This is a genomic window from Streptomyces sp. NPDC056503, from assembly GCF_042794995.1.
GTDB lineage: Bacteria > Actinomycetota > Actinomycetes > Streptomycetales > Streptomycetaceae > Streptomyces.
This window is the reverse complement of sequence record NZ_JBHTST010000033.1, coordinates 1-56,443: the sequence shown is the minus strand read 5'-3', so window position 1 is coordinate 56,443 and position 56,443 is coordinate 1. Positions and strand designations below refer to the sequence as shown.

The 56,443-nt window shown below is 73.3% G+C and carries 51 protein-coding genes (1 of these 51 cut by a window edge); 30 read left to right on the top strand and 21 right to left on the bottom strand.

The genetic code is table 11. The features are described from left to right. A protein-coding gene (gene amaP / locus ACFQ8C_RS13090) for an alkaline shock response membrane anchor protein AmaP (RefSeq protein WP_383455772.1) crosses the window boundary here: on the top strand, positions 1-362 show its 3' portion. It extends 238 nt beyond the left edge of the window; only the last 362 of its 600 coding nucleotides appear in the window; its start codon lies beyond the left edge, outside the window; its stop codon occupies positions 360-362. Positions 363-374: 12 nt separating this feature from the next. On the opposite strand, the gene ACFQ8C_RS13085 is transcribed toward amaP, so the two are convergent. From ACFQ8C_RS13085 to ACFQ8C_RS13055, 7 genes are all read right to left on the bottom strand, one after another. Then, positions 375-1,130 carry an SDR family oxidoreductase gene (locus ACFQ8C_RS13085; RefSeq protein ID WP_383455769.1) on the bottom strand — a complete coding sequence of 252 codons (756 nt, stop codon included), beginning with the start codon at positions 1,128-1,130 and terminating at the stop codon, positions 375-377. A 4-nt stretch (positions 1,131-1,134) separates the two neighbouring features. Further along, entirely contained in the window at positions 1,135-2,919 is a 1,785-nt protein-coding gene (locus ACFQ8C_RS13080) for a glycoside hydrolase family 15 protein (RefSeq protein ID WP_383455767.1), read from the bottom strand. 34 nt (positions 2,920-2,953) lie between these two features. Then, positions 2,954-3,778 carry an SURF1 family protein gene (locus ACFQ8C_RS13075; RefSeq protein WP_383455765.1) on the bottom strand — a complete coding sequence of 275 codons (825 nt, stop codon included), beginning with the start codon at positions 3,776-3,778 and terminating at the stop codon, positions 2,954-2,956. Between the two features lie 108 nt (positions 3,779-3,886). Continuing rightward, positions 3,887-4,120 carry a hypothetical protein gene (locus tag ACFQ8C_RS13070; RefSeq protein WP_169086049.1) on the bottom strand — a complete coding sequence of 78 codons (234 nt, stop codon included), beginning with the start codon at positions 4,118-4,120 and terminating at the stop codon, positions 3,887-3,889. A gap of 64 nt (positions 4,121-4,184) precedes the next feature. Beyond that, entirely contained in the window at positions 4,185-5,159 is a 975-nt protein-coding gene (locus tag ACFQ8C_RS13065) for a DEDDh family exonuclease (protein WP_383455761.1), read from the bottom strand. A gap of 52 nt (positions 5,160-5,211) precedes the next feature. Further along, on the bottom strand, positions 5,212-7,917 hold the full coding sequence (locus tag ACFQ8C_RS13060; RefSeq protein WP_383455758.1) for an MXAN_6230/SCO0854 family RING domain-containing protein: 2,706 nt from the start codon (positions 7,915-7,917) through the stop codon (positions 5,212-5,214). A 164-nt stretch (positions 7,918-8,081) separates the two neighbouring features. After that, entirely contained in the window at positions 8,082-8,738 is a 657-nt protein-coding gene (locus tag ACFQ8C_RS13055; protein ID WP_383455756.1) for a TetR/AcrR family transcriptional regulator, read from the bottom strand. Between the two features lie 146 nt (positions 8,739-8,884). On the opposite strand from ACFQ8C_RS13055, the gene ACFQ8C_RS13050 reads away from it, so the two are divergent. From ACFQ8C_RS13050 to ACFQ8C_RS13020, 7 genes are all read left to right on the top strand, one after another. Then, positions 8,885-9,682: an acetoacetate decarboxylase family protein gene (locus ACFQ8C_RS13050; RefSeq protein WP_383455753.1), complete on the top strand. Its 798-nt coding sequence runs from the start codon at positions 8,885-8,887 to the stop codon at positions 9,680-9,682. Further along, on the top strand, positions 9,682-10,566 hold the full coding sequence (locus tag ACFQ8C_RS13045) for an SDR family NAD(P)-dependent oxidoreductase (protein ID WP_383455752.1): 885 nt from the start codon (positions 9,682-9,684) through the stop codon (positions 10,564-10,566). Before ACFQ8C_RS13050 ends, ACFQ8C_RS13045 begins: the two co-directional genes overlap by 1 nt. A gap of 10 nt (positions 10,567-10,576) precedes the next feature. Continuing rightward, positions 10,577-11,872, top strand: a complete 1,296-nt coding sequence (locus ACFQ8C_RS13040; protein ID WP_383455750.1) for an amidohydrolase family protein — start codon at positions 10,577-10,579, stop codon at positions 11,870-11,872. Then, the gene (locus ACFQ8C_RS13035) at positions 11,869-13,119 is read left to right on the top strand and encodes an amidohydrolase family protein (RefSeq protein WP_383455748.1); all 1,251 of its coding nucleotides are present in this window, start codon (positions 11,869-11,871) and stop codon (positions 13,117-13,119) included. The genes ACFQ8C_RS13040 and ACFQ8C_RS13035 overlap by 4 nt, the downstream gene beginning before the upstream one ends. Positions 13,120-13,143: 24 nt before the next feature. Next, a complete protein-coding gene (locus tag ACFQ8C_RS13030) occupies positions 13,144-13,854 on the top strand; it encodes a VIT family protein (protein WP_383455745.1) in 711 nt (236 codons plus the stop codon). 185 nt (positions 13,855-14,039) lie between these two features. After that, positions 14,040-14,681 (top strand): lysoplasmalogenase, encoded by a 642-nt coding sequence (locus ACFQ8C_RS13025; RefSeq protein ID WP_383455742.1) that lies wholly within the window; start codon positions 14,040-14,042, stop codon positions 14,679-14,681. Positions 14,682-14,696: 15 nt separating this feature from the next. Beyond that, the gene (locus ACFQ8C_RS13020) at positions 14,697-15,740 is read left to right on the top strand and encodes a zinc-dependent alcohol dehydrogenase family protein (RefSeq protein WP_383455739.1); all 1,044 of its coding nucleotides are present in this window, start codon (positions 14,697-14,699) and stop codon (positions 15,738-15,740) included. On the opposite strand, the gene ACFQ8C_RS13015 is transcribed toward ACFQ8C_RS13020, so the two are convergent. Continuing rightward, the gene (locus ACFQ8C_RS13015) at positions 15,730-17,028 is read right to left on the bottom strand and encodes a CoA transferase (RefSeq protein ID WP_383455736.1); all 1,299 of its coding nucleotides are present in this window, start codon (positions 17,026-17,028) and stop codon (positions 15,730-15,732) included. The genes ACFQ8C_RS13020 and ACFQ8C_RS13015 overlap by 11 nt on opposite strands. Positions 17,029-17,119: 91 nt before the next feature. Continuing rightward, the gene (locus tag ACFQ8C_RS13010; RefSeq protein WP_383455733.1) at positions 17,120-18,664 is read right to left on the bottom strand and encodes a S8 family serine peptidase; all 1,545 of its coding nucleotides are present in this window, start codon (positions 18,662-18,664) and stop codon (positions 17,120-17,122) included. 273 nt (positions 18,665-18,937) lie between these two features. Here ACFQ8C_RS13010 and ACFQ8C_RS13005 point away from each other — a divergent pair, with 273 nt between their 5' ends. From ACFQ8C_RS13005 to moaA, 3 genes are all read left to right on the top strand, one after another. Further along, entirely contained in the window at positions 18,938-19,312 is a 375-nt protein-coding gene (locus ACFQ8C_RS13005) for a DUF485 domain-containing protein (RefSeq protein ID WP_383455730.1), read from the top strand. After that, positions 19,309-20,961, top strand: coding sequence for a cation acetate symporter (locus ACFQ8C_RS13000; protein WP_383455727.1), 1,653 nt, complete (start codon positions 19,309-19,311; stop codon positions 20,959-20,961). Before ACFQ8C_RS13005 ends, ACFQ8C_RS13000 begins: the two co-directional genes overlap by 4 nt. A gap of 185 nt (positions 20,962-21,146) precedes the next feature. Further along, complete coding sequence (moaA, locus tag ACFQ8C_RS12995) at positions 21,147-22,136, top strand: GTP 3',8-cyclase MoaA (RefSeq protein ID WP_383455724.1); 990 nt, start codon at positions 21,147-21,149, stop codon at positions 22,134-22,136. Here the strand turns inward: moaA and ACFQ8C_RS12990 are convergent. After that, positions 22,119-22,352, bottom strand: a complete 234-nt coding sequence (locus ACFQ8C_RS12990; RefSeq protein ID WP_383455721.1) for a hypothetical protein — start codon at positions 22,350-22,352, stop codon at positions 22,119-22,121. The genes moaA and ACFQ8C_RS12990 overlap by 18 nt on opposite strands. 213 nt (positions 22,353-22,565) lie before the next feature. Next, entirely contained in the window at positions 22,566-22,910 is a 345-nt protein-coding gene (locus ACFQ8C_RS12985) for a DUF3099 domain-containing protein (RefSeq protein ID WP_383455720.1), read from the bottom strand. Positions 22,911-23,082: 172 nt separating this feature from the next. Between ACFQ8C_RS12985 and ACFQ8C_RS12980 the strand changes: the two genes are divergently transcribed. Beyond that, a complete protein-coding gene (locus ACFQ8C_RS12980; RefSeq protein WP_383455718.1) occupies positions 23,083-23,358 on the top strand; it encodes a GlsB/YeaQ/YmgE family stress response membrane protein in 276 nt (91 codons plus the stop codon). 79 nt (positions 23,359-23,437) lie between these two features. Here ACFQ8C_RS12980 and tyrS read toward each other — a convergent pair whose 3' ends face one another. Genes tyrS through ACFQ8C_RS12965 form a run of 3 tightly spaced genes read right to left on the bottom strand, consistent with a single transcriptional unit; the run spans position 23,438 to position 27,669 of the window. Further along, on the bottom strand, positions 23,438-24,703 hold the full coding sequence (gene tyrS, locus ACFQ8C_RS12975) for a tyrosine--tRNA ligase (RefSeq protein WP_383455715.1): 1,266 nt from the start codon (positions 24,701-24,703) through the stop codon (positions 23,438-23,440). A 51-nt stretch (positions 24,704-24,754) separates the two neighbouring features. After that, positions 24,755-26,149, bottom strand: a complete 1,395-nt coding sequence (locus tag ACFQ8C_RS12970) for a metallopeptidase TldD-related protein (RefSeq protein WP_383455712.1) — start codon at positions 26,147-26,149, stop codon at positions 24,755-24,757. Beyond that, on the bottom strand, positions 26,146-27,669 hold the full coding sequence (locus ACFQ8C_RS12965; protein ID WP_383455709.1) for a TldD/PmbA family protein: 1,524 nt from the start codon (positions 27,667-27,669) through the stop codon (positions 26,146-26,148). Before ACFQ8C_RS12965 ends, ACFQ8C_RS12970 begins: the two co-directional genes overlap by 4 nt. Positions 27,670-27,873: 204 nt before the next feature. Between ACFQ8C_RS12965 and ACFQ8C_RS12960 the strand changes: the two genes are divergently transcribed. From ACFQ8C_RS12960 to ACFQ8C_RS12940, 5 genes are all read left to right on the top strand, one after another. Then, complete coding sequence (locus ACFQ8C_RS12960) at positions 27,874-34,320, top strand: hypothetical protein (protein ID WP_383455706.1); 6,447 nt, start codon at positions 27,874-27,876, stop codon at positions 34,318-34,320. 1 nt (position 34,321) lies between these two features. Beyond that, a complete protein-coding gene (locus ACFQ8C_RS12955; RefSeq protein WP_383455703.1) occupies positions 34,322-35,872 on the top strand; it encodes a hypothetical protein in 1,551 nt (516 codons plus the stop codon). Between the two features lie 125 nt (positions 35,873-35,997). Beyond that, positions 35,998-36,717 carry a 3-oxoacyl-[acyl-carrier-protein] reductase gene (gene fabG, locus ACFQ8C_RS12950; RefSeq protein WP_383455700.1) on the top strand — a complete coding sequence of 240 codons (720 nt, stop codon included), beginning with the start codon at positions 35,998-36,000 and terminating at the stop codon, positions 36,715-36,717. A 5-nt stretch (positions 36,718-36,722) separates the two neighbouring features. Then, positions 36,723-37,499 carry an enoyl-ACP reductase FabI gene (gene fabI, locus ACFQ8C_RS12945; RefSeq protein ID WP_383455697.1) on the top strand — a complete coding sequence of 259 codons (777 nt, stop codon included), beginning with the start codon at positions 36,723-36,725 and terminating at the stop codon, positions 37,497-37,499. Positions 37,500-37,655: 156 nt separating this feature from the next. Further along, positions 37,656-38,063, top strand: coding sequence for a hypothetical protein (locus ACFQ8C_RS12940; protein WP_383455694.1), 408 nt, complete (start codon positions 37,656-37,658; stop codon positions 38,061-38,063). Here the strand turns inward: ACFQ8C_RS12940 and ACFQ8C_RS12935 are convergent. Further along, positions 38,011-38,712: a FadR/GntR family transcriptional regulator gene (locus ACFQ8C_RS12935; protein ID WP_383455691.1), complete on the bottom strand. Its 702-nt coding sequence runs from the start codon at positions 38,710-38,712 to the stop codon at positions 38,011-38,013. The two genes, ACFQ8C_RS12940 and ACFQ8C_RS12935, sit on opposite strands and share 53 nt — an antisense overlap. A 163-nt stretch (positions 38,713-38,875) precedes the next feature. On the opposite strand from ACFQ8C_RS12935, the gene ACFQ8C_RS12930 reads away from it, so the two are divergent. The 4 genes from ACFQ8C_RS12930 to ACFQ8C_RS12915 all read left to right on the top strand — a co-directional run bounded on the left by ACFQ8C_RS12930 (position 38,876) and on the right by ACFQ8C_RS12915 (position 41,331). Then, positions 38,876-40,252 (top strand): CynX/NimT family MFS transporter, encoded by a 1,377-nt coding sequence (locus ACFQ8C_RS12930; RefSeq protein ID WP_383455688.1) that lies wholly within the window; start codon positions 38,876-38,878, stop codon positions 40,250-40,252. A gap of 17 nt (positions 40,253-40,269) precedes the next feature. After that, positions 40,270-40,386, top strand: coding sequence for an SGM_5486 family transporter-associated protein (locus ACFQ8C_RS12925; protein ID WP_277349137.1), 117 nt, complete (start codon positions 40,270-40,272; stop codon positions 40,384-40,386). A 187-nt stretch (positions 40,387-40,573) separates the two neighbouring features. Beyond that, positions 40,574-40,777: a hypothetical protein gene (locus ACFQ8C_RS12920; protein WP_383455685.1), complete on the top strand. Its 204-nt coding sequence runs from the start codon at positions 40,574-40,576 to the stop codon at positions 40,775-40,777. A gap of 35 nt (positions 40,778-40,812) precedes the next feature. After that, on the top strand, positions 40,813-41,331 hold the full coding sequence (locus ACFQ8C_RS12915; RefSeq protein WP_383455682.1) for a SixA phosphatase family protein: 519 nt from the start codon (positions 40,813-40,815) through the stop codon (positions 41,329-41,331). An 81-nt stretch (positions 41,332-41,412) separates the two neighbouring features. On the opposite strand, the gene serB is transcribed toward ACFQ8C_RS12915, so the two are convergent. Further along, entirely contained in the window at positions 41,413-42,651 is a 1,239-nt protein-coding gene (gene serB, locus ACFQ8C_RS12910; protein ID WP_383455679.1) for a phosphoserine phosphatase SerB, read from the bottom strand. A 218-nt stretch (positions 42,652-42,869) separates the two neighbouring features. On the opposite strand from serB, the gene ACFQ8C_RS12905 reads away from it, so the two are divergent. After that, entirely contained in the window at positions 42,870-45,437 is a 2,568-nt protein-coding gene (locus tag ACFQ8C_RS12905) for an FHA domain-containing protein (protein WP_383455676.1), read from the top strand. A gap of 71 nt (positions 45,438-45,508) precedes the next feature. Here ACFQ8C_RS12905 and ACFQ8C_RS12900 read toward each other — a convergent pair whose 3' ends face one another. Continuing rightward, complete coding sequence (locus ACFQ8C_RS12900) at positions 45,509-46,291, bottom strand: transglycosylase SLT domain-containing protein (protein WP_383455673.1); 783 nt, start codon at positions 46,289-46,291, stop codon at positions 45,509-45,511. A gap of 575 nt (positions 46,292-46,866) precedes the next feature. Between ACFQ8C_RS12900 and ACFQ8C_RS12895 the strand changes: the two genes are divergently transcribed. From ACFQ8C_RS12895 to ACFQ8C_RS12885, 3 genes are all read left to right on the top strand, one after another. Continuing rightward, positions 46,867-48,012: a GAF domain-containing sensor histidine kinase gene (locus ACFQ8C_RS12895; protein WP_383455670.1), complete on the top strand. Its 1,146-nt coding sequence runs from the start codon at positions 46,867-46,869 to the stop codon at positions 48,010-48,012. Beyond that, positions 48,005-48,649: a response regulator gene (locus ACFQ8C_RS12890; RefSeq protein ID WP_383455667.1), complete on the top strand. Its 645-nt coding sequence runs from the start codon at positions 48,005-48,007 to the stop codon at positions 48,647-48,649. Before ACFQ8C_RS12895 ends, ACFQ8C_RS12890 begins: the two co-directional genes overlap by 8 nt. A gap of 154 nt (positions 48,650-48,803) precedes the next feature. Further along, a complete protein-coding gene (locus ACFQ8C_RS12885) occupies positions 48,804-49,046 on the top strand; it encodes a chaplin (RefSeq protein ID WP_043219578.1) in 243 nt (80 codons plus the stop codon). Positions 49,047-49,165: 119 nt separating this feature from the next. Here ACFQ8C_RS12885 and ACFQ8C_RS12880 read toward each other — a convergent pair whose 3' ends face one another. After that, on the bottom strand, positions 49,166-49,957 hold the full coding sequence (locus tag ACFQ8C_RS12880) for a hypothetical protein (RefSeq protein WP_383455664.1): 792 nt from the start codon (positions 49,955-49,957) through the stop codon (positions 49,166-49,168). 144 nt (positions 49,958-50,101) lie between these two features. On the opposite strand from ACFQ8C_RS12880, the gene ACFQ8C_RS12875 reads away from it, so the two are divergent. The 4 genes from ACFQ8C_RS12875 to ACFQ8C_RS12860 all read left to right on the top strand — a co-directional run bounded on the left by ACFQ8C_RS12875 (position 50,102) and on the right by ACFQ8C_RS12860 (position 53,344). Continuing rightward, complete coding sequence (locus ACFQ8C_RS12875) at positions 50,102-50,893, top strand: ABC transporter ATP-binding protein (RefSeq protein ID WP_383455661.1); 792 nt, start codon at positions 50,102-50,104, stop codon at positions 50,891-50,893. Positions 50,894-51,007: 114 nt separating this feature from the next. After that, on the top strand, positions 51,008-51,436 hold the full coding sequence (locus tag ACFQ8C_RS12870; protein ID WP_383455658.1) for an NfeD family protein: 429 nt from the start codon (positions 51,008-51,010) through the stop codon (positions 51,434-51,436). Between the two features lie 94 nt (positions 51,437-51,530). Next, complete coding sequence (locus tag ACFQ8C_RS12865; RefSeq protein ID WP_383455655.1) at positions 51,531-52,466, top strand: SPFH domain-containing protein; 936 nt, start codon at positions 51,531-51,533, stop codon at positions 52,464-52,466. A gap of 110 nt (positions 52,467-52,576) precedes the next feature. Further along, the gene (locus tag ACFQ8C_RS12860) at positions 52,577-53,344 is read left to right on the top strand and encodes a sulfite exporter TauE/SafE family protein (RefSeq protein WP_383455653.1); all 768 of its coding nucleotides are present in this window, start codon (positions 52,577-52,579) and stop codon (positions 53,342-53,344) included. A gap of 58 nt (positions 53,345-53,402) precedes the next feature. Here the strand turns inward: ACFQ8C_RS12860 and ACFQ8C_RS12855 are convergent, their stop codons facing one another. The 3 genes from ACFQ8C_RS12855 to ACFQ8C_RS12845 all read right to left on the bottom strand — a co-directional run bounded on the left by ACFQ8C_RS12855 (position 53,403) and on the right by ACFQ8C_RS12845 (position 55,412). Continuing rightward, positions 53,403-53,909, bottom strand: a complete 507-nt coding sequence (locus ACFQ8C_RS12855) for an HNH endonuclease (protein ID WP_383455650.1) — start codon at positions 53,907-53,909, stop codon at positions 53,403-53,405. A 156-nt stretch (positions 53,910-54,065) separates the two neighbouring features. Next, the gene (locus tag ACFQ8C_RS12850) at positions 54,066-54,605 is read right to left on the bottom strand and encodes a YbhB/YbcL family Raf kinase inhibitor-like protein (RefSeq protein WP_383455647.1); all 540 of its coding nucleotides are present in this window, start codon (positions 54,603-54,605) and stop codon (positions 54,066-54,068) included. 24 nt (positions 54,606-54,629) lie between these two features. Then, positions 54,630-55,412, bottom strand: coding sequence for a sporulation protein (locus tag ACFQ8C_RS12845; RefSeq protein ID WP_383455644.1), 783 nt, complete (start codon positions 55,410-55,412; stop codon positions 54,630-54,632). An 87-nt stretch (positions 55,413-55,499) separates the two neighbouring features. Here ACFQ8C_RS12845 and ACFQ8C_RS12840 point away from each other — a divergent pair, with 87 nt between their 5' ends. Then, positions 55,500-56,162, top strand: coding sequence for a DNA-3-methyladenine glycosylase (locus tag ACFQ8C_RS12840; RefSeq protein ID WP_383455641.1), 663 nt, complete (start codon positions 55,500-55,502; stop codon positions 56,160-56,162). The last annotated feature ends 281 nt before the right edge of the window (positions 56,163-56,443 follow it).

Sequence of the window (56,443 nt, the reverse complement as noted above, 5' to 3'; positions counted from 1 at the left end):
TCCTGCTCGCCCTCTGGTGGCTGCTCGCGCAGTTCCGCCGGGCCCGGCTCGCCGAGGTCCTGGTCGACACCGGCGACGGGGACGCCGCGGTGCTGCGGGGCCGGGCCCTGGAGAGCGTCCTGAAGGCGGACGCCGCCGCGCAGGAGGGCGTGGCCCAGGCCCGGGTGGCCCTCACCGGCCGCCGTACCGCCCCCCGCACCCGTATCGCGCTCCTCCTGGAGCCGTACGCCTCCCCGGGCCGGACCCTGGCCGGGCTCGGCGGCGAGGCGCTGGCCCGCGCCCGGACATCGGCGGGCCTGGCCGCCCTGCCCACCGAGGCCCGGTTCCGCGCGGTCAAGCACCACGCCCGCCGGGTGACCTGAGGCGGCCCTCCGTCAGAAGCCGTGCCGGGCGCCGCCGTCCACCGGCAGCATCAGGCCCGTCAGATAGGACGCGGCGGGGGAGAGGAGGAAGGCGGCCGTGCGGCCGAACTCCTCCGGGGTGCCGTAGCGGCGCAGCGGGATCGTCAGCTCGTTGGCCGTGCGGGCCGCCTCCGCGTCTCCGGAGAGCGCGTCGAGCTGCCGGACCCGGTCGGTGTCGATCCGGGTCGGGAGCAGGCCGACCACCCGGATCCCGCGCGGGCCCAGGTCGTTGGCGAGGGACTTGGCGAAGCCGGCGAGGCCGGGGCGCAGTCCGTTCGAGATGCTCAGGCCCGAGATCGGCTCGTGCACCGAGCCCGACAGGACGAAGCCGATCACGCCGCCCTCGCCCAGCGTCTCGGCCGCCGCCCGGGCGAGCCGCACCGCGCCGAGGAAGACCGTGCCGAAGGCCGCCGTCCACTGCTCGTCGGTGTTGTCCGCGGCGAAGCCCGGCGGCGGGCCGCCGACGCTGATCAGGATGCCGTCGAGGCCGCCGAACCGGGCGCGGGCCTCCGCGATCAGCCGGGCCGGGGTCTCCGGGTCCTCGTTGTCGGCGGCGATGCCCGCCGCGCCCTCGCCCAGCTCGGCGGCGGCCGCCGCGACGGCCGCCTCCTGGCGTCCGGTGATCAGCACCCGGGCGCCCTCGGCGAGCAGCGCCTCCGCGGTGGCCCGGCCGAGCCCCCGGGTCGCGCCGGTGACGACGTACACGCGGTCCTTCAGTCCAAGATCCATGGGCCTATCCTGCCGTCTCGTCCCAGGGCAGCGCGAGTGCCGTCCCCACCAGACCGATGTGGCTGAAGGCCTGGGGGAAGTTGCCGAGCTGCCGGCCCGTCACCGGGTCGTACTCCTCCGCGAGCAGCCCCACGTCGTTGGTCAGCCCCACGAGCCGCTCGAAGAGCGCCCCGGCCTCCGCCCGGCGCCCGGTCATCCGCAGGGCGTCGGCCAGCCAGAAGGAGCAGACGAGGAAGGCGCCCTCCTGCCCGGGCAGTCCGTCGACCGCGCCCGAGTCGGGGCTGTAGCGCCGCAGCAGGCCCCGGTGGGTCAGCTCGGCCCGCACCGCGTCCACCGTGCCGACCACCCGGGGGTCGTCCGGCGGCAGGAAGCCGACCCGGGGGATGAGCAGGGTGGCGGCGTCGAGCTCCCGCGAGCCGTACGACTGGGTGAAGGTGTTCCGCCCCGGGTCGTACGCCCTGGCGCAGACCTCCGCGTGGATCTCGTCCCGCAGCGCCCGCCAGCGGCCCGGGTCGCCGGGGAGCGAGGGGTCGGCCTCCAGGGTGCGCACCGCGCGGTCGGCGGCGACCCAGGCCATCACCTTGGAGTGCGTGAAGTGGCGGCGCGGACCGCGGACCTCCCACAGTCCCTCGTCGGGCTCGCGCCAGTGCGACTCCAGGAAGCCGAGCAGGCTCAGCTGGAGGTTCCAGGCGTGCCGCTCGGCCGGGATGCCCGCCTCGGCCGCCAGGTGCAGGGTGTCCATCACCTCGCCGTACACGTCGAGCTGGAACTGTTCGACGGCCGCGTTCCCGGTGCGTACCGGGAGCGAGTCGGCGTAGCCGCGCAGCCAGGGCAGCACGGTCTCGGGGAGCCGCCGCTCGCCGGCGGGCCCGTACATGATCTGGAGGTCGGCGGGGTCGCCGGCGACCGAGCGGAGCAGCCAGTCGCGCCAGGCGGCGGCCTCGTCGACGTATCCGGCGGCGAGCAGGGCGCCGAGGGTGAGGGAGGAGTCGCGCAGCCAGCAGGCCCGGTAGTCCCAGTTCCGCACCCCGCCGATCTCCTCCGGCAGGGAGGTGGTGGGGGCGGCGACGATCCCGCCGGTGGGGGCGTAGGTGAGTGCCTTGAGGGTGATGAGGGAGCGGACCACGCTGTCCCGGTACGGCCCCCGGTAGGCGCAGCGGGCGGCCCACGCGCGCCAGTCGGCGAGCGACTGCTCCAGGGCCTCGAAGGGGTCGACGAGGGCGGGCCGCCGCTCGTGGGAGGGGTGCCAGGTGAGGACGAAGGCGACCCGCTCCCCGGCGGTGACGGTGAAGGAGGAGCAGGTGGCGAACTGCTGGCCCCAGGTCTTCACGGGCGGCTCGCTGCGCAGCCAGACGGCGTCGGGGCCGGCGACGGCGACCCGGTGGCCGTCGGAGCGCCGCACCCACGGCACGATCGAGCCGTAGTCGAAGCGGAGGCGGAGGACGGCGCTCATCTCGACGCGGCCGCTGACGCCCTCGACGATCCGGACGACGTCCGGGGCGCGGTCCCGCTGGGGCATGAAGTCGGTGACCTTGACGGTGCCGGTGCGGGTCTCCCACAGGGTCTCCAGGACCAGGGAGTCGTCGAGGTAGCGGCGGGAGGAGCAGGTGGTGGCGCCCTGGGGGGCGATCCGCCAGTGGCCGTTGTCCTCGTCGCCGAGGAGGGCGGCGAAGCAGGCGGCGGAGTCGAAGCGGGGCAGGCAGAGCCAGTCGACCGACCCGTCGCGTCCGACGAGCGCGGCGGTCTGGAGATCGCCGATCAGGGCGTAGTCGTCGATGCGTGGGGTCACGCTCTGGGCTGTTCCCGCAAGCGACGGCGGTCAATCAGCGGGGCGAGGTGGCCTGGATCGCGCCGTCGTCCTCTTGCGTGGCCTCCGGCGTCTCCTGCGGGGTGTCGTCCCCGGCCGCCTCGCGGTCGCGCTTCTCGCGTCGGACGAGGACGAGCCAGCCGACCGGCACGCCGGCCGCGAAGAGCCACCACTGGACCGCGTACGCCATGTGGGCGCCGATCGAGTCGTGGTCGGGGGCGGGGATCTGCTCGGGGGAGCCGCCGGCCGCAGAGGGCCCGGTCTGCTCGACGTAGCCGCCCAGCACCTCGCGGCCGATCAGCTCGGCCTGCTGGCTGCTGCTGATGAGCATCACCTGACGGTCCGGCAGGCCCTTGAGGTCCTTGATGCCGCTGGCGCCGGTGGTCTCGTCGGCCTTGAGCCGGCCGGTGACGGTGACCTCGCCCCCGGGGGCGGGCGGGACCTCGGGGTAGTCGCGCTGGTTGGCCGCGCCGGGCACCCAGCCCCGGTTGACCAGGACGATCCGGCCGTCCCTCAGGACCAGCGGGGTGAGCACGTGCGCGCCGACCCGGTCGTCGGCGGAGGTGCGGCGGCGGACGACGACCTCGTGGGCGGTGTCGAAGGTGCCGGTGGCGGTGACCTGGCGCCAGTAGTCGGCGCGGGGCACGACGTGGCCGGGGGAGGTGAGCTCCTCGACCGGGACCGGCCCGGCCTTCAGGTTGTCCGCGATCAGGGTGTTCTGGGCGACCCGGCGTTCGTGCCGGTGGAACTGCCAGAAACCCAGCTCGATCATCACGGGGATGAGGACGAGGGCGACGAGGGTGAGGATCACCCACTGCCGGGACAACAGGAAGCGGTACACCCCACGACCGTACAGCGCGCTTCGTGGGGTGCCCGCACAGGGGTCGGGTGACCGGCGCCATCCGACCAGGATCGTTTCTTCTGACGGGACCGGGGCGGGCTCGGCGGCTCACACCCGGTCGACGATGCCCGCCTTCCCCTCGGCGCGGGCGCAGTGGGCGCCGCAGTACCACTTCCCGTCGGCCTCGACGCCCTGTCCGATGATCTGGACCCGGCAGTGCTCGCAGATGGGCGCCATGCGGTGGATGGCGCAGGAGAAGCAGTCGAAGACGTGCACCGCGCCCTGCGCGTGCACCTCGAAGGACATGCCGTAATCGTTTCCGCAGACCTCACATCGTGCCATGCGCCACAGGGTGGTGCCCCGGGGCCCGCGCGCGCCGCGCGGCACGCCCGCCGGGGGCGGGGTGTCACCCGTCTGCCGGGGCCACGTCCCGCAGCAGATGGGCGTAGGCGGCCTCGTCGACCACCGGGGTGCCGAAGGTCCTGGCCTTGGCCGTCTTGGAGGTGCCGGCGTCCGGGTCGTTGGTGACCAGGAGGCTGGTGAGCCGGGAGACGGACGTGGCGACGTGCAGCCCGGCCTCGACCGTGCGGTCCTCCAGGAGCTCGCGGTCGACGGAGGTGTCGCCGGAGAAGGCCACCCGCATGCCCTGCTTGAGCGGCTTGTCGCTCTCGTACCGCCCGGGGTTGGGGTAGGGGCAGGCCGGCCGCTTCCGGGAGGGGCGCCAGCCGCCCGCCCCGTAGGAGGACTGGCGGCCGATCGGCGGGCCGGCCGGCGCCGACGCCCACTCGGTGAGCGGCCGGCACTCCAGGAGGGGGAGCCGCACGCCCCGCTCCGCCGCCGCGTGGAGACTCGGGCGGAAGGCCTCGGCGAGCACCCGCGCGTCGTCGAGGGCGTCGTGCGCGCGCTGCTGCACCACCCCGAAGTGGGCGGCGAGCGTCGCCAGCTTGTGGTTGGGCAGCGGCAGCGCCAGCTCCTTGGAGAGGGCGATGGTGCAGAGCCGCTGCCTCACGGGCGCGGTCCGCTCGGCGCGGGCGTACTCCCGGGCGATCATCTGCCAGTCGAACATGGCGTTGTGCGCGACGAGGACGCGGCCGTCGAGCCGGGCCGAGAACTCCTCGGCGATCTGCGCGAAGAGCGGCGCCCCTTCGAGGACGTCGCTGGTGAGGCCGTGGATCCAGACCGGGCCGGGGTCCCGCTCCGGGTTCACCAGCGTGTACCAGTGGTCCTCCACCTCGCCCTGCGCGTCGAGGCGGTAGACGGCGGCGGACACGATCCGGTCGTCGCGGGCGAGGCCGGTGGTCTCCACGTCGACGACCGCGTACCCCCGCGGGTAGGCGGCCGGCCACGTCGCTGCTGTCGTACGGTCGTCGAGCATGGTCACTGAGAATACGGCCCGCGACCGACAGGCCCACCATCACTGCCCTCGATGTCCGTTATGTCCCACCCGTCGAGGGTGGGTCGCTCAGCCGAGGGCCGCGACCAGGTCGGCGGCCGCCACCGCGTCGAGACCGCAGCCGTCCACGGGCCCCGGCAGCAGCCGGTAGACCGTGCCGGTCGCCCCCGCCGGAGCCACGTCGCCGTCGAGCAGCGCGAGGAGCACGTGCCGGCCCGCCGAGGCCGCCGCGACCGCCGCGGCGCCGTCCTCCACCGTGTGCCGCTCCTCGGGCGCCCCGCCCGTCCGGATCCGGTCGGCGAAGCGTGGCACCGGTTCCCCGTCGCCGCGCCGGTACGTCCGCACCTCGTCCGTCGCCGCGCCGGTACGTCCGCACCTCGTCCGTCGCCGCCCGGCCGCGCCGGAGCACGCTCACCGTGTCGGTGCGGGCGGCGGCGTGCCAGACGGCCAGGTCCCACAGGGTGGTGCGGCCGGACGCGAAGTAGCCGTACAGGTCGCGGCCGGCCCGCCCCAGGGTGTCGCCGTGCGCCGCCACGCTCTGGAAGCCCTCGGCCGGGGGCAGGTGCAGGTCCGTCCAGAGGAAGGTGCGGTGTTCCAGGTCCACCAGGAGGGGGACGTGGATGCGGGCGTCGCCCGCGAGGTCGTAGCGCTGGCGCACGGTCCGGGGGTCGTACGCCGCGTTCCGCCCCGTCGTCGCGGGGAGCGCCATGAAGCCCGCGAAGGCGTCGGGCAGCCGGTCGAAGGACACGTTGTTGTAGCTGAACACGAGGGGCATCGCGAAGCGGACGCCCTCGGCGGACAGGGCCGCGAGGTCCAGGTCGGCGTACTCGGTCGCCCCCTGCGGCGCGGGCGCCGAGGTGAGGTCGCCGGAGTGGACCGCCGCGCGCCGGCCGAAGACCAGACGGGTGTAGTCGCACAGCCCGGCGAAGGACCAGTCCTCGCGGAACAGGGCCACCGACAGGTCCAGGTCCACCCGGACCCGGTCCGGCTGGGTCCAGTGCAGGAACATCCGCAGCACCTCGCCGCGCGGCAGCGGCTGCGTCGACCCGCGCGGGACCGTCACGAGCGCCTTCGCCGCGGCGCTCTCCGCCGAGGGCACGGCGAGCCCCGCGAGGTCCGCGTCGAGCACCGCCGCGTCGAAGCGGGGCGCGGCCGCGAGCCGGCGCAGCACCTCCGCCTCCAGGAGCGCGCACACCTCGGCGGTCAGCGTGACCGGCAGGGGCGCGCGGGTGTCGTCCAGGGCGTACGCGTGGGTGACCCGGCCGCGGGGGAAGAACACCCGCCGGTCGCCCGGCAGGTGGCGGACGCGCAGCCGGCCCAGGGCGGCGAGCAGCGGGCCCGGTCCGGCGCCGGCCAGCGAGCCGCCGAGCACCTCGGCGAGCCGGGCCGACGCCCGCGCGGTGGGCCGCAGCCGGATCAGGTGGTCGAGGCGGCGCAGCAGCTCGCCGGGGCGCCGGGCGAGCAGGTCGAGGGCGGCGTCGGCGTCGTGCGCGGCGAGCGCCGCCTCCACCCGGCCGGTCCAGGTGTGCGGCTTGATCCGGTCGCCGTCGACGCGCACGGCGGTGGGGTGGGCGGCCGCGGTGCGGGCGAGGGCCTCGCCCAGCGGGCCGGAGACGGTCCGGAGGGAGGTGCCGCGCAGGACCGCGAAGGCGAGCGCGGCCTTCGGGTGCCGCGCGTGCGCCTCGTACGGATGGAGCACCTCGGCGGCCTTCTTCCACAGGCCCGGCGCGCGCAGCACGTCCTCGACGAGGGAGGCGGTGTCGAAGCCGTCGAGGAGGCCGAGCAGCAGGCGGCGCAGGGCGCGCGGCAGGGAGCGGAAGCGGCGGGGTTCGAGGAGGTCGGCCTCGCCGCCGGACCAGACGGCGAGCAGCCGCAGCACGTCCGTGGCGGTGGTGAGCCGGTGGCCGAGCTCGGCCGTCGCCGCGGCCCGGGTGGCGGGTTCGCGCAGCAGGGTGCCGAGGAGGAGCGCCTTCGTCTCGCGGCCGGGGAGTTCGGCGGGCAGCCAGTCCAGGGCGCGGGGCGCGTGGGCGAGCAGCAGCTTGAGGTCGTCCCGGTCGTCGGGGGAGAGCGGGGTGCGGCGGGCGAGCAGGGTGCGGAGCACGGTGACCGCGTCGGCGGGGAGGTCGCGGCCGAGCGTGAGCAGCCGCAGCGGGCCGGCGACGCCGTCGTCCGCCTCCTCCGCGTCGTCCGCCTCCTCCGCGTCCTCCGCGTCCTTCTCCGCGTCCGCGCCGGAGGTGTCGGTCCGGGGCACCGGGGGCTTCAGGAACGGGTCGGCCGGGTCGACGCGCCGGTGGCAGATCGGGCAGCCGGAGTAGTCGGCGCCGTCCCAGCAGCCGCGGCAGACCAGATGGGCGCAGGGCGCGACCGGGTGGACGTCGCCGGCCGTCCCGCAGAGCACGCACGGCTGCTCGGGGGACTGGAGCAGCAGGCTGAGGACCCGGTCCACGTAGAGGCCGGGGGTGTCGTCGGGCACGGAGGCCGGGAAGGAGCGGAAGAGCGGCATGTGGGGCCGGTCCGCGCCCAGTTCCCGGTCGAGGGCGGCGAGCAGCCGGTGGCCGGCGTCGGCGAGACCGGTCGGTCCCAGCCAGGCGAGCGCGGCGCGCAGCGCGGCGTCGGGGGCGAAGCCGCGGTCGAGGAGTTCGGCCTCCAGGGCGACGAGTCCTTCCGCCGTGGGCGGGTCGCCCGGGCGCGGCCCGGCCTGGTCGAGGTGGACGGTGCGGAGACGGCGCAGAAGGACGGACGACACCACGGACAAAAAGAGGTCACCTCGTGGAGGGGGGAAAGGGAGAACGCGAGGGCGGAGAGTGAGCGCGCTACGGGTGTCGTAGAAAGAAGAGAAGGAAGCACGCTTGCGGAGCCGCCCCCGCGTGAGCCCACCGTAGGACCCCGCCACGCGCGCGTGCCACCGAATTACGCTCCGGGCGCGGGAAGACGGGGCCCGTCCCGGCCCAGCAGCCCCGTCACCAGCGCGCGTACCGCCGTCAGGAAGACGGCCTCGGTGTCGATCGGGGCGGCGAGGGCGCGGACGAGCTCCGGGTCGGGGTCGGTGGGGCCGGCCGGCTCCGCCGTCCACAGGTCGGTCTCGGCGGGGGACTGGGCGGGGGAGCGTTCCCGGTTGCGCTCGACGAGGACGTGGCCGACCACGTGGAACTGCACCGCGCGCACCAGCTCCGCGGCCCGCTCCCCGCGCAGGCCGGCCGCGTGCGCCTCGTGGACCAGGGCGCGCTGGGCCGGCAGGAACATCCGTTCCGTCAGGCCCCGTTCGTGGACCATCGCCACCAGGTGCGGGCGCTCGCGCAGGGAGCGGCGCAGCGCGTGGGCGACCGAGACGATCCGCTCGGCCGGGGTCGCGCCGTCCGGGCGGATCGTGCCGAGGTCGGTGACCGTGCGGGCGGCGAGCGCGTCGAGCAGCGACTCGCGGTTGCCCACGTGCCAGTAGATCGAGGTGACCGCCGTGCCGAGGGCGGCGGCGAGCCCCCGCATGGTGAGTCCGTCGGGGCCGTGCGCCCGCACCAGGGCCGCCGCCGTGTCCAGGACCTCCTCGCGGCTGAGCGCCTGGCGTGCCATCCGCCTCCCCATTCCTGACGTTCCGTCAATTCGCCGTGCGCACACGTCTTTACCCTGCATCGGCAGCGGTGTAACAGTGTTACAGGCCTTCGGCCCGGCACGTCCGGGAGGCCGGGGGCCGTATCCGTCCGGAAGGGTGGTACGACATGGCACGAGTACGGTACGGGGCGCGCACCGAGGCGGAGAGCGCCGCCGCCCGCGCCGCCGCGGCGAAGCTCCCCGACATCTGGTCCACCGGAGTGGTCGCCCTCTGGGAGACCGACCCCGACGCGGTGGCGGCGGTCCTGCCGCCCCCGCTCAAGCCCACCGGACGCCCCCTCGTCCGGGTCACCATCAGCAAGGTCGACCTGCCCGGCTATCCGCTGGGCGCCGGCTCGGTCTCGGTGGCCGCCGCCCACGGCGCCGTCGAGGGCTGGTACCCGCTGGTCATGCCGATGACCCACGAGCGGGCCCTGATCGGCGGCCGCGAGGTCTTCGGCGAGCCGAAGAAGCTCGGCGAGGTCGTCGTCGAGCGCGACGGGCTCGTGGTGGGCGCCCGGCTCGCCCGGCACGGCATCGCCTTCGTCGAGGTCCGCGGCGCCGTCTCGGGACCGCTGCCGCCGCCCGAGCCGGCCGAGAAGACCGACTTCTACTTCAAGTTCCTGCCCGGCGTGGAGGGTTCCGGCTTCGACGCCGACCCGGTCCTCGTCCACTGCGTCCGCAACGAGAAGGTCAGGAAGCTGGAGCGGATCACCGGCGACGTCGTCCTGCGCGAGTCGATGTACGACCCCGTCGCCGACCTCCCGGTCCGCCGCCTCGTCGAGATCACCCTCGGCGAGAAGACCTCCGACCAGCGCGGCCGGGTCGCCGAGCGGGTCTCCGCCGAGGCCCTGCTGCCCTACGTCCACCAGCGCTACGACGACCCCGCGCAGATCCTCGACGGCCCCCCGGAAGGAAGCGTCTGATGGAACTCCAGGAGGGGCAGGTCGCCGTCGTCACCGGCGCGGCGAGCGGCATCGGCCGGGCCATGGCCCGCCGCTTCGCCGCCGAGGGCCTCGCGGTCGTCCTCGGCGACGTCGAGCAGGGACCGCTCGCCGAGACCGCCGACGAGCTGATGGACGCCGGGGCGCAGGTCCTCGCCCGTACGGTCGACGTCTCCGACCCGGACGCGGTACGGGCCTTCGCGACCGCGGCCTTCGACACCTTCGGCGCCGTCCACGTCCTCTGCAACAACGCCGGCGTCGGCTCCGGCGCCGAGGGCCGCATGTGGGAGCACGAGGCCAACGACTGGAAGTGGGCCTTCTCCGTCAACGTCTGGGGCGTCTTCCACGGCATCCAGGCCTTCCTCCCCCGCATGCTCGCGAGCGGCGAACCCGGCCACGTCGTCAACACCTCATCCGGCGACGGCGGCATCGCCCCGCTGCCCACCGCCTCCGTCTACGCGGTCACCAAGGCGGCCGTCGTCACCATGACGGAATCCCTCTACGCCCACCTGAGGGCGGAGCACGCGCGCGTGGGCGCCTCCGTGCTCTTCCCCGGACCCCACATGCTCCGCACCGGCCTGTGGGAGTCGCACCGCAACCGGCCCGAGCGGTACGCCAAGGAGCGGCCGCGCCGCACCCCGTACCGCTCGCTCGACCAGTGGGAGGCCGCCATGAAGGAGGCCGGCCACGAGATCGCCTTCACCCCGGTGGAGGAGGTCGCCGAGCACGTCGTCGAGGGGATCAGGGCCGACCGGTTCTGGATGCTCCCGGCGAGCGAGCACAGCGACCGGCAGATCAGGGCGCGCTCGCGGTCGATGCTCGACCGCGCGAACCCGTCCTACCTGGAGAGCTTCATCCTTGACTGAGGGGTTGGCCATGAGCCATGAGGACCCGTACCTGATCGTCTCCTCCGACTGCCACGCCGGGCTCCCCACCGAGGAGTACCGGCCCTACCTGGAGTCCCGCTTCCACCGGGCCTTCGACGACTTCCTCGCCGGGCGCCAGGCCCGGCGCGAGGCCATGACCCGCCTCGGGGTGCGCAACGAGGACTTCGCGGCCAAGTGGTTCAGCGACCACGAGGAGGGGCTGCGCGGGGGCTGGGACCACGCCCAGCGGATCAAGGAGCTGGACGGCGACGGCGTCGCCGCCGAGGTCGTCTTCCCCGACGCGGACGCCGTCGACAGCCAGACCGCCGCCCCCTTCGGCGTCGGCCTCGGCCTCTCCGGCGACCAGGACCCCGAGCTGGGCATGGCGGGCGCCAAGGCGCACAACCGCTGGCTCGCCGAGTTCGTCGCCCACGCCCCCGCCCGGCACTGCGGCGTCGCCCTGCTGCCGGTCACCGCGGACCCGCGCGAGGTCGTCGCCGAGATCCACCGGGCCAAGGAGTCCGGGCTCGGCGCCCTGATGATCCCGTCCATGTGGGTCGACAAGGCGCCCTACCACGACCGGCGGTACGACCCCGTGTGGGCGGCCGCGGCCGAGACCGGGATGCCGGTCGTCACCCACTCCGGCGCCGCGCCCCGCGAGGAGTACGGCGACCACCTCGGCATCTACGTCTCCGAGGTCACCTGGTGGCCGGCCCGGCCGCTGTGGTTCCTGCTCTGGTCCGGGGTCTTCGAGCGCCACCCGGGGCTGCGGTTCGGCGTCGCCGAGTCCGGCTGCTGGTGGCTGCCGAACCTGCTGTGGTTCATGGACCGCCTCTACCTCGGCGCCCACGGCGGCAAGAAGCTCTCGCCCTTCGCGGAACTGCGGCGCCCGCCGAGCGAGTACCTGGACCGGCAGGTCTTCGTCTGCGCCACCAACACCAAGCGGCGCGAGCTGGCGCAGCGGTACGAGATCGGCGTCGACAACATCCTGTGGGGCTCGGACTTCCCGCACCCCGAGGGCACCTGGCCGAACACCCGGAGCTGGCTGCGGAACACCTTCCACGACATCCCGGTGGGGGAGACCCGGAGGATGCTGGGCCTCGCCGCCGCCGAGGTCTTCGGATTCGACGTCCGGGTCCTGGAGCCGATAGCCGGACGGATCGGCCCCACCCCCGCCGACCTCGGCCAGCCCGCCGACCAGACCGCCGTCGAGGCCTCCTGGGCCCGCTCCCGCGAGACCGGCCGGCACTGGCTCACCGGCGGCGACTTCCCGGTCATGGGCCCGGTGCCGGGGGTGACCCCGTGACGGACCGCCACCCCGCCGCCCCCGCCGACCGCCACACCGTGATCTCCGCCGACTGCCACGCCGGCGCCGACCTCCTCGACTACCGGCCGTACCTGGAGAAGCGGTTCCACGACGACTTCGACGCCTGGGCCGCCGACTACGTCAACCCGTACGAGGACCTGCTCGCCGACACCGCCGACCGCAACTGGAACTCCGACCGCCGGCTGCGCGAGCTCGAAGCCGACGGGATCGTGGCCGAGGTCGTCTTCCCCAACACCATCCCGCCCTTCTTCCCCTCGGCCTCCCTCATGGCCCCGGCACCCACCCGCGAGGAGTTCGAACGGCGCTGGGCGGGGCTGCGCGCCCACAACCGCTGGCTGGCGGAGTTCTGCGCCCGGGCCCCCGGCCGCCGGGCCGGGGTCGCGCAGATCCTCCTCAACGACGTCGACGAGGCCGTCCGGGAGATCCGCCGCACCCACGGGGCCGGCCTCACCGGCGGCATCCTGCTCCCCGGCACCCCGCCGGGCAGCGGGCTGCCGGAGCTGTACTCGGAGACGTACGACCCGATCTGGGCCGTCTGCGAGGAGCTCGGCGTACCCGTCAACCACCACGGAGGCTCCGCCTCCCCGCCGCTCGGCGACGAACCGGCCGCCCGGGCCGTCTTCATGGTGGAGACCACCTGGTTCTCCCACCGGGCCCTGTGGCACCTGGTCTTCGGCGGCGCCTTCCGCCGCCACCCCGGCCTCAGGCTGGTCCTCACCGAGCAGGGCTCCGGCTGGATCCCCGGCGTCGTGGAGATGCTGGACTACTACCACGGGCGGCTGGTCGCGGCGGCGAGCCGGGCGGTCACCGCCGAGTCCAGGTTCGGCGCGGGCCTCGCCGACTCCATGGGCCGCAGCCCCGGCGAGGTGTGGCGGGACAACTGCTTCGTCGGCGCGAGCTTCATGCGCCCCCACGAGGTGCCGCTGCGCGACCGGATCGGCCTCGACAAGATCATGTGGGGCAGTGACTACCCCCACGACGAGGGCACCACGCCGTACTCCCGCGAAGGGCTCCGCCTCGCCTACGCGGGCCTCCCGCGCGAGGAGGTGGCCGCCATGGTCGGGGGCAACGCGGCCCGCGTCTACGGCTTCGACCTCGCCCTCCTCGACCGGCTCGCGGCCGTCCACGGCCCGACCGTCGAGGAGATCGCCACGCCCCTGGAGAAGGTCCCGGAGGGCGCCACCAGCCCGGCCTTCGCCCCGGGCGGGTCGGTCCGCGTGTGGTGACCCGGGGGGTGCGACCCTCCTGAGGTGACCGCACCCCCCGCACACGAGGCCCACGGTGGTGCCCTCGGATCCCGTCTCAACTGGCTCCGCGCCGCCGTGCTCGGAGCCAACGACGGCATCGTCTCCACCGCCGGCCTCGTCGTCGGCGTCGCCGGCGCCACCGAGTCCCAGGCCGCCCTGCTCACCGCGGGACTCTCCGGCCTCCTCGCGGGCTCCCTCTCCATGGCGGTCGGCGAGTACGTCTCGGTCTCCGTCCAGCGCGACTCCGAGACCGCGGCCCTCGCCACCGAGAAGAAGGAGCTCCACGAGAGCCCCGAGGCCGAACTCGACGAACTCACCGAGCTCCTCACCGCCCGCGGCCTCACCCCGGACGTGGCCCGCGAGGCCGCCGAACAGCTCACCGAACGCGACGCCCTCAGGGCCCACGCGCGCGTGGAGCTGGGCATCGACCCCGACGACCTCACCAACCCCTGGCACGCCGCCTGGGCCAGCTTCCTCGCCTTCACCGTCGGCGCCCTCCTCCCGCTCCTCGCGATCGTCCTGCCCCCGGCCTCCACCCGTCTGTGGATCACCGTCGTCTCGGTCCTCGCCGCCCTCACCCTCACCGGCTGGTGGTCCGCCCGCCTCGCCGCCGCCCCCGCCCCCCGGGCCACCCTCCGCACCGTCGTCGGCGGCGCCCTCGCCATGGCCGTCACCTACGCGGCCGGCTCCCTCCTGGACGTGGCGGGGGTGTGACCGGCGCCGGCCGGGCGGACGCCGGCCGACCGCGCCGGCGCCCACCGGGCCGCCGCCTTGTCGGAACCCTCCGAAGACCGCCGGCGAACGTCTCGCATACTTGTCGGTAACAACGTCTGGCGTGCGTCACGGGCGGGCCCTACGGTCGACGGCATGCCCGACCAGACCACCCCGGAGCCCGCCGCGTGACCACCCTCTCCCGCACCCTGCTCAGCGCCTTCCTGCTCGCCGCCGCCGTCGACCTCGGCTCCCTGCTCGCCGGCGCCGACACCGGCCACCTGGTCGCCAAGCCGCTCCTGATGCCGCTCCTCGCCGCGTACGCCGCCACCAGGGGCGCTCCACGGCTGCTCCTCGCCGCGCTGCTCCTCGGCTGGGGCGGAGACGTCTTCCTGCTCCTCGACGCCGACTGGGCCTTCCTCGTCGGCATGGGCTCCTTCGCCCTCGGTCACGTCTGCTACCTGGTGCTCTTCGGCAGGCGCCGCACCTCGCCCGCCCTCGGCGCGTTCTACGCCCTCGCCCTCGCCGGCACCGTCGTCGCCCTCTGGCCCGACCTCCCCGCCGACCTGCGGATCCCCGTCGCCGGCTACTCCCTGCTGCTCACCGCGATGGCCTACCGCTCCTCCTCGCTCGGCGTCCTCGCCGGCACCGGCGGCGCGCTCTTCCTGCTCTCCGACACCCTCATAGCCACCGGCATCGCCGACCTGCCCCAGCTGCCGGCCCCCGACTTCTGGGTCATGCTGACCTACATCGCCGCCCAGTACCTGCTGACCGCGGGCGCCCCGAACGCGATGTACGGTGCACACCGAGAAGGCTGCACGACCGGCTGACCAGGACGAGGAACCATGCGCGCCACCACCATCCACGCCCCCTTCGACATGCGCGTGGAGGAGGTGCCCGACCCGGTCGTGCAGGACCCCACCGACGTCGTCGTGCGCGTCCTGCGCGCCTGCATCTGCGGCAGCGACCTGTGGGCCTACCGCGGCGAGTCCGCCCGGCAGCCCGGCCAGCGCATCGGCCACGAGTTCCTCGGCACCGTCGAGGCGACCGGCTCCGAGGTCCGCGGCTTCAGGCCCGGCGACCTGGTCGTCGCCCCCTTCGTCTGGTCCGACGGCACCTGCGACTACTGCGCCGAAGGCCTCCAGACCTCCTGCCCGCGCGGCGGCTTCTGGGGCTCCGCCGGCTCCGACGGCGGCCAGGGCGAGGCCGTCCGCGTCCCCTTCGGCGACGGCACCCTCGTCAAGCTCCCCACCGACGCCGCCTCCGACGACCGGCTGCTCACCGCGCTGCTCGCCCTCTCCGACGTCATGGGCACCGGCCACCACGCCGCCCTCGGCGCCGGCGTCCGCCCCGGCTCCACCGTCGCCGTCGTCGGCGACGGCGCCGTCGGCCTCTGCGGCGTCCTCGCCGCCAAGCGGCTCGGCGCCGAGCGGATCATCGCCCTCGGCCGCCACACCGCCCGCACCGACATCGCCCGCGTCTTCGGCGCCACCGACGTCGTCGCCGAGCGCGGCGAGGCCGCCGAGGCCGCCGTCCGCGAGCTCACCGGCGGCCAGGGCGCCCACGGCGTCATCGAGGCCGTCGGCACCGAGCAGTCCATGCGCACCGCCGTGAACATCACCCGCGACGGCGGCTCCATCGGCTACGTCGGCGTCCCGCACGGCTCCGGCACCGGCCTCGACCTCTCCGTCATGTTCGACCGCAACATCGCCCTGCGCGGCGGCGTCGCCCCCGTCCGGGCCTACCTCCCGGAGCTGCTCGCGGACGTCCTCGACGGCACCATCGACCCGTCCCCGGTCTTCGACCTCACCGTGGGCCTCGACGGCGTCCCCGGCGGCTACAAGGCCATGGACGAGCGCACCGCCCTCAAGGTCCTCGTCAAGCCGTAGCCCACACCGGGGCGTCCGCCCCCGCGACGCCCGGCGGGCGCGACCAGCCCGCCGGGCCGCCCTCGTACGACACCGGCGACACCGCGTGCCGCAGCCGCCCCAGCGGCCCCTCCGACTCCGTGACGTACCGCTCGGGCTCGTACCGCGGCAGACCGTGCGTCAGCCAGTGCCCGGTCTGCGCCAGCGCGAGCCGGACGAGGCGGCCGCCGCCGTCCCGGTCCCGCTCCGTCAGCGACCGCAGCACCGCCGCCGCCAGCAGGTACCCCGTCCCGTGGTCCAGGGCCTGCGCCGGCAGCGCCCCCGGCTCCTCGGCCGACCCCTCCTCGACCGCGAGGCCCGTCGCCACCTGCACCAGGCTGTCGAAGCCCCGCCGTTCGCCCCAGGGCCCGTAGTCGCCCCACGCCGACAGCCGGGCCGTCACCAGGCCCGGCCGGTCGAGGCCGTACCGCTCCAGGGCCCCCGGCCGGTAGCCGGTCACCAGGACGTCCGCCGCGTCCAGGAGCTCGTCGAAGGTCCGCCGGTCCGAGGGCCGGTCCAGGTCCAGGGCGGCGGTCCGCTTCCCGGTGTCCGTGTCCGCGTGCTGGTCCGGCAGCTCCGGGTTGCCCGGCGGGTCGATCCGCAGCACGTCCGCGCCGAGCAGCGCCAGCGTCCGGGTCGCCACCGGCCCCGCGATCACCCGGGTCAGGTCCAGCACCCGCGGCGGACCGGTCCGCCGCCGCGGCGGGGCCTCGTCGATCCGCTCCCGGCTCAGCACCGGCCGCGCCGCCACCTCCCGGCCCTGCTCGTGGCCGGCCCACTCCGCGGGCGTCCGCAGCGCCACCGCGAGCCCCCCGGAGCCGTACACCGCCGCCTCCACGTCGACGGCCTTCCGCCCGCCGACCGCCTCCGCGACCGCCTCCACCGAGTCGGCCGTGCCCAGGGCCGCGAGCAGCGCGGCCTTGTGGTGCGGGTAGTTGGCGTGGGTGCGGACCCAGCCGTCGGCCGCCCGCCAGAACCGGGACAGCGGCGCGAAGCTCACCGGCGCCCGCCCGTCGACCCGCAGATGACGCTCGCTCACGAAGGCGGTGGCCACCGCTCCGTCGTCCACCCGCACGGGCCCCGCCACGCCCGCGTGCTCCACGGCCGCGAGACCGCAGACCGCGACCGTCGCCCGCGCGAGGTCCATCACCGGCAGCCGCGCCGGGAGCAGCCCCGACACTCCGCCGAACTCCACCCGCTCGACCAGGGCGGGATCGCCGCCGAGGACCGACCACAGTGCTTCCGTACCGCTCCGAACCGTGCTGTCCATACCCGCACTATGGCACTCGGTGCCGCCTCCCGGGCATGCGAAAGGGCCCCGGTGCGGCAGACCGCACCGGGGCCCCGATCACGCTAGGGCGTCACCACTTGCGGACGGCGTCCAGCGCGTCCACCAGACCGGCTCCGTAGAAGCCGTTCTTCTGCTTGCCACCCTCGCAGACGGCGTCGATCGTGCCGTCGCCCTCGATGTCGTACGGGTTGGTGCAGGAGCGCTCGTCGGCCTGCGCGTACAGCAGCGCCTTCAGCGCGGCCGGGCTCGCGTGGGGGTGCGTCGACTTCAGCAGCGCGAGCACACCGGCGGCGTGCGGCGACGCCATCGACGTACCGGCCTTGTAGTTGTAGCCGCCGTTGACCGTGGTCGACAGGATGCGGCCGTTGACCGCCGGGGCGTCCGGGGTCTGGTACTCGGTGCGGTCACCGCCGGGGGCGGCGATGTCGATGACGCCGAGACCGTAGTTCGAGTAGGACGCCTTCAGGTCCTTCGCGCCGGTCGCGGAGACCGTCACGACGCCCGGCAGCTGCGCCGGGTAGTCGACGCACTCGCGCGGGTCGATGACCCGGTCGCCCGGCGTGGTGTCGTTCGGGCTCGAGTTGTCCAGGATCTCGTCGGCGGCGAGGTCGAACTTGGAGTTGCCGGCCGCGGCCACGTTGACCGTGCCCTTCTTCTCCGCGTACCGGGTCGCCCGGGTGACCGCCTCGACGAGGGCCTTCTGGTCCTCGTCCGTCTTGCAGGCGAACATCCACGGGTCGGTGTAGTAGCTGTTGTTCGTGACGTCGACGCCGTGCTCGGCCGCCCACACGAAGCCACAGACCACGGCCTCGGTGTAGAAGAAGCCGTCCGGGGTGGACACCTTGATGCCGGAGACCTTCACGCCCGGAGCGACACCGGTGATGCCGACGCCGTTCTTCGCGGCGGCGATCGTGCCGGCCACGTGGGTGCCGTGGTCCGACTCGCCCGGGTTGGGGCGCCACGAGCCGGGGGTGGTGTCCGGCTTGCCGGAGACGCAGTTGGCGGAGGCCTTCACGTCGAAGTTCGGCGCCAGGTCCGGGTGGGTGTCGTCCACGCCGGTGTCGATGACGCCGACCGTCACCCGGCTGCTGCCGAGGGTCTTCTGGTGCGCCTTGTCGGCCTTGATGGCCGGGAGGTCCCACTGCAGCGGCTCCAGCGGGTCCTGCTCGTCGGAGGCGGTCGCCGCGGCAGCCGTGGCCTCGGCCGAGGTCAGCTCCTCGGTGGCCCCGCCGACCGAGTCGTCGCCCTGCACCGAGAGCGGAGCGGTACGGGTCGCACCCGCCGACACCACACCGCGGGCCTTGCGGATCGTCTCCGCGAACGCCGGGTTCTGCGAGTGGACGACGATCACGCCTATCTGGTCGTACGCGATGACGACCTCGCCGCCGGCGGCGGCTATCGCCTTCTTCACCGAGGAGGCCGTCCAACGGCCCCCCTCGATGTTGACGACGTACGAGAGCTTCTCGCCCGTCGCCGCGACGGTGGCGGCCGCCGGGGCATCGCTCAGTTCCGCGGCGGAGGCGGCGCCGGAGGGAAGGAAGCCGAGCGAAGCGGTGAGCGCGAGACCAGCAGGCAGAGCAAGTACTCGGCCGCGCCTCGATCCCAGATGAGCCATGGGTTCTCCACATCATCCGTATCTGCTGCTCACGCGCGGGTTTGCGCGCGGGCAGGTGCATGACGAGTGAAGCTATCGCTGATCTTCCCCGCTCATCAATGAGTTGAGAAGACCAGATGAAGATTCCGAGGAAGAAATCCACCCCGCTGAACCACTTCGCGCCGGGCTCCGTGCCGTTGAGCAGGGGAGGGGCTCCGGCAGGCGCCCCGCTCCCGCACCCCAGGTGAGGCCCCCTTGACCATGCCGTCCGCCCCCGCGTCACGAGGAGAGTCCGTGGCTACCGAAGCACCGCCGCCGCCGAGAGAGGGCGCCGGGACCGACCCCGGTCCCGCCCGGCCCACCACGGAGCAGTTCGTCGAGGTCCAGCGGAGCGAGGAGTTCGGCGAGCTCCGCCGCACCTACCGCTCCTTCGCCTTCCCCCTGACGGTCGCCTTCATCACCTGGTACCTGCTCTACGTCCTGCTCTCCAACTACGCGGGCGACTTCATGGGCATCCGCGTCTTCGGCCACATCAACGTGGCCCTCGTCCTCGGCCTCGGCCAGTTCGCCACCACCTTCCTCATCGCCTGGCTCTACTCCCGGCACGCCGCGCTCCGTCTCGACCCCAAGGGCGAGGCCATCAAGGCCCGTATGGAGGGCGACGCATGAGCACCCTCGCCACCGCCCCCGCCCTGCTCGCCGCCGACAACGCCACCACCGAGCACCGGCCGCTGATCATCGCCCTCTTCGGCGCCTTCGTGCTCGCCACCCTGGCCATCACCATCTGGGCCGGCCGGCAGACCCGCAGCGCCGCCGACTTCTACGCCGGCGGCGGCCAGTTCACCGGCTTCCAGAACGGCCTCGCGATCTCCGGCGACTACATGTCCGCCGCGTCCTTCCTCGGCATCAGCGGCGCCATCGCCCTCTACGGCTACGACGGCTTCCTCTACTCGATCGGCTTCCTCGTCGCCTGGCTCGTCGCCCTGCTCCTGGTCGCCGAGCCGCTGCGCAACTCCGGCCGCTTCACCATGGGCGACGTCCTCGCCTACCGGATGCGCCAGCGCCCGGTCCGCACCGCCGCGGGCACCTCCACCATCGTCGTCTCGATCTTCTACCTGCTCGCCCAGATGGCCGGCGCCGGCGTGCTCGTCTCGCTGCTCCTCGGCATCACCAGCGACGGCGGCAAGGTCGCGATCGTCGCCCTGGTCGGCGTCCTGATGATCGTCTACGTGACCATCGGCGGCATGAAGGGCACCACCTGGGTGCAGATGGTGAAGGCGGTGCTCCTCATCGCGGGCACCCTCCTCATCACCTTCCTCATCCTGCTGAAGTTCGACTTCAACCTCTCCGACCTGCTCGGCGCCGCCGCCACCAACAGCGGCAAGGGCGACGCCTTCCTGGAGCCCGGCCTCAAGTACGGCGTCAGCGCCGTCTCGAAGCTGGACTTCCTCTCCCTCGGCATCGCCCTCGTCCTCGGCACCGCCGGCCTGCCGCACATCCTGATCCGCTTCTACACGGTGCCGACCGCCAAGGCCGCCCGTAAGTCGGTCAACTGGGCCATCGGCATCATCGGCGCCTTCTACCTGATGACGATCGTCCTCGGCTTCGGCGCCGCCGCCCTGCTCAGCGGCGACACCATCAAGGCGTCCAACAAGGCGGGCAACACGGCGGCCCCGCTCACCGCCCTGGAAGTCGGCGGCGGCGCCGACTCCACCGCCGGCGCGATCCTCCTCGCCGTCATCTCCGCCGTCGCCTTCGCCACCATCCTGGCCGTCGTCGCCGGTCTGACCCTCGCCTCCTCCTCGTCCTTCGCGCACGACATCTACGCCAACGTGATCAAGCGCGGCCAGGCCACGGAGAAGCAGGAGATGCGGGCCGCCCGCTGGTCCACGGTCTTCATCGGCATCGTCTCGATCGGCCTCGGCGCCCTCGCCCGCGACCTCAACGTCGCCGGCCTGGTCGCCCTCGCCTTCGCCGTCGCCGCCTCGGCCAACCTGCCGACGATCCTCTACTCGCTCTTCTGGAAGCGGTTCACCACCCAGGGCGCGCTCTGGTCGATCTACGGCGGCCTGATCTCCTCCGTCGTCCTCGTCCTCTTCTCCCCGGTCGTCTCCGGCGCGCCGACCTCCATGTTCAAGGGCGTCGACTTCCACTGGTTCCCGCTGGAGAACCCGGGCCTGATCTCCATCCCGCTCGGCTTCCTCCTCGGCTGGCTCGGCTCGATCCTCTCCAAGGAGGAGCCCGACCAGGGCAAGTACGCCGAGCTGGAGGTCAAGTCCCTCACCGGAGTCGGCACCGCGGCCGCCGTCAAGCACTGACCCCGGCCGCCCGGAACCGACCGCAGCGCAGCCGCTCGTATACGTTCCGCAGCCAACCACCGGTCGCGTCGTAGAGTTCTACGACGCGGCCGGTGCCGTCCTCGTGACAATCGGCCCGTGCCCGATGTCCGCGTGGTCACGTAGGCTCGGAAAAGAAGCGAACCTGGAGAAGGGGAGGGGGACCGGTGCTCCTCGACACATATGGCCGAGTCGCCACTGACCTGCGTGTTTCCCTCACCGATCGGTGCAATCTGCGCTGCACCTACTGCATGCCCGAAGAGGGACTGCAGTGGCTGGCCAAGCCCGACCTGCTCACCGACGACGAGATCGTCCGGCTGATCCGGATCGCCGTCACCGACCTCGGCGTCACCGAGGTCCGCTTCACCGGCGGCGAGCCGCTGCTCCGCCCCGGCCTCGTCGGGATCGTCGAGCGCTGCGCCGCCCTGGAGCCCCGTCCCCGGATGTCGCTGACGACCAACGGGATCGGACTGAAGCGCACCGCGACCGCCCTCAAGGCGGCGGGCCTCGACCGGGTCAACGTCTCCCTGGACACCCTGCGGCCCGAGGTCTTCAAGACCCTCACCCGCCGTGACCGCCACCGGGACGTCGTCGACGGCATGGCCGCCGCCCGCGAGGCCGGCCTCACCCCGGTGAAGGTCAACGCCGTCCTGATGCCGGGGCTCAACGAGGACGAGGCCCCCGACCTGCTCGCCTGGGCGATCGAGGAGGGGTACGAGCTCCGCTTCATCGAGCAGATGCCCCTCGACGCCCAGCACGGCTGGAAGCGCGAGGGCATGATCACCGCCGGGGACATCCTGGAGTCCCTGCGCACCCGCTTCACCCTCACCCCCGAGGGCTCCGAGGAGCGCGGCTCCGCCCCGGCCGAGCGCTGGGTCGTCGACGGCGGACCGCACACGGTCGGCGTCATCGCCTCCGTCACCCGCCCGTTCTGCCGGGCCTGCGACCGCACCCGGCTCACCGCCGACGGTCAGGTCCGCACCTGCCTCTTCGCCACCGAGGAGACCGACCTGCGGGCCGCGCTCCGCTCGGACGCGCCGGACGCGGACGTCGCGGAGCTGTGGAAGAAGGCGATGTGGGGGAAGAAGGCCGGCTCGGGCCTGGACGACCCGAGCTTCCTCCAGCCGGACCGGCCGATGTCAGCGATCGGCGGCTGAGCCGGGGTCCGCGGGTTCCCACTCGGCGAACGGCACGACGTCCTTCAGGAAACCCCGCACGCCGAGGAACTGCGAGAGGTGCTCGCGGTGTTCCTCGCAGGCGAGCCAGGTCTTGCGCCGCTCGGGCGTGTGCAGCTTGGGGTTGTTCCACGCGAGGACCCAGACGGCGTCGGCGCGGCAGCCCTTGGCGGAACAGATCGGCTTCTCTTCGCTCACCCGATCATTGTCCAGCAAGGGCGATGCCGAGCAGCCACGGGGGGAGCTGCCCGGCATCGGTCCGTCGCTCCGACGGGGGATGCGGAGCGCGTACGCAGTATGTCACGGCACCCCGGGTGCGGTGCACCGGAACTTCACGATTGATCTGAGCTTTTCTTGAGGTTCCCGACGGGTTCGCCGTCACGTTCCGTCACCGGGGCGGGTCGACCCGGATCAGCCCTGCCCGTAAGGGCGTTCCGCTCCGGATTCCGTTCCGCCCTCGTCCGCGCCCAGCGCGGGACGCACCGGCGTGGGCATGAACGTCGAGGGGAGCGTGGGCGCGGACTCGCGGCCCGCGTTGGCGATCACCACCGCGATGTACGGCAGCAGCACCCCGAGCGCCAGCGCCACGACCGCCACGTGCCGTTCCACGTTCCACAGCACCGCGGCGGCGATCACGGAGAGCGTCCGGACGCCCATGGAGATGACGTACCGCCGCTGTCTGCCCCGGACGTCGTCCGCCAGTCCCTGTCGGGCCCCGGTGATCCGGAAGACCTCGGGTCCCCCTCGCTTCCGCATCGCGTTCCACCACCCGCCGCTCGTGCCGGACCCTCCCCGGTCCGGGCCTCGGACCACCACCGTACGCCCACGTTCCCGGGCCGACGAGACCGGGGCGCATACGGCCCCGTCCGACATGCGCCGTATGGCCGACGGGTCGAGACTGGGGCCACATGCGTACGAGGAGGCGGCTATGAGTTGGTTGTGGGCGATCATCGTCGGGTTCGTCCTGGGTCTGATCGCGAAGGCGATCCTGCCGGGCAAGCAGCAGATCCCGCTCTGGCTGACGACGATCTTCGGCATCCTGGGCAGCGTCCTGGGCAACGCGGTCGCCACCTGGATCGGGGTCAACGACACCAAGGGCATCGACTGGACCCGTCACCTGCTCCAGCTCATCGGCGCGGTGGTCGTGGTCGGCGTCGGCGACATGGTCTGGGCCTCGCTCAAGGGCAACCGGCAGCGCGCCTGAGGCGGGCGGGGGAGAACGGGAGGCCCGGTACGGCGGTCGGTCGCCGTACCGGGCCTCCCGGCATGTCCCGCTCGGCCGGTCAGCCGGCGAACTCGATCGCCGCGAGGTTCTTCTTGCCGCGGCGCAGCACGAGCCAGCGGCCGTGCAGCAGCTCGCCGACCTCGACGACGGCGTCCTCGGCGGTCACCTTCACGTTGTTCACGTAGGCGCCGCCCTCCTTCACCGTGCGCCGCGCTGCCGACTTGCTCGCCACCAGGCCGACCTCGGCGAACAGGTCCACGACCTGGCCCAGCTCGGTCACGCGCGCGTGCGGCAGCTCGGAGAGCGCGGCGGCGAGCGTCGGCTCGTCCAGCTCGGCCAGGTCGCCCTGCCCGAACAGCGCCTTGGAGGCGTTGATGACGGCCGCGCACTGCTCGGCGCCGTGCACCAGCGTGGTGAGCTCCTCGGCCAGCGCCCGCTGGGCGGCCCGCGCCTGCGGCCGCTCGGCGGTCTGCGCCTCCAGCTCCTCCAGCTCCTCGCGGGACCTGAAGGAGAGGATCCGCATGTAGGTGGAGATGTCGCGGTCGTCCACGTTCAGCCAGAACTGGTAGAACGCGTACGGCGTGGTCATCTCCGGGTCCAGCCAGACGGCGCCGCTCTCGGTCTTGCCGAACTTGGTGCCGTCCGCCTTGACCATCAGCGGCGTCGCCAGCGCGTGCGCCTCGGCGCCCGGCTCCAGGCGGTGGATCAGGTCGAGGCCGGCCACCAGGTTGCCCCACTGGTCGGAGCCGCCCTGCTGGAGCGTGCAGCCGTACCGCCGGTACAGCTCCAGGAAGTCCATGCCCTGGAGCAGCTGGTAGCTGAACTCGGTGTAGCTGATGCCCTGCTCGGACTCCAGGCGGCGGGCCACGGAGTCCTTGGTCAGCATCTTGTTGACCCGGAAGTGCTTGCCGATGTCCCGCAGGAACTCGATCGCCGACAGACCGGCGGTCCAGTCCAGGTTGTTGACCATGACCGCCGCGTTCTCCCCCTCGAAGGAGAGGAAGGGCTCGATCTGGGACCGCAGCCGGTTCACCCAGTTCGCGACCGTCTCCGGGTCGTTCAGGGTGCGCTCGGCGGTCGGACGGGGGTCGCCGATCTGGCCGGTGGCCCCGCCGACCAACGCCAGCGGCCGGTGCCCGGCCTGCTGGAGCCGACGGACGGTGAGCACCTGGACCAGGTGGCCGACGTGGAGACTGGCCGCGGTCGGGTCGAAACCGCAATAGAACGTGACGGGGCCGTCCGCGAGCGCCTTGCGCAGGGCGTCCTCGTCGGTGGACTGGGCGAAGAGCCCACGCCACTTCAGCTCGTCGACGATGTCCGTCACGGTCGTCAGTCTCCTCGGATCGTTGCTTGGTGACAGCCCAGTCTAGGCGGGTCAGACGCCCTTGCTGACCGAGCTCATGTTGAAGTCGGGCACCCGCAGCGCGGGCATCGCGGCCCGGGTGAACCAGTCGCTCCACTCGCGCGGCAGGGTCCGCTCCGTCCGGCCCGCCTCGGTGGCCCGCGACAGCAGGTCCACCGGCGACTCGTTGAACCGGAAGTTGTTGACCTCGCCGACCACCTCGCCGTTCTCCACGAGGTAGACGCCGTCCCGGGTCAGGCCGGTGAGCAGCAGCGTCGCCGGGTCGACCTCGCGGATGTACCAGAGGCAGGTCAGCAGCAGTCCGCGCTCGGTGGCGGCCACCATCTCCTCCAGGGAGCGCTCCCCGCCGCCGTCCAGGATCAGGTTCCCCGCGCCCGGCGCCACCGGCAGACCGGTGAGACCCGCCGAGTGCCGGGTGGTGATCAGCCGGTCGAGCACGCCGGCCCGCATCCACTCCACGGAGCCGACCGGCAGGCCGTTGTCGAAGACCGACTCGTCGTCGCCGGAGGCGTGCGCGATCACGAAGGGCGCGGACTCCAGGCCCGGCTCGTTCGGGTCGCTGCGCAGGGTCAGCGGCAGCGGCGAGAGGGTCTCGCCGAGCCGGGTGCCGCCGCCGGGCCGGGAGAAGACCGTACGGCCCTCCACCGCGTCCCGGGCCATCGACGACCACAGCTGGTAGATCAGCAGGTCGGCCACGGCGGTCGGCGGCAGCAGCGTCTCGTACCGCCCGGCGGGCAGCTCGATCCGCCGCTCGGCCCAGCCCAGCCGGACCGCCAGCTCGGCGTCGAGCGCCGCCGGGTCGACGTCCTTGAAGTCCCGGGTGGAGCGCCCGGCCCAGGCGGAGCGGGCGCGGTCGGGCGACTTGGCGTTGAGCTCCAGGGTGCCGTTGGGCTGGTCGTGCCGCAGCCGCAGCCCGGTCGAGGTCCCCAGGTAGGTGGAGGTCAGCTCGTGGTGGGCGAAGCCGTACAGCTCGCGCCCGCCGGCACGCGCGCGTGCGAAGGCCTCGCCGAGCGCCGGCGCGAAGTCGGCGAAGACGGCGGAGGAGGTCTCGGCGGGCGCGTCGGTGAAGTCGGGGGAGGAGGGCACGCCCGTCACCAGCGGCTGCGCGTCCTCGGCGGGCCCGGCCGCCCGCGCCGCCGTCTCGGCGGCCCGCACCAGCGGCTCCAGGTCCTCGGCGGTCACCGCGGAGCGGGACACCACCCCGGAGGCGGCGCCCTCGGCACCGTCCACGGTGGCGATCACGGTGAGGGTGCGGCCCCGGGTCACGCCGTTCGTCGTCAGCGCGTTGCCCGCCCAGCGCAGGTTGGCCGAGGACTCCTCGTCGGCGATGACGACGCAGCCGTCCGCCCGGGACAGTTCGAGCGCCCGCTCGACGATCTCGTACGGCTTGGTGTTACGGGAGCTCATCGACCGGCCTCCTGCGTCGTGTTCAGGATGTTGACGCCCCGGAAGAGGGCGGAGGGGCAGCCGTGCGAGACGGCCGCGACCTGGCCCGGCTGGGCCTTGCCGCAGTTGAAGGCGCCGCCGAGGACGTACGTCTGCGGGCCGCCGACCTGCTCCATCGAGCCCCAGAAGTCGGTGGTGGTGGCCTGGTACGCCACGTCCCGCAGCTGCCCGGCCAGCCGGCCGTTCTCGATGCGGAAGAAGCGCTGGCCGGTGAACTGGAAATTGTACCGCTGCATGTCGATCGACCAGGACCGGTCGCCGACCACGTAGATGCCCCGCTCGACGCCCCCGATCAGGTCCTCCGTCGACAGGCCGCCCGGATCGGGCCGGAGCGAGACGTTCGCCATCCGCTGCACCGGGACGTGCGCGGGGGAGTCCGCGAACGCGCAGCCGTTGGACCGGCCGAGGCCGGTGAGCTGCGCGATCCGCCGGTCCAGCTGGTAGCCGACGAGCGTGCCGTCCTTCACCAGGTCCCAGGACTGCGCCTCGACGCCCTCGTCGTCGTACCCGATCGTCGCGAGGCCGTGCTCGGCCGTACGGTCACCGGTCACGTTCATCACCGAGGAGCCGTACGCCAGTTTGCCCAGCTGGTCGAAGGTGGCGAAGGAGGTGCCCGCGTACGCCGCCTCGTACCCCAGCGCCCGGTCCAGCTCGGTGGCGTGGCCGATCGACTCGTGGATCGTCAGCCACAGGTTCGACGGGTCGACGACCAGGTCGTACCGGCCGGCCTCGACGCTCGGCGCCCGCATCTTCTCGGCGAGCAGCTCCGGGATCTCCTCCAGCTCCTTGTCCCAGTCCCAGCCGGTCCCGGTCAGGTACTCCCAGCCCCGGCCGACCGGCGGCGCGATCGTCCGCATCGAGTCGAACTCGCCGGTGGTGCCGTCGACGGCGGTCGCGGTGAGCTGCGGGTGGAGCCGCACCCGCTGCTGGGTGGTGACGGTGCCCGCCGTGTCCGCGTAGAACTTGTTCTCGAAGACCGTGAGCAGCGAGGCGTCCACGTGCGCCACCCCGTCGGCCCGCAGCAGCCGCGCCGACCAGTCGGCGAGCAGCGCGCTCTTCTCCTCGGCCGGCACGGAGAACGGGTCGACCTCGTACGAGGAGATCCACACCTTGTCCGCGTGCACCGGCTCCGCGGCGAGCTCGACCCTCTCGTCGGAGCCGGCCGCGGCGATGACCTGCGCTGACAGCTTCGCCATGGCCACGGCCTGCGAGGCGACCCGCGCCGCCCCGTCCATGGTCAGGTCGACCCCGGAGGCGAAGCCCCAGGCCCCGCCGTGCACCACCCGCACCGCGTACCCGAGATCGGTGGTGTCCGACGAACCCGCCGGCCGGGCGTCCCGCAGCCGCCACGCGGCGCTGCGCACCCTTTCGAGGCGGAAGTCGGCGTGCTCGGCGCCGAGCGCCCGCGCCCGCGCGAGCGCCGCGTCGGCGAGCGCCCTCAACGGCAGGGCATGGAAGTGTGGGTCGATCTGATGGACCACGAGCGGCCTCGCTCTCTGCGTGACGGGAACCTGCTGCGGTTGACGGGCAACCGGAAGTGAATCACGCCGCGTCGCGCTCTCCGGCACATTTTCCCCGGACGGTGGCGCGCTCGGCTGTCAACTCCTCTTTAGGTAACGGCGAGAGATGTCCGGGAATAGACCCAGGGCATAGGGCAAGGACACGCAGAGTGGCAGGATCCGCCCATGCGCGGGCGGGTGAATGACATCAAGTCGTGGCTCATGTCGTTGGAAGAGGAGGAGCTGCGCACCCTTCTGACCTGGCATCCGTGCCTGCGCGGGCAGAACTGCGTGCACGGCACCGAGTCCAGGGCCCGCCGGGTGGCGCCCTCACGGCGCGAGATCACCTCCGTGCGGGTCTGGCTGGCCAAGGCGCAGGCGCCCCACCTGACGAGCGCGGCGGTCTGCGGCCTCGGCTGGGTCACCAGACTCCTGGAGGAGGAGTACGGGTGGCCGCACCACGTCCTCGCCGAGCCCACCGTCGATCAACTTTCGGCCATGCTCGAAGTCCTCGAACCCCCGCTCGCGCACTGCGCGCTGTACGGCCTGCTGGTCCCCCGTACGGAGTCGCTGCCGGCGGGCGCGCTGGCCCACGAGCACGAGACGCGGCTGCGCGCCGCGGCGAACCGCCGGCCGCCACCGGACGCCCGAGCCGTGGGACCGGCCTTCACCGAGGCCGAGTCCAAGGCCGAGCCCGAGCCCGAGCCCGAGCCCGAGCCCAAGGCCGAGCCCGAGCCCGAGCCCGAGGCGACGCGAGAAGAAGCCCCAGCCGTTTCCCCCGAGGAACCCCAGAGTGAGGCGGTCGACACCGTGTTGGGACCTGATCTGTTCTCCGAGCTCCACACGTCCCTCGCCCTCCTGCGGCGGACCGGCGAGAACCTCGCGGACGAACTCCGGGCGCTCGCCGCGGACCTGACGGAGGGCCGGCAGCCGTCCGACGCGGTGCTGACGGCGGCGGTCGACGGCGTACCGGAATGGGCCAGGTCCCGCCGGGCACTCGCCGCGCGCCTGACGGCCGCGGGCGGCACCTGGCCCCCGGGCGGCGGCTACGCGGCGGCGGAGGAGGAGGTGGGCCGACGCGAGGAGAAGCTGGCCGAGCTGCGCCGGAAGTCCGTGACCTACGCCGGACTGATAGCCGTCGCGGACGACGAGGAGGAGGCGGCCGACCTGGAACGCGTCCTGCGGCGCGTCCAGCAGCAGCTCGCGGCCTTCGGCGTCCCCGCCCCCGAGGAGCCCCCCGCCGGCGTGCCCCGGCCGCCGGAGGGCACCGGCACCCCGGCCCGGCCCGCCGCGCCCTCCCTTCCGACGAAGCCGGAACCGCCCCGACAGCCCGGCCCCTCGCCCGACCCGACCCCGGCGCAGGCCGAGGGCCAGGCCCTGGACGGGAACCACGCGCAGGCGGGGAGCCACGTTCGGGCCGAGGGTCCGGCTCAGGCCGAGAGCCAGGCCGGGGCTCAGGGCCAGGGCCAGAACCAGGTTCAGGCGGAGGTCCAGGCCCAGAACGAGAACGAGACCCGGGCTCAGGCGGAGGGCCAGGCCCGGATTCCGGCCCGGACCGCGCCGCAGCCAGGGGCCCTGGCCGAGCCCCGGCCCCAGCCCGAGCCCGCCGATGGCCGGTCCCCGGCCCTGGCGGACGTCCCGGCCCGGAACGGCGGTTCGGCGCCGACCCCTACCCCGACCGAGGCCGAGCCGCCCACCGGCGGACCGTCAGGCACGGTGCATGGCGTGACCGGTACGGCGGCGCCCGCGCCCGCCGACGCACCGGCGCCCGTGCCCAGCTCCCCGGCGCCCGCGCCCGCCCCGGTCGGGTCCGCGCCCGCCCCGGGCGTACCGGCGGACGTTCGCGGAGCCGCGCCCGGTACGCCGGCGTCCACCCCGGTCACGTCCCTGTCCGGCCCGCGGGCCTCCGTGCCCGCCCCGGCCAAGCCCGCACCGTCGCCCGGTTCCCCGGCGGCGACGTCCGCCGCCGTGCCGTCCGCCGCCGTGCCGTCCGCCCCGGCCACGTTCCTGCCCGGCGCACGGGCCTCCGCGCCCGCCCCGGTTGCGCCCCCGAGCGCCAAGACGCCCGCGCCCGGCACGTCGGCGCCCCCGGCCGCCGCCGCGACGCCCGCGCCCGCCCCGGTCGCGGCGAGGTCCGGCTCCGCCGGGGCCGCCGCCCTCCCCGAGGAGGACTGGCCCGTCGGGGTGGTCCAGCCCGACTGGGACCCCGGGGCGCCGTGGGAGACGGGCGCGGAGTCGCCGGTCGCGCGGCTGCTGGGGCAGGGGCGGGTCGCCGACGCCTACTGGGTGACGCGGGCCTCGCGCGAGAGCGACGAGCGGGCGCGGGCGCTGGCCTTCGCCGCGGCGGCCTTCGGGTGCGTCAGCGACAGCGAGGCCACGCCGGTGCAGATCACGCACGAGTTCGACGCCCCGCTGTCCGGCGAGGACCGCGAGGCGCACCTCGTCGCGCTCGCCGCCGCGCTCCGGGCCGGTCTCACCGCCCGCTGGCCGCACGGGCTGGTCAGCGGGTTCGTGATGCCGTCCGGGCTGACCTCCCCCTGGCAGCAGCTGCTCAACGTGCTGGTGGCGGCGGTCCGGGACGGCCGCGGCTTCGAGCCCGGGACGCTCCAGACCGACGAGGAGCGGAACGCCGCCCAGCTCCGCGAGGAGATCGCCCAGACGGCCCGGCAGCTCCTCGACGACCTGCCCCGCCGCAAGATGAAGTACCAGCGGGCCTCCCAGGTGCTGAAGTACCTCATCGGCCCCTCCGGCAGGCTGCACAAGGCCCTCGACGAGTGCGTGGCCTGGGCGGAGCGGAGCCCGGCGGCGGGCTCCCCGGGGTTCCGGGAGGCCGGTGAGGAGCTGTGGCGGACCGAGGGGATCGACCGGATCATCGAGGACGCCGACGCGCTGTTCCGTACGTCCAAGCAGGCCAAGGAGCCGATAACCGCCGGCGCCCTGCGGCAGCTGCACGCCGCCTGCCGGTCCGTCGGCGAACTGCTCATCCGGGCCGAGGCCGCGCACTCCGCCGTCCGGCCCTCGGCCGGCGCCAGCGAGCGGGGCATCCCCGAACTGGGCAGCGCCCTGCGCGGGGTCGCCGACGAGCCGGTCCCGTCGGGCGTCGGCGGCGCCGCCCTCGGGCTGCTCCGCGCCTGGCTGGTCGGCGCGCCGACCGTGCCGGGCGAGCAGCTCGCGTCCGACGACGCGGCCGACCGGCTCCGGGAGAACGGCGGCCCCGTGCCGTCCGGCGACTGCCTGCTCGGCCTCTGCGAGCTGCCCCGGCACCCGGACGGCGAGCCGGACCTCGCCGACCCCCGCACCGCGCTCCGGATGGCCGCGCTGCTCGCCCCCGCCGCTCCCGCGCAGGCCCTGGAGCGGTACCTGGAGACGGGTGACCTGCACCTGGCGAAGGCGCTGATCGCCGCCGTCGAGCGCGCGCCGGCCGCGATGGGCTGCCCCGACCCGGAGTGGCGCGACGCCGCCGGCCGGCAGCTCGCCCAGGCCCACGAGCGGTGGCGGCGCCAGGTGGGCGAGCGGCACACCCTGGCGGCGGAGCTGCTGGCCCAGATGCGGACCCTGAACCAGCTGGCGCCGGACCGGGAGCGGCACTTCGCCGGCCGCCTCCAGCAGTTCGCGGACGGCGAGGAGTCCGGCCGGTACCGCTTCGCCCTCGCCTCGCTCAACGAGCTGGAGGCCGAGCTCGGCGCCCTGGTCGAGAAGGCCAAGAGCCGCCTGCGGGAGGACCTCGAACAGCTCAGGACCGACCCGGAGCACCCGCTCGCGCCGAACGACCGGGACCGGATCGCCCGGCTGATCGACGAGGGCGACACGGTGACGGCGCAGGAGTTCCTCTCCCTCGCCACGAGCCGCAAGCCGCTGCCCGAGCGGCTCGCCGACGACGACGCGGAACTCCTCGACTTCCTCACCGGCGCCATCTCCCCGCAGGCCCCGAAGGCCGGCGGGGAGGGCGTCAGCGCCCGCTGGTGGGCGTCCCACTACGGCGGGCGGGAGCCCTCGCTCACCCAGGCGGCGCGCAGCGGCCTGGAGTCGTGGGAGGCGCTGTGCACGGCCCGCGCCCGCAGCGGCCAGTGGCAGCAGCACATCCCGCGGGTGCTCCGGCTGCTCGGCCTCCAGCTCTCCACCCACCAGCTCACGCCCGCGCCCGTCGCCCGCGGCCAGGGCATGCGCCGCTTCGAGGCCCGCGCCCGGGTCGCCGAGCGTCCCGGGTACGTCGCGACGCTCGGGTCGCGCTCGACGACGTACACCGTCCTGCTGGTCTGGGAGGAGCAGCCGGCCGACGGCCCGCTGGCCCACCTGGAGGACGCCGACGTCGGCGCCAACATCGTGCTCTACCTCCATCCGCTGGGCGCCGAGGGCCGTCGCGCGCTGGCCGAGTCCGCCCGCTCCTCCGCCCAGCAGGCGCTCGTCGTCGACTCCACCGTGATGGGGTGGATGGCGGCCAGGGCCCCGGGCTCCTTCCGCTCGCTCCAGCGGGTCACGCTGCCCTGGGCGACGTACAACCCGTACACGCCCTTCGTGGCGGGCCTGGTGCCGCCGGAGGTCTTCTACGGGCGCGACGAGGAGATGCGGGAGGTCATGGGCCGGGACGGCGGCATGTTCCTCTACGGCGGCCGGCAGCTCGGCAAGTCGGCCCTCCTGCGCCGGGTCGCCGACGTCTTCCCCAGCGGTTCCGACGCCCATGTCGCCGTCTACCTCGACCTGCTCAAGGCCGAGATCGGGCACGCCGAGGCCCCGGAGCGGATCTGGAGCAGACTGGTCGAGGACCTCAAGCGGAAGGGGGTCTTCACCAGCAAGATGTCCGAACAGGCCGCGCCGGACACGGTGGTCAAGAACATCCGTGACTGGCTGGACCAGGACCCCACCCGCCGCATCCTGGTCCTCGCCGACGAGGCCGACGCCTTCCTCAACACCGACTCCCGGCGGGCCTTCCGGGTCGGCAGCGAGTCGACCTTCCCCAACGTCATGCACTTCCAGCGCCTGATGGAGCAGACCGAACGCCGCTTCAAGATCGTCTTCGCCGGTCTCCACCAGGTCCAGCGGTTCGGCCACCTCTCCAACGTCTCCACCGTCCACGGCGGCCCGGACGTGCTCATCGGCCCCCTCGGCACCCGGGCCGCCGTGCGCCTGGTCACCGAACCCATGGCGGCGCTCGGCCACTTCTTCGAACGGCCGGAGCTGGTCTGGCGGATCCTCGCGATCACCAACTACCAGGCCAACCTCGTGCAGATCTTCTGCCGCGAACTGGTCCGGGTCCTGCACGCCCGCCCCTACACCCCCGCCGTCGGGCCCGTCCGGATCACCGAGGACGACGTGCAGAAGGTCGCGGCCTCGGAGACGGTCCGGCAGCAGATCGCCGAACGCCTGCGCTTCACCATCAACCTGGAGGACCGCTACCGGGTCCTCGCCCTCGTCATCGCCCTGCGCAGCCTCGAGGACGGCTACCGCGGCGACTACTCGGCGAGCGAGCTCCTGGAGGCCGCCCGGGAGGCGTGGTCGCGCGGCTTCGAGATGCTGAGCGCCAAGCAGGTGCAGATCTTCCTCACCGAGATGGTCGGCCTCGGCCTCCTCATCCAGCTCGGGGACCGCTCCCGCTTCGCCGTCCGCAGCCCCAACGTCGTCAACATGCTCGGCACCCGCGAGGAGCTCGAACTCGAACTGAGCGAGACCGAGTTCGGCCTGCCGTACGACTACAACCCGCGCGCCGCGCGCCGCATCCTCGGCCGCGACCAGCGGGGCGTGCAGCGCTACAGCCCGCTCACCGAGGAGCAGCTGCACGAGGCCGCCCAGCCCGGCGTCACGGTCATCGGGGCGACCCGGCTCCACCGCCCGGAACTGATCAAGAAGGCGGTCGCCGCCTTCGCCGAGAACCGCGGCGTCACCGTCCTGGGGTACGCCCGCGGCGAGGACCTCGGCACGGTCCTCAAGCTCCGGCACCGCAAGGCCCAGGTGCTCGTCGCCGACCTGCTCGGCGCCTCCGCCGACGAGCTCCGCGAGGCGGTGCGCCAGCTGCTGGCGCACGCCGGCCGGCCCGCCGACACCCTGGCCGCCCGGTCCGAGCGGCGCAGCGGCGGCACGGACAACCGCTCCGTGGTCGTCCTCTCGGACGTCGAGCGGGTCGGCGAGCTCGACGCCACCGACCAGGGCGCCGACCTGTCGAGCCGACGGCTCTTCCCCGAGCGCTGGAGCGCGGACGCCCTGCGCGCCTGGTCGGAGTGTCCCTTCGTGTCCCGCGAGGACCGCGACCGGCTCGTCGCCGCGACCGGCGGCTGGCCCCGGTGGATGGAGGACGCCGTCACCGACGTCTCCGTGTACGGGGCCACGCTGGAGAGCGCCGTGGAGCGGATCAAGGCGGTCATCGCCAGACCCGCCAACCTCGACGCGCACCTGGAGCGGTCCGGACTCGACGCCCGGGACCTGGACCTGCTCTCCGTCTGGTCCAGTTACGTGGACGAGGGACAGGGCGCCCCGCGCGACGACATCCAGGCGGCCGTCGAGCTGACCCGGGAGGAGACCGACCTCTGGCTGGACCGGCTGCACCGGCTCGGCGTCCTCGACGGGACGGTCGAGGGCTTCGCCCTGGAGCCCGTCACGTACCGGGCCGTCCGCGCCCGCTCGGCCGCCGGGGAGCCGTGACGTGGCCGAGGAGGCGCCGTACCACTGGAGCCTGTCGGAGCTGCCCGGGGTCCGGGCGCAGGTGCGGCGGGTCGTCCGCGACCTCCAGGAGGGCCGCAACTGCCTCTGGCTGCTGCCCGACCGGATGACGGAGGCGGGGCAGGCGGAGGAGCTGTACCGGAGCGTGCGCTCCCACGCCCCCGCGGGGATCGACGTGCCGGAGCCCGAGGCCGCGCTCGCCGCGGTCGACGGCCGGGGCCCGGCGGGCGGCCCGGGAGCGGCGCCGGCCGGCTGGCCCGACGGCGACGAACTGCCCCGGCTCGACCTGGACGACGACGACGACTTCGACGTCGACCTCGGCTGGCGGCAGGGCGACGCGCTGCCCGCCGTCCCGAGCCCGCGCACCCCCCTCGAAGGGGCCGTGGACGGCACGCACGGCCTGATGGGCAGGATCGCCCGGCAGCTGTCGGTGCACGCCGACGACGTGCTCCCCCGTCTGCTCGGCCCCGACGCCGGTCCCCACCCGGTGATCGGGATACGGGCCTGGGCGGAGCGGGACCCGGAGCCGGGCCACGGACCGGACCGCGGCGGGGCCCGCGGCGCCGGGATCGAGCGGCTGTTCCGCACGCTCGCGGCCGAGGCGAAGGCGGGCGGCCTGCCGCCGGGGGAGCGGCCCCGGATCCTCGCGGTCGCCCGGCTCGGAGACGTACCCGCCGCCTTCCTGGACGAGCTGGGCCGCGACCCGGCCGACACGGCCGTGCACTGGTGGTGGGGCGTCCTCGGCCGGCTGGACACGGCCACGGCGGTCGCCGCCCTCCCGGCCGCCGGGGCCGGGACCGGCCGCCCCGGTCCCGGCGGCGAGCACCTCGGCGACCGGCTGCGCCGGGCCCTCGGCAGGGAGACCGTCGTCGAGGTGTGCGGCCCCGACCTGGAGCTCGCCGCCGACCTCGCCGCGCGGTGGGACGGCCGCTTCGACGGCCTCGGGGCCGCGCTCGGCGACTCCCTCGCCCGCACGGCGGCGCCCGGCCCCGCCGACTGCCCGCCGCTCGACCGCACCGGCGCCCGCCGCCGCCCCGGACCCGCCCTGGCCGAGGCGTGGTCCCGCGGCCACGTCTTCTCCTGGGAGGGACGGCTCCGCGCCCACCCCGGCGTCTGGTACCCGCCCGGCGGGGGAGCGGTGCCCGGGGAGGACGCCCGCGCCCGCCTCGACGCCCTCGTCTCGCAGGCGCAGCAGCGCGTCCTGCTGCCCTGGGTCGAGGAGGCCCGGCACCGGCTGGCCGGCCGGGCCCTGCGCCATCTGAAGCGGCCGGTGGCGGCGGTGGTCGCCGGCTACCTCCAGCGCCCGGCGCCGTATCTGGCCGGAGCGCCCGAGCGGGCCTTCCTGGAACTCCAGGTCGGCGAGCTGCTGACGGCCCACCGGGCGGGCGCCCTCGCCCTGCCCCCGGACGACGCCGAACTCGTACGCCTCCTCGTCACCGTGCGTAACGTCCTCGCGCACCGCTCGGTGCTCCACGACGGCACGGTCACCGCCCTCTGCGCCGGGCTCTCCCGCGCCGACCTGCCCGCTTCCTGAGCGCGTGGATCTGTAGGGACCCGACAGTGGTGCCCGCGCGCCACTGTCGGAGGCCGATTCCCCAAGCGGTGGGTGGTACCGATAGGTTTTCGATGTACCAGACCGCTGATCGAAAGGGTGATCCGTTGAGCCGCTCGGTTCTCGTCACCGGAGGAAACCGGGGCATCGGCCTCGCCATCGCCCGCGCGTTCGCCGAGGCCGGCGACAAGGTCGCGTTCACGTACCGCTCGGGCGAGCCGCCGGCCGCGCTGACCGAGCTGGGCTGCCTGGCCGTCAAGTGCGACATCACCGACGGCGAGCAGGTGGAGCAGGCGTACAAGGAGATCGAGGAGAAGCACGGCCCGGTCGAGGTCCTGGTGGCCAACGCCGGCGTGACCCGCGACACCCTCCTGATGCGCATGTCCGACGACGACTTCACCTCCGTGGTCGACACCAACCTCACGGGCACCTTCCGGGTCGTCAAGCGCGCCAACCGCGGCATGCTCCGCGCCAAGAAGGGCCGCGTCGTCCTGATCTCCTCGGTCGTCGGTCTGCTGGGCTCCGCGGGCCAGGCCAACTACGCCGCCTCCAAGGCCGGCCTGGTCGGCTTCGCCCGCTCGCTCGCCCGTGAGCTCGGCTCGCGGAACATCACGTTCAACGTCGTCGCGCCCGGTTTCGTCGACACCGACATGACCGCCGTGCTCACCGACGAGCAGCGCGCGGGCATCGTGTCCCAGGTGCCGCTCGGTCGCTACGCGAAGCCGGAGGAGATCGCCGCCACGGTGAGGTTCCTCGCCTCCGACGACGCCTCGTACATCACTGGAGCCGTCATTCCGGTTGACGGCGGATTGGGCATGGGTCACTGATCACCATGAGCGGAATTCTCGAGGGCAAGCGCATCCTCATCACCGGTGTGCTGATGGAGTCCTCCATCGCCTTCCACGCCGCGAAGCTGGCCCAGGAGCAGGGCGCGGAGATCATCCTCACCGCCTGGCCCCGGCCGACGCTGACCGAGCGCATCGCCAAGAAGCTGCCCCAGCCCGACAAGGTCAAGGTCCTGGAGCTCGACGTCTCCAACGACGAGCACCTCGCGCGCCTGGAGGGCCAGGTCCGCGAGCACCTCGGCGACCGCATCGACGGCGTCGTGCACTCCATCGGCTTCGCGCCGCAGGACGCCCTCGGCGGCAACTTCCTCAACACGCCGTTCGAGTCCGTCGCCACCGCCATGCACGTCTCGGCCTTCTCCCTGAAGTCCCTGACGATGGCGCTGCTGCCGCTGATGAGCGAGGGGGGCTCGGTCGTCGGCCTCACCTTCGACGCCAAGTTCGCCTGGCCGCAGTACGACTGGATGGGCCCGGCCAAGGCCGCCCTGGAGGCCACCAGCCGCTACATGGCGCGTGACCTGGGCAAGCAGAACATCCGCTGCAACCTGGTCTCGGCCGGCCCGCTCGGCTCCATGGCCGCGAAGGCCATCCCGGGCTTCGGCGAGCTGGCCTCCGTCTGGGACAGCCGCTCCCCGCTGGAGTGGGACCTGTCCGACCCGGAGCCGGCCGGCCGCGCGATCGTGGCGCTGCTCTCCGACTGGTTCCCGAAGACCACCGGCGAGATCGTCCACGTCGACGGCGGTCTGCACGCGATCGGCGCCTGACCGCGCCCGTACCGCTCCGGCCCTGGGCCGTTCCCGCCCCCCGGCACCCGGCCCTGGGCCGTTCGCGGCTGGCCTCTCGACTCGAAAAGTCCGGCGGTCCGCCGCAGACTGGTCGGAGCGTGTCGTTCCGGCTACTCACGGGGAGGAGGTACGGGCATGCGCGCGCTCCACCGCGGCTTCGCCGCCTACGCCTCGGTCGCCGCCCTGCTTCTCGGGACCGCCGTCGCCGCGGAGGTCCACGCGGCCCCCGCCCCCACCGAGGAACCCGCCCTGGCCGCCCCGGCCGCCGACGAGCCGGAGGAGTTCGGCGCCTCCTGCCACACGGTCGTCGAGGGCACCCGGGTCACCGCCCACTGCCGCAATCCGTACCCCCGGACCGACCGCGTGCGGCTGCACGTCGAGTGCGACCCCTGGTGGGACCTCGACACCGACAGCTCCCCCGTGGACGTGGCGCCCGCCGACTACGCGACGCTCACCGCCCGCTGCTGGAAGGAGGTCCGCTCCGCCTGGGTCACCCACGAACCGGCGGCGGATCCTGCGCCTTCTCCCCGCCCAGGCACATGAACGGATAGCCCGCGGCCTCCTCGCCGGCCCGCTCCGCGTCCCCGGCCCGGATCGCCTCCACCAGCCGCGCGTGGTCCATGTGGTTCTCCGGCCGCAGCACCTGTCCCACGTCGTCGCGCAGCCACTCCCGCAGGAGATCGCCGAGGTCCGCGTAGAGCTCCGTCAGCACGTCGTTGCCCGACGCCGCCACCACCGCGTGGTGGAAGGCCGCGTCCGCCGTGACGAACCGCTCCGCGTCCCCCGACTCCCACGCCTCCTCGCGCCGGACGAGCAGCGCGTCCAGCTGCCCCAGGTCCCGCTCGGAGCGCCGCCGCGCCGCGAACCGCGCGGCGGCCGACTCCAGCGTGGAGCGCAGCTCGGCCACGTGCGTCGGATCGGAGCCCGCGAACCGCCGGTGCATCACCCCGGCCAGCTCGCTCGTCGCCGCCACGTAGGTGCCGGAGCCCTGCCGGATGTCGAGCAGTCCGTTGTGGGCGAGGGCGCGGACGGCCTCGCGGACGGTGTTGCGGGCCACGCCCAGCTGCTCGACCAGCTCGGGCTCGGTCGGGATCCGGGAGCCGACCGGCCACTCGCCGGAGGTGATCTGGTTCCGCAGCTCGGCGATCACCTGGTCGGTCAGACCGGTGCGCCGGGGGTGCCCGAGGGCCATGGGGGACTCGCCTTCAACAGATGTTCCGAGGAGGAGTTTCACAGATGTGCGCGGGGGAGGCCGTTCGGGATCGGGTCGGGACCGGGCCGAGGTGGGTTCGCGATTGGTTCGAGGTTGGTTCGAGATTGGACAACCAATCATCCCATGATTCTATGATGGCTCCATGTCAGACGAGCCGAAGACCCTCGAACCCGCCGCCGTACGGCCGGCCCCCGCCCCGGAGCACCCGACACCCGCCCCGGTGACCGGCGGCCCGGCCCGCTGGACGCTCGGCCTCGTCTCCGTCGGACTCGCCCTCGCCGCGCTCAACCTGCGCCCCGCGATCACCAGCCTCGGCGCCCTCCTCGAAGAGGTCAGCGCCGGCCTGCACATGAGCGGAACCGTCGCCGGCGTCCTCACCTCGGTGCCGCCGCTCTGCTTCGCGGCCTTCGGCATCACCGCCCCGCGCCTGGCCCGCCGCTTCGGCCCCGCCGCCGTCGTCTGCGCCGGCATGGCCGCCATCCTCGCGGGCCTGCTGCTGCGCCCGTTCGCGACCGGCACCGCGGCCTTCCTGGCCGCCAGCGCCCTCGCCCTCATGGGCATCGCCGTCAGCAACATCCTCATGCCAGTGATCGTCAAGCGGTACTTCCCCGACCGCATCGGCAGCATGACCGGCCTGTACTCCATGGCCCTGGCGCTCGGCACCTCGCTCGCCGCCGCCGTCACCGTCCCCATGACCGACGCCCTCGGCGGCGACTGGCGCCTCGGCCTCGGCATCTGGGCGGTCCTCGCCGCCCTCGCCGTCCTGCCCTGGCTCCCGCTCGTCAAGGACCGCACCGGCACCCCCCGCACGGAGCCGGGCGCCCCGAGCTCCGCCCCGGCGCCCGCCTCGGCCCCGACCTCCGCCGCGGCGCCGGACTCGGCCCCGACCTCCGCCGCGGCGCCGGACTCGGCCGAGGGGGCCGCTCCCGGGGCGGCGCCCCGCCCCATGTACCGCAGCCGCACCGCCTGGGCCCTGGCCTGCTTCTTCGGCCTCCAGGCCACCGGCGCGTACATCACCATGGGCTGGATGCCGCAGATCTTCCGCGACGCCGGCGTCCCCGCCTCCACCGCGGGCGTCCTGCTCGCGGTCACCATGGTCATGGGCGTCCCGCTCGCCTTCGTCATCCCGCGCCTCGCGACCCGGATGCGCCACCAGGGCCCGATCGCCGTCGCCCTCGGCAGCTGCGGCCTCGTCGGCTACACGGGTCTGCTCCTCGCCCCGGCCGGCGGCGCCTGGATCTGGGCGGTGCTCCTCGGCATCTCCAACTGCTCCTTCCCGCTCGCCCTCACCATGATCGGCATGCGCTCGCGCACCGGCACGGGTGTCGTCCGCCTCTCCGCCTTCGCCCAGAGCGTCGGCTACCTCATCTCGATCCCCGGCCCCCTCCTCGTCGGCGTCCTCTACCAGCACAGCGGCGGCTGGGGCGTGCCGATCGCCCTCATGGGCGGGCTGATGGTGCCCCAGATGATCGTGGGCACGCTCGCCGGACGGGACCGCACGGTCGAGGACGAATCCTGAGATGCGAGACTGGGGCCATGCCCGTTCTCGAACCCAATCCCCAGGGCGGCCAGAAGAAGCTGCTCGTCGTGCTCGGCGCGATGCTCGGCATCACGGTCGTCATCGCCGTCATCGCCTCGATCGCCTCCCCGTGACCCCCGCCCCCGAGACGGGGGTGGGGAAAACCCCCGCATCCCCTAGGGGGAAGCCTCGGGGATGACTGGGTGGATCACCGGATGGGCCACGGCCCCCGCGCTCCCTACGGTGGAGACACGCCGCGACACCCGCGGCTCCCACCCTTCCCCGGGGCTCCGTCCCCGGGGTCTCCCCACGGAGGCGGTCATGACGGCCCTCACCCGCACCGGCGACCGGACCACGCCCGCCGGCGTCGACACCCGGCTGCCCTGGTGGGCCCTCGCCCTCCCGGTGGCCGCCTTCACCGTCCTCCTGCTGCTGGTCACCGGGCCCGGTGAGGCCGCCGCGGCCGGTGGGGACGGCGGGATGGGACACCTCCTCCAGCGGATCGGGCAAACCCTCGCTCTCTGAGTCATGACGGGCCGATCCGTGCCAAGCTGTGGACCATGAGCGTCGAGACAACCCGCAGGATCGTGCTGCTCCGGCACGCGAAGGCAGACTGGGGCCAGGAGACCGACCACGAGCGCCCGCTCGCCGAGCGCGGCCGCAAGGACGCCCCCGTGGCGGGCCGCCGGCTCGCCCAGTCCGGGATCCACTTCGACCTGGCCCTCTGTTCGACCGCGACGCGCACCCGTGAGACATGGAAGCTCGCCGTCCACGAACTGGCCGAGCGCCCCCGGACGGTCTACGAGGAGCGGATCTACGAGGCGTCCCCCGGCGAGCTCGTCGCCCTCCTCAACGAGGTCCCGGAGGACGTGGACGACGTCCTCGTCATCGGCCACAACCCCGGCATGCACGCCCTCGCCGAGGTCCTGGCCGGCGAGGCCGAAGGCACCACCCTCGCCCGGATGAACCGCACCGGCTACCCCACCGCCGCCTTCGCCGTCCTCACCTTCACCGGCACCTGGAAGTCCGTCGAGCCCGGCACCGGCCGCCTCGTCGACTTCTGGACGCCCCACGACTGACCCGCACGCGGACACGCGAAAGGGGCCCGGCCACCGCGCGAGCGGCCGGGCCCCTTCCCGTACGACACGGGCCGGCGCGCCTCAGTGGAGCAGCTCCTCGCCGCCGTCCGCCGCCTCGACCTCCTCGCGGGTGATCCCGAGCAGGTACAGCACGGTGTCGAGGAACGGCACGTTCACCGCCGTGTGCGCCGCCTCGCGGACCACCGGCTTGGCGTTGAACGCCACCCCGAGCCCCGCCGCGTTCAGCATGTCCAGGTCGTTGGCTCCGTCGCCGATCGCCACCGTCTGCGCCAGCGGCACCCCGGCCTCCGCCGCGAACCGGCGCAGCAGCCGCGCCTTGCCCGCCCGGTCCACGATCTCGCCCGTCACCCGGCCGGTCAGCTTCCCGTCGACGATCTCCAGGGTGTTGGCCTGGGCGAAGTCCAGCCCCAGCCGCTCCTTCAGATCGTCGGTGACCTGCGTGAAGCCGCCCGAGACCACGCCGACCTGGAAACCGAGCCGCTTCAGGGTGCGGATCAGGGTCCGCGCCCCCGGCGTGAGCCGCACCTCGGCCCGCACCTTGTCCACCACCGACGCGTCCAGGCCCTCCAGCAGCGCCACGCGCGCGTGCAGCGACTGCTCGAAGTCCAGCTCGCCGCGCATCGCCGCCGCCGTCACCTCGGCGACCTTCTCCTCGCACCCCGCGTGCGCCGCGAAGAGCTCGATGACCTCGTCCTGGATCAGCGTCGAGTCCACGTCCATGACGACCAGCCGCTGCGCCCGCCGGTGCAGCCCGGCGGAGACCACGGCCACGTCCACGCCGATGGTGTGCGCCTCGGTGGCCAGCGCCGTCCGCAGCACCTCCGTCGCGCACCCCGAGACCGCGAACTCGACCGCCGTCACCGGGTACTTCGCCAGCCGGAAGATACGGTCGATGTTGCCGCCCGACCCGGCGATCCTGGCCGCTATGGCCGCCGTCTGCTCGGCCGTCAGCGGGTGCCCGAGCACCGTCACGTGCGAGCGGCCCTCGCCGCGTGGCCGGTTGTCGCCGGTGCCCGAGATGATCTCGGCCTGGAGCTTCAGCGACTCGGCCCAGCTGTGCACGGTGGCGCGCAGCTCGCCCTGGGAGGCGACGGTCGGCTCGGTGACCAGCGCGCACAGCACGAGCCGGCCGCGCGACACGACCTGCTCGATGTCGACGACGTCCACGGAGAAGGCGGCCAGGGTGTCGAACAGGCCGGCGGTGATCCCGGGCCGGTCCTTCCCGAAGATCTTGACGAGAAGCGTGGGAACGTCCGCGGGGTGAACGGCGGGAACGTCCGGTGTCTGCGATGCGCTCATGGTGCTCCCACCGTATCGGGCACCCGGTGCCACCCGGCGTCCCGTCCCGCGTTCCGGACACCCACCCGGCCGAACGCCGCGCCGGAGACGCCCGGCGGCCCTTCCCCGGGTCTTCACGCCGCCCGACTTTCGGATCCGGGACCCGGCCTGAAATAGTTCCCCAGGATGATTCGCCATCCCTAGGGCCCCCGTGTCGGGGGCGCATCGGGGGACACACAGTGGGGCATGGAGTGCCAGAACTCGTACTCGAACTCAACGGCAGGACCTGGACGCTGGAGCCGTCCCGGTCGTACACCCTGGGGCGCGACCCCCAAGGGGACCTTGCCATCGACGACGCCCGGGTCTCGTGGCGGCACGCCACGATCAGCTGGAACGGCCGGAGCTGGGCCATCGAGGACCACGGCTCCACCAACGGCACCTTCGTCGCCGGGCAGCGGATCCAGCAGCTGGAGATCGGCCCCGGGACCGCCGTCCACCTCGGCAACCCGACGGACGGCCCGCGCCTGAACCTCGCCGCCGGGCAGGCCGCGCACGCCGGCCGGCCGGCCCACGCCCACCAGGGCGGAGCCCCCGCCCAGCCCGTCCAGCCGCCCGTCGGGCAGCAGGCCGAGTGGGCCACCCACGACGCCGCGCCGCCGCAGCAGGGCGGCTGGCAGCAGCCCACCCCGCAGCACGGCGGCTACGTCCCGCCGCAGGTGCCCCACCAGGGGGGCGGTCCGGTCGAGCAGCTGGCCCAGAAGACCAGCGGCGCCGCGGGGGCGTCGTCGGCCTACTCCGACCGCAGCCCGACCACCTTCCACCAGCTCGCCCTCGGCCACGTGATGCGCATCGGCCGTGCGCTCGAGAACGAACTGGTCGTCTCCGACCTCCAGGTCTCACGCCACCACGCCGAGTTCCACGCCACGCCCGACGGTCGCATGGAGATCCGCGACCTCGGCTCGCACAACGGCACCTACGTCAACGGTCAGCCGATCCCCAAGGGCGGCACCGCCCTCCTCGGCCCGCAGGACATCGTCGGCGTCGGCCACTCCACCTTCCGGATCGTCGGCGGCCAGCTGGAAGAGTTCGTCGACACCGGCTCGGTCTCCTTCTCGGCCCGCCACCTCACCGTCACCGTCGACGGCGGCAAGCAGATCCTCAAGGACGTCTCCTTCGGCGTCCCCGAGAAGTCGCTCATCGGCGTCATCGGCCCCTCCGGCTCCGGCAAGTCGACCCTCCTCAAGGCGCTCACCGGCTACCGGCCCGCCAACGAGGGCGACGTCCTCTACGACAACCGAAGCCTCTACAAGCAGTTCGCCGAGCTGCGCCAGCGCATCGGTCTGGTCCCGCAGGACGACATCCTGCACAAGGAGCTGACCGTCCAGAAGGCGCTCCGGTACGCCGCCAAGCTCCGCTTCCCCGGCGACACCGCGACCGCCGAGCGCGAGGCCCGCATCGACGAGGTGCTGCGCGAGCTCAAGCTCGACATCCACAAGGAGAAGAAGGTCACCTCCCTCTCCGGTGGCCAGCGCAAGCGCGTCTCCGTCGCCCTGGAGCTGCTGACCAAGCCCTCGCTGATCTTCCTGGACGAGCCGACCTCCGGTCTCGACCCGGGCATGGACCGCGACGTCATGCAGCTGCTCCGCGGCCTCGCCGACGACGGCCGCACCGTCCTCGTCGTCACCCACTCGGTGGCCGAGCTGGCCCTCTGCGACAAGCTCCTGGTGATGGCGCCCGGCGGCTCCGTGGCGTACTTCGGCCCGCCGGACGAGGCGCTGAACTTCTTCGGCTACTCCTCCTGGGCCGACGTCTTCTCCGCCTTCGAGAACTACCGCGACTACGACTGGGCCGGCCGCTGGAAGGGCTCGCAGCACTACCAGCTGTACGCCGCCGACATCGACGCCGTCGCCGCCCAGCCGGTCCACATGCCGCAGCAGGCGATGTCCCGCCCGCCGAAGCCGCAGGGCTGGGGCTCCCAGCTGTGGACCCTGATCCGCCGCTACACCTCGGTGATCGTCTCCGACAAGGGCTTCCTCGCCCTCATGGTGATCCTCCCGGCGGTCATCGGCTCGGTCTCGGTCGTCATCCCCGCCGACTTCGGCCTCGCGCCGCCCACACCGCCGTCCCGGTTCAACGGCGACGCCGGCATCATCATGCTGATCCTCACGGTCGGCATGTGCTTCTCCGGCGCGGCCAACTCCGTCCGAGAACTGATCAAGGAACGGGTCATCTACGAACGGGAGCGCGCCACCGGCCTCTCCCGCTCGGCCTACCTGATGTCCAAGGTGATCGTCCTCGGCGTCATCACGGCCTTCCAGGGCGTCATCCTCTGCGTCATCGGCTTCGCCATCCGCGACCTGCCCGCCGAGGGCCTGCTCATGCCGCCGGCCGTCGAGCTCTGCCTGACCGTCATCGCGCTCGGCCTCACCTCGATGATGGTCGGCCTGGTCATCTCCGCCCTGGTGAAGACCGCCGAGAAGACCATGCCGCTGCTCGTCATGTTCGCGATCGTCCAGGTCGTCTTCACCGGCATCCTCTTCAAGGTCTTCGGCTCGCCCGGCCTGGAGCAGTTCGCCTGGCTGATGCCCTCCCGCTGGGCCATCGCCGGCGCCGGCACCACTCTCGACCTCGCCCACCTGATGGCGCCGTGGGACCCGAAGAACCCCACCGACCTGGACCCGCTGTGGGAGCACAGCGTCGGCCAGTGGAGCTTCAACATCGGTGTGCTGCTCTTCATGACCGTCGTCCTCGGCATCGCGGTCGCCCGCCTGCTGCGCCGCCACGAGCCCGAGGTCATGCGCAAGTAACGGCCCCGGAGGACCACGCCGGGAGGGCGGCACCCGCACGGGGTGCCGCCCTCCTGTCGTCGCCGGGCGACTCAGTAAGCGCTGTTGACGTTGTCGATCGAGCCGTAACGGTCGGCCGCGTAGTTGGCGGCGGCGACGATGTTGGCGACCGGGTCGTACTGGTCGAACTTGGTGCCCGCCACGTGGTACGCCTTGAAGGTCGGGTAGATCACCTGGAGCAGGCCCTTGGACGGGACGCCGTTGATGGCGTTGATGTCCCAGTTGTTGATCGCGTACGGGTTGCCGCTGGACTCGCGCATGATGTTCTTGTGCAGCCCGTGGTACGAACCCGGGATGTCGTGCTTGTCCATGATGTAGAGCGCCTCGCGGATCCAGCCGTCGAGGTTGTTCGCGAAGACCGGCGTCCGGGCGACGGAGCGGCTCGCGGCCGTCTTCGTCGCGGCGCGCTTCTTCGCGTCGGCCTTGGCCTTCGCCGCGGCCTTGGCCTCGGCGGCCCGCTTCTTCGCGGCGGCGTCGGCCTTCGCCTTGGCGGCGGCCTTGGCCTTCGCGGCCTTCGCCTTGGCGGCGGCGGTCGCCTTGGCCTTGGCCGCGGCCTCCTGCTTGGCCTGCAGGCCGATGGTGGACTGCTGGTCCGCCACGCTCGCGGCCAGCGCCTTGGCCTGCGGGCTGCTCGCGTCATAGGACCACGCCACCTGCTGGCTGCTGTTCAGCGCCTGCGGCTCGGTCTCCGTGGAGCCGTTGCCCGGCACGAGGGAGAGGGTGAGCGCGGCAGCGCCCAGGGCGGCGACGCCGGCGATCGTGGCCTTGTGGGTCTTCTTCAGACCACGACTGTGGCCAGGGGTGTTCTGAGACATGCAGGACTACCTCTTCGAATCGCTGGGGGTCGCTGGGCCGGGGCGGCGCTGCGCCTGCTCGGCGGCGACGGGGGCAATTCTTAGCGGCAGCAAAATCGCGTGGCAAAGGTGTGACGTACGATCCCGGGTAGTGGATCAGGGGCCGGTGCACACGCCCGAGAAACGGCTTCAAGCCCGTTTCGCCCCGCCCAAAAGGGACCTCTCGCCCTCCACTAGGAAGCTTCGTAAGTGACCTGCGTCCTATGCGCGGGCTCACATGGGCCCCGTAACAAACTCACCGGACGTTGCGTGAGCAATGCGCAGGGTGACCCTCCTCCACCCAGAGGACGAGAACCCCCGCCCCCGCCCTCCCTCCCCGGTGGTACGCGCTCCGCGGGACCCGCCCCCTCGCGCACGCGCGCGTGCCCTCTTATCCGCCCGCCCCCGGCCCCCGTCCCCGCCGGACGCGCCCGGGGTCCCGGCCCGCGTCCCCTCCACCGCGCGCCCGAGGGTCCTTCGACCTAGGTCCCGCGACCCGCGCCACGGCCGTCCACAGCCCCATACGGACCGTCACGCCCCGCCGGTACCGTGAAGCCATGAGTCACCGACCGAGCTCCGGCCTCGCCGCCGTGAGCACCGCGCTCCTGGCGATGAGCCGGCAGATGGAGGTCCGCGACGTCCTCAAGACGATCGTGGTCTCCGCCCGCGAGCTGCTCGACGCCGAGTACGCGGCACTGGGCGTCCCCGACGACCACGGCGGCTTCGCCCAGTTCGTCGTCGACGGCGTCACCGAGGAGCAGTGGAAGGCCATCGGCCCGCTGCCCCGCCAGCACGGCGTCCTGGCGGCGATGCTCCACAAGGCCGAGCCCGAGCGCCTCGCCGACGTCCGCGAGGACCCCCGGTTCGGCGGCTGGCCCGACGCCCACCCCGAGCTCTCCGACTTCCTCGGCCTCCCCGTCCGGGACGGCGACGAGACCCTGGGCGCCCTCTTCCTCGCCAACAAGCGCTGCTCCAAGCCCGAGGGCGGCTGCGGCTTCACCGCGCAGGACGAGGAACTGCTCGGCATCCTCGCCCAGCACGCCGCCATCGCCCTCACCAACGCCCGGCTGTACGAGCGCAGCCGCGAGCTGACCATCGCCGAGGAGCGCTCCCGGCTCGCCCACGAGCTGCACGACGCCGTCAGCCAGAAGCTCTTCTCGCTCCGGCTCACCGCCCAGGCCGCCGCCGCCCTCGTCGACCGCGACCCCGCCCGCGCCAAGGGCGAGCTCCAGCAGGTCGCCGTCCTCGCCGCCGAGGCCGCCGACGAGCTGCGCGCCGCCGTCGTGGAGCTCCGCCCCGCGGCCCTGGACGAGGACGGCCTGGTGCACACGCTGCGGACCCAGGTCCAGGTCCTCGACCGCGCCCACTCCGCCACGGTCGTCTTCGACAGCCCCGGCATCCGCGCCCTGCCCGCCGCCCAGGAGGAAGCCGTCCTCCGGGTCGCCCAGGAAGCCCTGCACAACGCGCTGCGGCACGCCGACGCCGGCCGTGTCACCGTCACCCTGGTGCGCGACGGCCAGGGCGCCCGCCTCACGGTCACCGACGACGGCCGCGGCTTCGACCCGATGACGGTCCGCCGCGCCGGCCGCCACCTCGGCCTGGTGTCCATGCGCGACCGCGCCGCCGGAGTCGGCGGCGCCCTCACCGTGACCTCCGCCCCCGGCGAGGGCACCACGATCGAGATGGAGGTCCCCGGTGGCTGACAAGCCCATCCGCGTGCTCCTGGTCGACGACCACCAGGTCGTCCGCCGCGGCCTGCGCACCTTCCTGGAGGTCCAGGACGACATAGAGGTCGTCGGGGAGGCGGGGGACGGCGCCGAGGGCGTCGCCCGCGCCGAGGAGCTGCGGCCCGACGTCGTCCTCATGGACATCAAGATGCCGGGCACCGACGGCATCGAGGCGCTCAAGCGGCTGCGCGCCCTCGCCAACCCGGCGAAGGTCCTCATCGTCACCAGCTTCACCGAGCAGCGCACCGCCGTCCCCGCGCTCCGCGCGGGCGCCTCCGGATACGTCTACAAGGACATCGACCCCGACGCCCTCGCCGGCGCCATCCGCTCCGTCCACGCCGGCCACGTCCTGCTCCAGCCCGAGGTGGCCGGCGCCCTCCTCGCCCAGGACGACCCCCAGGGCGGTACGGGACGGGGCACCACCCTCACCGAGCGCGAGCGGGAGGTCCTCGGCCTGATCGCCGACGGCCGCTCCAACCGGGAGATCGCCCGTGCCCTCGTCCTCTCCGAGAAGACGGTGAAGACCCACGTCTCGAACATCCTCATGAAGCTCGACCTCGCCGACCGCACCCAGGCGGCGCTCTGGGCGGTCCGCCACGGCCTCACCACCTGAAACGCTCCTGTTACGCGCCGGGGCGCACGCCCGTTCAGAACGTCATTCCGTCGGGTGCACATCCCCCATTCGGCGCAACCCGACGGGGCCGGCGGCGTTCTCCATGGCGTGCTGCGGCGGACCGGCCGCAGCGATGACCAGGAGGAAGTACCAAGTGAAGAACCTCAAGAAGGCCGCTGCCCTCACCATGGTCGCCGGTGGCATCGTCGCCGCCGGTGCCGGTGTCGCCTCCGCCCACGGCGCCGAGGCCGACGGCAAGGCCCTCAACTCCCCGGGCGTCGCCTCCGGCAACCTGGTGCAGGTCCCGGTCCACGTCCCCGTGAACGTCTCCGGCAACACGGTCAACGTGATCGGCCTGCTCAACCCGGCCTTCGGCAACCACGCCCTCAACGGCTGACCGAGCCCCCACGGCCCCCGGAACCTCCCTCCGGGGGCCGTCCCCTTTTCCTCTTTCCCCTCTTCCCCCACGCCCCCGCGCCGGGACCCCGCCCGTACGCCGCCCGCCGACCGGGCAGGTCAGTGGCCCCGCTCCCGCTCCCGTTCCTCCACCCACGCGTTGTACGCCGCGACCTGCGCCCGCCGGGCGACCCGCTCCACCGGCGCCAGCGCGGCGCCCCGCGCCGCCATCTCGGACGCGCTCACCGCGCCCCCGTGGCCGTCGCCGTACGCCAGGCCCACCATCAGGCCGACCCGCTGGGCCAGCTCCAGGACCCGTACCGCCCGGGGCGGGTAACCGGGGGCCAGGACCTCGCGGCCCGCCTCCGCCCGCGCCCGGTACGCCTCGCGCGCCGCCTCCGCCGCGGGGCCCGACGCCGCCACGTCCAGCCGGGTCAGCGCCGCCGTCGCGTCCCGCAGCGCCTCCGCCAGCTCGCGCTCCGCCTCGCTCAGCGAGGGCACGTCGGCCGGCGGCGCCTCCCGCACCGCCAGGCAGTGCCACACCACCTCCACGTGCACGTCCCCCCGGGGCCCCGCCTCCGAGACCTCCGGCACCAGCCCGTACGGCGCTCCGTGACCGACCACCGCCTCCTCCGCCTCCAACGCGCGCGCGTTGAAGTCCGGCGGACCGCTCAGCCCCAGCGGATGACCCGGCGCGGGCAGCGCCACCCGCCACCCGGTCACCCCCAGCCGCCGCAGCCGCCCGAGCGCCAGCGTCAGCCCCACCGGGGCCGCCTCGCCCGGCACCCCCGCCACGCGGTGCACCGCGTCCTCCCCGACAATCGCCAGCGCCGCGTCGTCCGGCGACACCGCCCCGGCCAGCAGGGCGTTGCCCCAGGCGGCCAGGCGTCCTGAACGTGGTTCCGAAAGCATCCCCCCAGAGTAAGGACCCGAACGACGCCCTAGGGACCGGCCCGCCCCGCCGATGACGTAGGTTTTCCCGTGGACGCCGCGCCCGCGGCCCAAGGCGACGACACGAGCCGACACGACTCGACGGCAAGGGGAGACAACGCGCTCATGAGCGATGTACTGGAGCTGGTGGACGTATCGGTGGTCCGCGACGGACGCGCTCTGGTGGACGAGGTCTCCTGGTCGGTCAAGGAAGGGGAGCGCTGGGTCATCCTCGGCCCGAACGGCGCTGGCAAGACCACCCTCCTCAACCTCGCCTCCAGCTACCTCTACCCCACCTCCGGCACCGCCACCATCCTCGGCGAGCGCCTCGGCGGCGTCGACGTCTTCGAACTGCGCCCCCGCATCGGCATGGCCGGCATCGCCATGGCGGAGAAGCTCCCCAAGCGCCAGACCGTCCTCCAGACCGTCCTCACCGCCGCGTACGGCATGACCGCCACCTGGCACGAGGACTACGACCCGGTCGACGAGGCCCGCGCCAAGGCCTTCCTCGACCGCCTCGGCATGACCGAGTACCTGGACCGCCGCTTCGGCACCCTCTCCGAGGGCGAGCGCAAGCGCACCCTGATCGCCCGCGCGATGATGACCGACCCCGAGCTCCTCCTCCTCGACGAGCCCGCCGCCGGCCTCGACCTCGGCGGCCGCGAGGACCTGGTCCGCCGCCTCGGGCGCCTCGCCCGCGACCCGTACGCCCCCTCCATGATCATGGTCACGCACCACGTCGAGGAGATCGCCCCCGGCTTCACCCACGTCCTGATGATCCGTCAGGGCAAGGTGCTCGCCGCCGGACCCATGGAGACCGAGCTCAACTCCCGCAACCTCTCCCGCTGTTTCGGCCTCCCGCTCGTCGTCGAACGCGTCGGCGACCGCTGGACCGCCCAGGGCCTGCCCCTCAAGTAGCCCCGTCCGACAGGGCCGTGAACCGCCGTGACCCGCACAGCCACGGCACCGGCACCGCACCGGTACCGCACCGCGCCCTGTCCGATCCGGCCCCACCCGCCCTACCATGACCGTGTGGACATCGACGCATGGATCTGGTGGCTGATCGGCGCGGTGGGGCTCGGCATTCCCCTGGTCCTCACCGCCATGCCGGAGTTCGGCATGTTCGCCGTCGGCGCCGTCGCCGGCGCGGTCACCGCCGCCCTCGGCTTCGGCATCGTCGCGCAGGTGATCGTCTTCGTGGTGGTCTCCGTCGCGCTCGTCGCCGTCGTACGCCCGATCGCGGCCCGCCACCGCGCAGGCACCCCCGCCCTCGCCACCGGCATCGACGCCCTGAAGGGCCGTCAGGCCCGCGTCGTGGAACGGGTCGACGCCGAGGGCGGCCGCATCAAACTCGCCGGCGAGATCTGGTCGGCCCGCTCCCTCGACGCCACCCGCGTCTTCGAGCCGGGCGACGAGGTCGACGTGGTCGAGATCGAGGGCGCCACCGCCGTCGTCATCTGACCGAAGCCCGCCCCTGACGCCCCGGCGGCATGGGAAACTCGATCATCGGAAGAAACCCGGCAGACAACCGGCAGCGAAGGGCACGGGGAACACGATGTCAGCAGTCATCATCGTCCTGATCATTCTGGTGGTGCTCGTCTTCATCGCCCTGATCAAGACGATCCAGGTCATCCCGCAGGCCAGCGCCGCGATCGTGGAGCGCTTCGGCCGCTACACCCGCACCCTCAACGCCGGCCTCAACATCGTCGTCCCGTTCATCGACACGATCCGCAACCGCATCGACCTCCGCGAACAGGTCGTCCCCTTCCCGCCCCAGCCGGTGATCACCCAGGACAACCTGGTCGTCAACATCGACACCGTCATCTACTACCAGGTGACCGACGCGCGGGCCGCGACCTACGAGGTCGCCAGCTACATCCAGGCCATCGAGCAGCTCACCGTCACCACCCTCCGCAACATCATCGGCGGCATGGACCTGGAGCGGACCCTCACCTCCCGCGAGGACATCAACGCCGCCCTCCGCGGCGTCCTCGACGAGGCCACCGGCAAGTGGGGCATCCGCGTCAACCGCGTCGAGCTCAAGGCCATCGAGCCCCCGACCTCCATCCAGGACTCGATGGAGAAGCAGATGCGCGCGGACCGCGACAAGCGCGCCGCCATCCTCCAGGCCGAGGGCGTCCGCCAGTCCGAGATCCTCCGCGCCGAGGGCGAGAAGCAGTCCGCCATCCTCCGCGCCGAGGGCGAGTCCAGGGCCGCGGCCCTCAAGGCGGAGGGCGAGGCCCAGGCCGTCCGCACCGTCTTCGAGGCCATCCACGCCGGCGACCCGGACCAGAAGCTCCTCTCGTACCAGTACCTCCAGATGCTCCCGAAGATCGCCGAGGGCGACGCCAACAAGCTCTGGATCGTGCCCAGCGAGATCGGCGACGCCCTCAAGGGCCTCTCCGGCGCCCTCGGCAACATGAACCCGGGAACCCCGCCCCTCACCAAGGACGTCCCGGCCGCCAGGCGAGAAGAACCCACCGTCGACTGAACTGATTGCTGACACGTACACGTAACTCCGGGCATGATCGGTGCGAGCCCCTCGACCCTTGCCGCACGCAGGGCGGGGAGGCGAGCCACTGACCATGTGAGGAAACGGCCTTGTCCATCTGGGAAGCCCTGGCGGTCTTCGCCGCGGGTATCGGCGCCGGCGCCATCAACACCATCGTCGGATCGGGGACGCTCATCACGTTCCCCGTCCTCCTCGCGACCGGACTCCCCCCGATCACCGCGAACGTCTCCAACGCCCTCGGCCTCGTGCCCGGCTCCATCAGCGGGGCCATCGGCTACCGCCGCGAACTCAAGGGCCAGACCCGCCGGGTGCTCCGCCTCGGCTCCGCCGCCCTCGTCGGCGGCCTGATCGGCGCCGTCCTGCTGCTCGCCCTGCCCTCCGAGGCCTTCGACGCGATCGTCCCCGTCCTCATCGGACTGGCCCTCGTCCTCGTCCTCCTCCAGCCCCGCATCGCCGCCGCGGTCCAGCGCCGCCGCGAGCAGACCGGCAACGAGGCCCACCCCGACGGCGGCCCCGTCCTCCTCGTCGGCCTCACCCTCGCCAGCATGTACGGCGGCTACTTCGGCGCCGCCCAGGGAGTCCTCTACCTCTCCCTCATGGGCCTGCTCCTCGACGACGACCTCCAGAGGATCAACGCGGTCAAGAACATCCTCGGCGCCCTCGTCAACGGCGTCGCCGCCGTCTTCTTCCTCTTCGTCGCCGAGTTCGACTGGACCGCCGTCCTCCTCATCGCCGTCGGCTCCACCCTCGGCGGCCAGATCGGCGCCAAGGTCGGCCGCCGCCTCAAGCCCGCCGTGCTGCGCGGCGTCATCATCGCCGTCGGCGTCGTCGCCATCCTCCAGCTCACCCTGAAGTGACCCGGAGACGACGGAGGGCCCGCCCCGACGGGGGCGGGCCCTCTCACGTCCGTACGGATCAGGCGGCGGTACGCGTCAGCCAGTCCGGCAGCTCCGACCGCTCACCGGCCCGCATCGCCAGCAGCATCGCGTCCGCCGGCGTCGGCTCGAACGGCTCGAAGAGCAGCGGCATCCCCGCCTGCTCAGGCGTCCGGTCCGCCTTGCGGTGGTTGTCCTCCGCACAGGAAGCGACCGTATTGAGCCAACTGTCCCCACCACCCTGCGCCCGCGGCACCACGTGGTCCACGGTCGTCGCGCGCCTCCCGCAGTACGCGCACCGGTGCTGGTCCCTGACCAGCACCCCCCTCCTCGACCACGGGGCCTGTCTTCGGAACGGCACCCGGACGAACCGGCACAGCCTGATCACCCGGGGCACCGGAAGGTCGACGGCGGCGGCACGCACCCGCAGATCGGGATGGGACTGCTCCACGACGGCCTTGTCCTGAAGGACAAGCACCACCGCACGGTTGAGTGTGACCGTCGAAAGCGGCTCGAAGCTCGCGTTCAGTACCAGCGTGTCCCGCATTGTGCCCACCTCCCGTGTACCGGCCCACCCCCCTGGCGGGCTTGGATCAACGATGGCCGGGCCGGCCGGGGTCGGACAACGCAATTTCGTGCGCAACAAAAGATGCCCGCTTCTGATCTCTCCAAGACCAGAAGCGGGCAAACAACAAACGAACGATCAGCCTGCCGCGGGAGCCGCGTACTCACCGACCAGCTGGGCCCGGCCCAGCGTGTGGAAACGCAGGTTGAACCCGACGGCGGCCGGCGAGGTGTCGGCGTCCGGCCCCAGCTTCTCCTTGTCCACCGCGTACACCGTGAAGACGTAGCGGTGCGCCGGGTCCCCGGCCGGCGGGGCGGCCCCGCCGAAGTCCTTCGACCCGTAGTCGTTCCGCGCGTGCACGGCACCGGCCGGAAGCCCCTCGAAGGAGCCCGAACCCGCACCTGCGGGCAGCTCGGTGACCGACGCCGGGATGTCGAAGAGCACCCAGTGCCAGAACCCGCTGCCCGTCGGCGCGTCCGGATCGAAGCAGGTCACCGCGAAGCTCCCGGTCTCCGCCGGGAAGCCCTCCCAGCGCAGCTGCGGGGAGACGTTCCCCTCCGCGTACACCTGAGCGTCCTTCAGCACCCCGCCGGGCGCGACGTCGTCGCTCGCCACGGTGAACTCGGCCACCGGCGGATGGAAGGCGTGGGGGAGCGGAGCCCGCTGTCCCTGGTCCATGTCGAACCCTCCGTCCAGTCCGTACTAGAGCCAGTTGCGACGGCCGCCGACCTCGGCGAGCCACTGGTTGAGGTACGCGTTCCAGTCGGTGCCCCGGTAGTCGTCCAGACCCACCTTGAACGCCCGGAAGGAGTCGCTGCCCTCGGTGAACAGCCCCGGCTTCTTGTCCATCTCCAGGACGACGTCCATCTCGCGGTCGTCCGCGACGAAGCTGACCTCGACCTGGTTCAGGCCGCGGTACTGCTGCGGCGCGAAGAACTCGATCTCCTGGTAGAAGGGCAGCCGCTGGCGGGTCCCGCGGATGTGCCCGCGCTCCATGTCCGCGCTCTTGAAGCGGAAGCCCAGCTGGATGAAGGCGTCGAGGATCGCCTGCTGCGCCGGCAGGGGGTGCACGTTGATCGGGTCGAGGTCGCCCGAGTCCACCGCGCGCGCGATCTCCAGCTCGGTGGAGACCCCGATCTCCATGCCGTGCAGCCGCTGCCCGGCGATCGTGTTGACCGGCGTCTCCCAGGGGATCTCGAGACCGAACGGCACCACGTGCACCGCGCCGGCCTTCACCTCGAAGGCACCCCCGAGACGCACCTTCACGAATTCGACGTCCTGCTTGTGTTCCTGGTCGCCGCCCTCGACCTCCACACGCGCCTGGAGACCGACGGACAGCCCCTCGATCTGCTGGTCGACGCTGCCGCCCTGGATCCGGACCTCGCCCTGGACGACGCCGCCCGGGACCACGTTCTCCTCGGTGAGCACCGTCTCCACGGTCGCCCCACCGGCACCCAGGCTGGCCAGCAGCTTCTTGAATCCCATGGCACTCTCTCCTTCTCGTTCCTGTCCCCTACATACGCGCGACGACCGTAGCGGGTTCCATGGTTCTCCCCGTTACGCTCGGACGCCATGAGCGAGAGCCCCGACCGTACGCCGCTCCCGCGGAGCTTCTTCGAGCGCCCCGTCCTGGAAGTGGCCCCGGACCTCCTCGGCCGCACCCTCGTGCGGACGACCGACGAGGGACGCATGGAGCTGCGCCTCACCGAGGTGGAGGCGTACGCCGGCGCGATCGACCCCGGATCGCACGCCTTCCGCGGCCGCACCCCCCGCAACGCCGTGATGTTCGGCCCGCCCGGCCACGCGTACGTCTACTTCACCTACGGCATGTGGCACTGCCTGAACCTGGTGTGCGGCCCCGAGGGCGAGGCGAGCGGGGTACTGCTCCGAGCGGGCGAAATCCTGCGCGGCGCGGAACAGGCCCGCCCCCGTCGCCGCTCGGCCCGCAAGGACGCCGAACTGGCGAAGGGCCCGGCCCGCCTCGCCACCGCCCTGGACGTCCCCGGCTCTCTCAACGGCACGGACGTCTGCGCAGGTCACGACGCCCCTCTCGCGGTCCTCACCGGCACCCCACCGGACCCGTCCCTGATCCGTACGGGCCCGCGCACGGGCGTGGGCGGCGACGGCGCCCCGCATCCCTGGCGCTTCTGGATCGCCGAGGACCCCACGGTCAGCCCGTACCGCCCCCACACGCCCCGGAAGCGTCGACTTGACCCTGCCAGGACAGACGCGTAACGTGGCCCGAGCCGCTTGAGACGGTGGTGCTTTTTCAAGCGCCCCGAGAGCGGCCATCCACTTCACTGCGACGAATCCCTTCGGGGCTTGTTTCGGCATGCCGGAATTCGTTTCGAAAGGCTCGATTATGAGCCGCCCGGGAAATCGGCTAAAGTAGTGGACACGCCGGAAGGCCCCGAGGAATTAAAACTCAGGACCGGAAAGCACCGAGGAAATCGGATCGGAAAGATCTGATAGAGTCGGAAACGAAGGAAGCGCCCGGAGGGCCTGGAAACAGGAAC

What these genes read in the sequence shown, in the direction of transcription:
- ACFQ8C_RS13085 (WP_383455769.1), bottom strand. Translation starts at nt 1,130, where the DNA reads ATGGATCTTGGACTGAAGGACCGCGTGTACGTCGTCACCGGCGCGACC.
- ACFQ8C_RS13070 (WP_169086049.1), bottom strand. Translation starts at nt 4,120, where the DNA reads ATGGCACGATGTGAGGTCTGCGGAAACGATTACGGCATGTCCTTCGAG.
- ACFQ8C_RS13055 (WP_383455756.1), bottom strand. Translation starts at nt 8,738, where the DNA reads ATGGCACGCCAGGCGCTCAGCCGCGAGGAGGTCCTGGACACGGCGGCG.
- ACFQ8C_RS13050 (WP_383455753.1), top strand. Translation starts at nt 8,885, where the DNA reads ATGGCACGAGTACGGTACGGGGCGCGCACCGAGGCGGAGAGCGCCGCC.
- ACFQ8C_RS13045 (WP_383455752.1), top strand. Translation starts at nt 9,682, where the DNA reads ATGGAACTCCAGGAGGGGCAGGTCGCCGTCGTCACCGGCGCGGCGAGC.
- ACFQ8C_RS13040 (WP_383455750.1), top strand. Translation starts at nt 10,577, where the DNA reads ATGAGCCATGAGGACCCGTACCTGATCGTCTCCTCCGACTGCCACGCC.
- ACFQ8C_RS13020 (WP_383455739.1), top strand. Translation starts at nt 14,697, where the DNA reads ATGCGCGCCACCACCATCCACGCCCCCTTCGACATGCGCGTGGAGGAG.
- ACFQ8C_RS13015 (WP_383455736.1), bottom strand. Translation starts at nt 17,028, where the DNA reads ATGGACAGCACGGTTCGGAGCGGTACGGAAGCACTGTGGTCGGTCCTC.
- ACFQ8C_RS13010 (WP_383455733.1), bottom strand. Translation starts at nt 18,664, where the DNA reads ATGGCTCATCTGGGATCGAGGCGCGGCCGAGTACTTGCTCTGCCTGCT.
- ACFQ8C_RS13000 (WP_383455727.1), top strand. Translation starts at nt 19,309, where the DNA reads ATGAGCACCCTCGCCACCGCCCCCGCCCTGCTCGCCGCCGACAACGCC.
- ACFQ8C_RS12985 (WP_383455720.1), bottom strand. Translation starts at nt 22,910, where the DNA reads ATGCGGAAGCGAGGGGGACCCGAGGTCTTCCGGATCACCGGGGCCCGA.
- ACFQ8C_RS12980 (WP_383455718.1), top strand. Translation starts at nt 23,083, where the DNA reads ATGAGTTGGTTGTGGGCGATCATCGTCGGGTTCGTCCTGGGTCTGATC.
- ACFQ8C_RS12970 (WP_383455712.1), bottom strand. Translation starts at nt 26,149, where the DNA reads ATGAGCTCCCGTAACACCAAGCCGTACGAGATCGTCGAGCGGGCGCTC.
- ACFQ8C_RS12960 (WP_383455706.1), top strand. Translation starts at nt 27,874, where the DNA reads ATGCGCGGGCGGGTGAATGACATCAAGTCGTGGCTCATGTCGTTGGAA.
- fabI (WP_383455697.1), top strand. Translation starts at nt 36,723, where the DNA reads ATGAGCGGAATTCTCGAGGGCAAGCGCATCCTCATCACCGGTGTGCTG.
- ACFQ8C_RS12940 (WP_383455694.1), top strand. Translation starts at nt 37,656, where the DNA reads ATGCGCGCGCTCCACCGCGGCTTCGCCGCCTACGCCTCGGTCGCCGCC.
- ACFQ8C_RS12935 (WP_383455691.1), bottom strand. Translation starts at nt 38,712, where the DNA reads ATGGCCCTCGGGCACCCCCGGCGCACCGGTCTGACCGACCAGGTGATC.
- ACFQ8C_RS12930 (WP_383455688.1), top strand. Translation starts at nt 38,876, where the DNA reads ATGTCAGACGAGCCGAAGACCCTCGAACCCGCCGCCGTACGGCCGGCC.
- ACFQ8C_RS12925 (WP_277349137.1), top strand. Translation starts at nt 40,270, where the DNA reads ATGCCCGTTCTCGAACCCAATCCCCAGGGCGGCCAGAAGAAGCTGCTC.
- ACFQ8C_RS12920 (WP_383455685.1), top strand. Translation starts at nt 40,574, where the DNA reads ATGACGGCCCTCACCCGCACCGGCGACCGGACCACGCCCGCCGGCGTC.
- ACFQ8C_RS12915 (WP_383455682.1), top strand. Translation starts at nt 40,813, where the DNA reads ATGAGCGTCGAGACAACCCGCAGGATCGTGCTGCTCCGGCACGCGAAG.
- serB (WP_383455679.1), bottom strand. Translation starts at nt 42,651, where the DNA reads ATGAGCGCATCGCAGACACCGGACGTTCCCGCCGTTCACCCCGCGGAC.
- ACFQ8C_RS12900 (WP_383455673.1), bottom strand. Translation starts at nt 46,291, where the DNA reads ATGTCTCAGAACACCCCTGGCCACAGTCGTGGTCTGAAGAAGACCCAC.
- ACFQ8C_RS12895 (WP_383455670.1), top strand. Translation starts at nt 46,867, where the DNA reads ATGAGTCACCGACCGAGCTCCGGCCTCGCCGCCGTGAGCACCGCGCTC.
- ACFQ8C_RS12880 (WP_383455664.1), bottom strand. Translation starts at nt 49,957, where the DNA reads ATGCTTTCGGAACCACGTTCAGGACGCCTGGCCGCCTGGGGCAACGCC.
- ACFQ8C_RS12875 (WP_383455661.1), top strand. Translation starts at nt 50,102, where the DNA reads ATGAGCGATGTACTGGAGCTGGTGGACGTATCGGTGGTCCGCGACGGA.
- ACFQ8C_RS12865 (WP_383455655.1), top strand. Translation starts at nt 51,531, where the DNA reads ATGTCAGCAGTCATCATCGTCCTGATCATTCTGGTGGTGCTCGTCTTC.
- ACFQ8C_RS12855 (WP_383455650.1), bottom strand. Translation starts at nt 53,909, where the DNA reads ATGCGGGACACGCTGGTACTGAACGCGAGCTTCGAGCCGCTTTCGACG.
- ACFQ8C_RS12850 (WP_383455647.1), bottom strand. Translation starts at nt 54,605, where the DNA reads ATGGACCAGGGACAGCGGGCTCCGCTCCCCCACGCCTTCCATCCGCCG.
- ACFQ8C_RS12845 (WP_383455644.1), bottom strand. Translation starts at nt 55,412, where the DNA reads ATGGGATTCAAGAAGCTGCTGGCCAGCCTGGGTGCCGGTGGGGCGACC.
- ACFQ8C_RS12840 (WP_383455641.1), top strand. Translation starts at nt 55,500, where the DNA reads ATGAGCGAGAGCCCCGACCGTACGCCGCTCCCGCGGAGCTTCTTCGAG.